We start from the raw sequence: 57,226 nt of genomic DNA, 5'->3' as shown, positions 1-57,226 counted from the left end.
CGACATAAGCGGGGGAAGCAACGATGACGGCTTTGAAGGGCGGCGTCAGCCTGACAGTGACCATATCCTGCGCGATCATTTCACCAAGCCGGATACCGGCATCGAAACCCTCGCCAACAATATCGACAAGTCTCTGATCGGTGAGCAACTCGACGGTGACGTCCGGATAACGCTCGGCCATCGCTGCGACCACTGAGGTGACGGCGAGCGGAATGGCGATATTGGGAACATTGAGCCTGAGCAGGCCCGAGGGCTGGCCCCTTATCGCGCGAATGCGATCCATCCGCTCCAAAATGTCCTGAAGGGCAGGGGCCGCCGTCTCCACCAGCGCCTTGCCCGCCTCCGTTAGCGACACGCTGCGCGTCGTGCGGGCAAACAACGGCTGCCCTACGCGCTCCTCGACGAGGCGCACCGCATGGCTGACGGCGGACGGGCTCATGCCGAGTTCGGCCGCGGCAAGCGCGAAGCCGCCGCGTCGCGCAACGGCGACGACGACAGGCAGATGAGTGAGCAGGTCCCGGTCCATTCATGAATGATATCGCATAGTCCATGCAGACAATTCAATCTTCTCGATGGCCGCGGCGAGGTTCACGTTGTCTCCGACAGGGCGGCGGTGGCCGATGCACAAAGGAGAGACGAGATGAGTGCCTTGAAACACGTTACCTTCGCCGCGGGCCTTGCACTGGCACCCGTCGATGCCGGCGGCGCCGAGCCGGCCGGCTGGCAGGCGCTTGCCGACGAGCGCGCCGTGATCCGCATCGCCGATGGCATCGACCGCGCCGTCGATGCTCAGGACTGGAAACGCGCGCGCGCTTATTTCGCCGATCGGGTCACCGCCGATTTCAGCAGCCTGTCCGGTCAGCCCGCCGCCAACATTGCCTCCGACGATCTGATCGGCGCCTGGGCCGGCAATCTCAAGGGCAGCAAGAGCAGCCTGCATCTGCGCACCAATCATCAGGTCGTTCTCGACGGGGACAAGGCGACCGTTCTGTCGAACGGCTATGCCTGGAACCGGATGGAGGGCAATGGCGACCCGCTGTGGGAAGTCTGGGGCACGTATGAGCACCACCTGACACGGTCCGGCACCGCCTGGAAGGTCGATGGCTTCACCTTCCGCATGACGCATGAGCGCGGCAATCCCTGGGTCAAGGCGACATCAGGTCAATGACATCAGCATCAACCGGACCAGGATCGGAAAAAGACGATGGCGATGAACTATTACACACTTGGCAATAGCGGCTTGCGCGTCAGCAGGCTGGCGCTGGGCACGATGACCTTCGGCACGGAATGGGGCTGGGGCGCGGACCGGGATACGGCGCGCGCGATGTTCGATGCCTATGTCGAGGCAGGGGGCAATTTCTTCGATACCGCCGATCTTTATACGGGCGGTACGGCCGAGACCTGGCTCGGTGAATTCGTGGCCGAGCGGGGTTTGCGCGACAAGGCGGTGATCGCCACCAAATTCACCATGAACTCTAACGCCGGCAATCCGAACGCCGGCGGCAATGGCCGCAAGAACATCATGCGCGCCGTCGACGCCTCGCTGAAGCGCCTGGGCACCGACTACATCGATCTCTACCTGATGCACGTCTGGGACAGGCTGACGCCGGCCGAAGAGGTGCTGCGGACGCTCGACGATCTGGTTCGGGCAGGCAAGATACGTCATATCGGCCTGTCCGACGTGCCGGCCTGGTACGCCGGGCGGGCGCAAGCCATCGCCGAACTGCGCGGCTATGAGCCGATCTCGGCGTTGCAGCTCGAATATTCCCTGGCGGAGCGCGCCATCGAGCATGAGTTCGTGCCGTTCGGGACGCGTCACGGCGCCGGCATCATGGTCTGGAGCCCGCTGGCCAGCGGATTGCTGAGCGGCAAATACCGCCCGACGCAAGCCGGCAATGCCGGCCGGCTCGACGGTTTCCGCAACACCACGCATCCGGGTTTCCAGAAATTCACGGAGCACAACTGGGCTGTCGTGGCGGAGCTGGAAAAAGTCGCCGCCGAACTTGGCCGCGGCATGGCTCAAGTGGCGCTCAACTGGGTGGCGACACAGCCGGGAATCGCCACCGTCATCCTTGGCGCGACGCGACTTTCGCAACTGCAGGACAATCTTGCGGCACTCGATTTTTCGATACCGCCGGCGCTTCGCCAGCGGCTGGACGAGGTGAGCGCCAGGCCAGCGCCGTTCCCGCATTCCTATTTCGGGCCGGAGATCCAGGTCCGTGTCGCCGGCGGTGTCGTGACCGGCGACAAGCCATCGGGCTACGCATTGCCGGTCGTGGTCGAAGGCGAGGCCGTCGCCATCAGCAGCAACTGATCAAAAAAGCCTGGGATTTTGCACAAGGGCGCGGCGTGACATCGCCGCGCCCTTCGTGTATCCGGTCAACCCGTCATGACAGCACCGCCGGGCGAAGCAGGGGGCGTTTTCGCCTTCAGAGCTTGCCGCGCCGGGATTTTCGAGGAACCAGATGACGGTGAAGCCCCTCTACCGACGTGTTTTGCTGAAAGCTTCGGGCGAAGCGTTGATGGGCGAGCAGCATTTCGGCATCGATGTCTCGGTGGTCGATCGCATCGCGGCCGACATCGCCGAAGCCCGCGCGCTGGGCATCGAGGTGGGTGTCGTCATCGGCGGCGGCAATATCTTTCGCGGCGTGGCCGTCGCCTCCAAGGGCGGCGACCGCGTCACCGGCGACCATATGGGCATGCTTGCCACGGTCATCAATTCGCTGGCGTTGCGCACGTCGCTGAACAAGATCGGTGTCGAGGCCGTCGTGCTGTCGGCGATTGCCATGCCGGAACTTTGCGAGAGCTTTTCGCAGCGCCAGGCGACCGCCTACATGAACCAGGGCAAGGTGGTGATCTTCGCCGGCGGCACCGGCAATCCGTTCTTCACCACTGATTCGGCCGCGGCACTTCGCGCGGCTGAAATCGGCGCCGATGCGCTGTTCAAGGGCACACAGGTCGACGGCGTCTATTCGGCCGACCCGAAAAAGGACCCGCACGCGACGCGTTTCGAGCGCATCAGCCACGCCGAAGTCATAAAACGCGGCCTTTCCATCATGGATACGGCTGCGATTGCACTTGCGCGCGAAAACAACATTCCGATAATCGTCTATTCGATCCACGAAAAGGGTGGTTTCGGCGATATTCTGAGGGGCGGCGGCCGTTGCACGGTCGTCGCGGACGAGTGATCGGGGCCTGATCCCCAAAAGGGAACCGGCTTTCGAAATCAGGCTCGAACACGGGGCCTTGCAGTGAACCCGCGGCAGACGGGTCGAGGAGACTAGGATGAGTGGTGAGTACGACGACCTCAAGCGGCGCATGGATGGGGCGGTCGCCGCGTTCAAGCACGACCTGGCCTCGCTGCGGACCGGTCGCGCTTCCAGCAATCTGCTCGATGCGATCCAGGTGCAGGCCTATGGCACCACCATGCCGATCAACCAGGTGGCCAACGTCACCGTGCCGGAGCCGCGCATGATCTCGGTGTCGGTCTGGGACAAGTCGATGGTGGGCGCCGTCGACCGCGCCATCCGGGAATCCAATCTGGGCTTCAACCCGATCGTTGACGGCACCAATCTGAGAATTCCGCTGCCGGAACTGAACGAACAGCGCCGCAAGGAACTGGTCAAGATTTCGCACGGCTACGCCGAGAATGCCCGTGTCGCCGCGCGCCATGTGCGCCGCGACGGCATGGATTTCCTGAAGAAGGCGGAGAAGGACGGCACGATCAGCGAGGACGACCAGCGCAAGCGTTCCGACCAGGTCCAGAAACTTACCGACGAAACCATCAGCATCATCGATCATCTGCTTTCCGACAAGGAAGCCGAAATCATGCAGGTTTAAGGGTTGGCCCCCGGCTGACCCGAAAGCGAGACCATGACAACGCCCGCGCATGTCGCGATCATCATGGATGGGAATGGACGCTGGGCCAAGGCGCGCGGCATGCCGAGGCTCGCGGGTCATCGCGCCGGCGTCGAGGCGTTGCGCAAGGCTGTGCGCGCCGCTCCCGGCCTCGGCATCTCCTTCCTGACCGTCTATGCTTTTTCCTCGGAAAACTGGTCGCGGCCGAAATCCGAGGTCAGCGACCTCATGGGGCTATTGAAGCTGTTCATCCGTCGCGATCTCGCCGAACTGCATCAGAGCGGCGTGCGGGTCAGGATCATCGGTGATCGGGCAGGGCTGCAGGCCGACATCAGAGGGCTGCTCGAGGAAGCCGAATCGCTGACGATGCACAACACCTCGCTGACGCTGGTGATCGCCTTCAATTATGGCGGGCGCGACGAGATCGTGCGCACAGCGCGCAAGCTTGCCGCGGCGGTCGCGCGCGGGGAGATCGACAGCGAAGCGATCACAGCGGAAAGCTTTGCCGGCGCTCTCGACACGCAAGGCATTCCCGATCCGGAACTTGTCATCCGAACCAGCGGCGAGCTTCGCCTGTCCAATTTCCTGCTGTGGCAGGCCGCCTACAGCGAACTCGTCTTCCTGCCGTGCTACTGGCCCGATTTCAGCCGCGAGCATCTCGCCGAGGCCTTGCGCGAATTTGCCGGCCGCGAGCGCCGCTTTGGCGGACTGGGACCGCAGGACGTCGCTTCGCGGCCGGCCGCGGGATGAGCAACCTTCAGCTGCGTGTCATCTCGGCGGTCGTGCTTGCCATTGTCGCCCTTGGTCTGACCTGGCTTGGCGGCCTGCCTTTCCGGCTGCTGTGCGCGGTCATGTCGGCATTGATCTTTTATGAGTGGACACGCATGGCGCGGCCCGCCGCGGCCGAAGGGCTCGGTTTCCTGCCGGAAGCGCTGATGGTCATTTTCATCGGCGGCTTGATCGCCGGCCTGCCTGCCTTGTGGTTGCTGCCGCTCGTCGTGGTCCTGGTTGCGGTAATTGCGATCACCGCCGGGGTTCGCAAGATCGGCCAGTGGGACGCCGGCGGCCTTGCCTATGCTAGCATGTCCGGCCTGTCGCTTGCATTGCTGCGGGACGGCGACCATGCAGGCCTCGTCGCCATCCTGTTCCTGTTCGCGGTCGTCTGGGCGACCGACATTTTTGCCTATTTCGTCGGACGCGCCGTCGGCGGTCCCAAGCTGGCGCCGTCGATTTCACCTGGCAAGACCCGCAGTGGCGCGCTCGGAGGAGCGGTCGGCGGCGTCGTCGCCGGGCTCGTGCTCGCCGTGATTGCCGGCGCCGGCAATCTGGCGTTGCTCGGCCTTGTGGCACTCGTTCTGTCCGTCGTCGCCCAGGCCGGCGACCTTTTCGAATCCTGGGTCAAACGGCGGCACGGCTGCAAGGATTCGGGTGTGCTGATCCCTGGCCATGGCGGCATCATGGATCGTGTCGACGGGCTTGTCGCGGCCGCCCTTGCCCTATACGTCATCGGCTGGATCTCGGCGGGCGCCGAGCATCCGGCGCAGGGGCTGTTTCCCATTTGAAGGATGCCGTTCCACGATCTGGCGCGTGCGCCTTGGATTCGCCTGGATTGATGTCACAGTCACAGCGCGACCGCGGAAGAATTTGAGGGCCTGAATTGAACGAGATTCTTCACGCGATTTTCAGCACGGAAGGCTTCTTTCTCGGCACGCTGGTGCCGTTTCTCTTCGTGCTGACCGTGGTCGTGTTCGTCCATGAAATGGGCCACTATCTCGTCGGCCGCTGGTGCGGCATCGGGGTCCGGGCCTTCTCGATCGGCTTCGGCCCGGAACTCGTCGGCTTCAACGACAGCCATGGCACACGCTGGAAGCTTTGCGCCATACCGCTTGGCGGCTATGTCAAATTCGTCGGCGACATGAACGCCACCTCCACCCAGCCGTCGTCGGAAGAGCTTGAAACGCTCACCGACGAGGAGCGCAAGATTGCCTTCCACACCCAGGCGATCTGGAAGCGCGCGGCGACGGTGGTGGCCGGGCCGCTGTTCAATTTCCTGCTGACGATCGTCGTCTTTTCCGTTCTGTTCGGGGCCTATGGACGCTATGTCGCGGAGCCGATGGTGGCGGAGGTCACCGCGGACAGTCCGGCGGCCAGGGCCGGCATCTTGCCTGGCGACCGATTCGTCAGCGTCGACGGCAGCAAGGTCGAGACGTTCGGCGACGTGCAGCGGCTGGTTTCGGGCCGGGCCGGCGACATCATCACCTTCGTCATGCTGCGCAACGGCAAGGAAGTGACGGTGACCGCGACACCGCAGCTGATGGAGCAGGAGGACGCGCTCGGCAACAAGGTCAAGGTTGCGGTGATCGGCGTCGTCAACAACAAGGAACTCGGCCAGCCTCGCCTCATCACCTACACGCCGGTTGGGGCGGTGGCGGCGGCCGTCGAGGAAACGGGCCATGTCATCCAGCGCACGGGCCAGTTTTTGCAGCGTTTCGTGGTCGGGCGCGAGGACAAATGCCAGTTGGGCGGTCCGGTCAAGATTGCTGACATGGCCGGCAAGGCCGCCAAACTCGGTTTCGAGTGGCTGGTGCAGCTTGTCGCGCTCTTGTCGGTCGGGATAGGCATTCTAAACCTTTTGCCGATTCCCCCCCTCGACGGCGGCCATCTGTTGTTCTACGGGGTGGAGGCTGTCATCCGCCGGCCGGTGTCGGAACGGATGATGGAAATGGCCTATCGGGCCGGTCTGCTCCTGGTGCTGTGCTTCATGGGTTTCGTATTCTGGAACGATCTGTTTGGGTGCTGAAATCATGAAGGAATTTGGCTTTGGCATGGGCGATGTTGAGACGCCGTTTACCATGCACGGGGATATGAGTGACGCGAAAGCCACGCAACAGGGTTAAGTAAATACAAATTAACCAGAAGCCTTGCGTGTAGGGAAAATCCGGTTAATACGGTAGGGGAAATGACCGCACGTCCGGTTTTCTCGCCGTGGGGACTACGAGAAAAGGTTATTAAGCCCGATGAAGGCAGCATCCAAGTTTCTAAACGCCGCGTCAGCGGCGGCACTGTCCGCCGCTCTGGTCGTACCAGGTGCGCTCGCAGTGCAGTTCGTTGCCACATCGGCGGCCGAAGCCGCTGTCGTCAGCAGAGTGGAAGTGAGCGGCAACCAGCGCGTCGACGCTGAAACGATCCGCAACTACATCACCATCAAGCCCGGCAAAGCCTTCTCGAGTTCCGATATCGACAGTGCGGTCAAGGCGCTGTTCGGCACCGGCCTGTTCTCGGATGTCCAGATCAACCAGGTCGGCTCGACCCTGGTGGTCAAGGTTTCCGAATACAAGGTCGTCAACCAGGTGCTGTTCCAGGGCAACAAGAAGCTCAAGGACAACGCACTCCAGGCCGCGGTTCAGCTGAAGCCGCGCGGTACCTTCTCCCAGGCGACGCTCGATTCGGACGTCGAGGCGGTCAAGGCAGCCTACAAGCGCATCGGCCGCGACGATGCGGGCGTGACCTCGCAGGTCATGGAACTCGGCGACAACCGGGTGAATGTGGTGTTCCACATCACCGAAGGCGACCGCACGCAGATCGCGGCGATCAATTTCGTCGGCAACAGCGCCTATTCCAGCCGTCGCCTGTCGGATGTGATCAACACCAAGCGTTCGTCCTGGGTCTCGTTCATCCTGCGCGACGACGTCTATGACGAAGACAAGCTGCGCGCCGACCAGGAGCTGCTGCGGCGCTTCTACTACAATCACGGTTATGCGGATTTCCAGGTCGTATCCGCTGTCGGCGAGCTCGACAGTGCAACCAACAAATACACGGTCACCATCACCGTCCAGGAAGGCGATCGTTACAATTTCGGCGACATCAGCGTCGAGAGCACGATCCCGGAAGTCGACTCGAAGTCGCTGGAATCGGTGGTCGAAACCCGCAAGGGCGACGTCTACAATGCCAAGGACGTCGAAGACTCCATCATCGCGCTGACGGAGAAGGTGGCCGGCTCCGGCTATGCCTTCGCGCAGGTGACGCCGCGTGGCGACCGCAACTTCGAGAACCACACGATCTCGGTGGTGTACACCGTCGACCAGGGCACCAAGGCCTATGTCGAGCGCATCGAGATCCGTGGCAACGACCGCACGCGTGACTACGTGATCCGCCGCGAATTCGACGTCAGCGAAGGCGACGCGTTCAACCAGGTGCTCATCCAGCGCGCTAAGAAGCGCCTGGAAGACCTGAATTATTTTGACAAAGTCGATATCTCGACTGTGCCTGGCTCCGCGCCCGACCAGGTCGTTCTGGTTGTCGACGTGGTCGAGAAGTCGACGGGTGAGTTCTCGATCGGCGCCGGCTATTCGACCGGCGGCGATTCGGCGGGACCGACCGTCGAGGGTTCGATCACCGAGCGCAACTTCCTCGGCCGCGGCCAGTTCATCAAGGTGTCGGCCGGCGGCGGCAAGAACTCGCGCGACTACAGCCTGTCCTTCACCGAGCCCTATTTCCTCGGGCGGCGCATCGCGGCCGGCTTCGACATCTACAAGTCGACGCGCGAATACAACAACAATTACGACAGCGACACCACCGGCGCGACGATCCGCTTCGGGCTGCCGATCACCAACAACATCACGACACAGCTCGCGTACAACATCTCGCAAGAGAAGTATAAGGTTGACGATAGCTGCAACCCCACCGATGCGGTTCCGCAGGGTACCTGTAACATCTCTCAGGCCATCCTGGACGGCATTGAACAGAGCCCGTGGATCAAGTCGTCGGTCAGCTTGGGGCTGGTCTACAACACCATCGACGACATGAAGAACCCGCATGAAGGTATCTATGCCAACACGACCGTCGAGGTCGCGGGTCTCGGCGGCGATGCCAAGTTCGTCAAGATCACGGGGCGCGGCAGCATCTACCAGACGCTGTCGGAACAGCTCGACCTCGTCGGCCTCATTTCGGGTGGCGCGGGTCACGTCGAGGGTTATGGCAGCGACGGTGAACTGCGCATCTTCGATCAGTTCCAGAGCACCGACCGCATCATCCGCGGCTTTGCCTATAACGGCATCGGTCCGGTCGCATCGGGCACTAGCGGCGATCACCTGGGCGGCACGACCTATTTCAATGCTTCGGCTGAAGCCCAGTTCCCGCTGCCGGTCATTCCGGAAAGCTTCGGTCTGCGTGGCGCGGTGTTCGCGGACGCGGCGACCCTCTATGGCAGCAAGATTGCAGATCAGAGCCTGGTCGATCAGTCGTCGACCGGCATGAAGTTGCGCGCCTCGGTCGGTCTCGGCCTGATGTGGGCGTCGCCGTTTGGGCCGATCCGCATCGACTATGCGATCCCGGTCAAGAAGGAAGCGAGCGACGACGTGCAGGAATTCAACTTCGGCATATCGACCCGCTTCTGATCGGGCGGCCAACGATGCTCCCGGATTTTCTGGATCCGGGAGAAATGTTCCGACCTAGCTGGATATAGCTTCTGGAATGACCGATCCGGTGTTCTTCGCGCCATCACGCCGGTATACGGCGGCCGAAGTCGCGAATCTGACCGGCTCGGTGCTTGTCGATTCCGGCCAGTCCGACGTTTTGATCGAAGCGCTGGCGCCAGCCAATGAAGGCGGTGAAAATGCGCTCGTCTTCGTCGACGGCAGGCGTAATTCCGCGCTGATGCCTTCGCTGCGGGCGGCCGCGGTGCTGTGCCCGGCCGAGTTCGCCGGCAAGGCGCCCTCCAGTGTTGCCGTTCTCATACATCCGCGGCCGCAACAGGCGTTCGCGCTGATCGGGCGCCTGCTGTTCCCGACAGCCGCCACGCCTGGACCGATGACCGGCGAAACCGGCGTTTCACCGCACGCACATGTCGACCCGAGCGCGCATGTCGAGCCCGGCGTCATCATCGAGGCAGGCGCGGTCGTCGGGCCGGGGGTTTCCATCGGCAGGGGCACTGTTATCGCGCCCAACGCCGTCATCGGACAGTCCTGCCAGATTGGCCGTGACGGCTATATCGGCCCGGGCGCCAGCGTCCAGTACGCGCTGATCGGCAATCGGGTCATCATCCATGGCGGCGCCAGGATCGGCCAGGACGGCTTTGGCTTTGTCGGCGGCGCCAAGGGGCCGGAACGCGTGCCGCAGATCGGACGGGTCGTCATCCAGGACGATGTCGAGATCGGCTCCAATTCCACTGTCGATCGCGGCGCCATGTCCGATACGATCATCGGGCAGGGCTCCAAGATCGACAATCTCGTGCAGATCGCCCATAACGTCCGCATCGGTCGCAATTGCATAGTGGCCGGGCTTTCAGGTATTTCCGGTTCCGTGGTGGTGGGTGACAATGTCACCATGGGCGGTGGCGTCGGGCTCGCGGATCATCTGACGATCGGTACGGGTGCCAAGCTTGCCGCCAGAAGTGGATTTATGAGCAACGTTCCGGCCGGCGAGATCTGGGGTGGCTATCCGGCACAGCCGATGGCGGAAGCCATGCGAGAGATAGCCATGTTGCGCACGATGGCCAGGGCACGCAAGCAGGGCAAGGACAATGGCTGACATGGTGGCGGCGACAACGCTGGAAGCGGTCGACATATTGGGGCTGATGAAGCTCCTGCCGCACCGCTATCCCTTTCTGATGATCGACCGCATCGTCGACATCGATGGCGACGATTCCGCCGTCGGCATCAAGAACGTGACCATAAACGAGCCGCATTTTCAGGGGCATTTCCCGGAGCAGCCGGTGATGCCGGGCGTGCTGATCGTCGAGGCCATGGCACAGACGGCTGGCGCCATCTGCATCCGCAGCCTCGGAGCGTCCAAGCCGTCGCTGGTCTATTTCCTGACCATCGACAACGCCAAATTCCGCAAACCGGTCGTCCCCGGCGACCAGTTGAAGATCCATGTCAAGAAAATCAAGAAGCGCGGCAACCTGCTGAAATTCGCCTGCGAGGCCCTGGTAGAAGGCGCCAAGGCAGCCGAGGCCGAGATTTCAGCGATGATGGTCACCAGCGACTGACGATCGAGTGCCTATGAAAATCAACACGTCAATCCACCCTTCCTCCGTCGTGGAAGAAGGCGCCCAAATCGGCCAGGGTGTGCGCATCGGGCCGTTCTGCCATGTCAGCGCCGAGGCGGCGATCGGCGACGGTGTCGAACTGGTCAGCCATGTCTCGGTGATGGGCGCGACCACCATCGGCGCCTCGACCAAGGTCTATCCGATGGCGACATTGGGTGCGCCGCCGCAGAACACCAAGCACAAGGGCGGGCGCACCACGCTCGTCATCGGTGCCAACTGCACCATCCGCGAAGGCGTCACCATGCATGTCGGCACCGATACCAGCCGTGGCGAAACGACGGTCGGCGACAATGGCAATTTCCTGGCCTATGCCCACATCGCCCATGATTGCGTCGTCGGCAAGAACGCCACCTTCGCCAACGGCGCAACGCTGGGCGGACACTGCGAAATCGGCGACAACGTCTATATTGGCGGTCTCAGTGCCGTCCATCAATTCGTGCGGGTCGGCGACAATGCCTTTCTTGGCGGGTGCTCGGCTTTTGTCGGCGACGTCATTCCCTATGCCATCGCCGTCGGCAACCGCGCCAGCTTGCGTGGCCTGAACATCATCGGTCTCAAGCGGGCCGGCCTGCCGCGCTCCGAGATCTATCTGCTGCGCAAGGCTTACAGGACGATCTTCGACCGCTCCCGCACCGTCGGCGAGAACATCGAGCTCGCCAAGGCGGAGTTCGCCTCGTCAGCGACCGCGATGAAGATCATCGACTTCATCGCCAGCCGCGGCAAGCGGCACTATGCGGTGCCATCGCTCAAGGGCGGTGATGGCGACGATACCGATGACGAAGGCTGAGGAAGCCGCGACCGGTTTTGATCTCCCGCGCGATGCCAGGGTCGGCATCATCGCCGGCGGCGGCAGCCTTCCGGTCGAGGTCGCCACTGGTCTGGCCGAACAGGGCCATCCGCCCTTCATCGTGCTCATGGAGGGTGAGGCCGACCGTCTGGCCGAGCTCTGCCGATACCAGCATGAGACCCTTGCACTCGAGGCGATCGGATCGCTGGTTCCGCTGCTCAAGCGAAACCGCATTACCCATCTCGTGCTTGCCGGCGAGATAAAACGCAGGCCGAGACTGAGCCGGCTGCGTCCGAGCCTCAGCCTGCTTGCCGTGATCCCCGTCGTTTTCATGGCCTTGGCGCGTGGCGACGACGGTCTGCTCAAGGTGGTGGCGCGCGGGCTCGAGGCCCGGGGGATAAGGGTCGTGGGCGCTCACGAGATCGTGCCCAACCTTGTCGCCGCCGAGGGGGTGTTGACCAGGGCCGCGCCCCGGAAATCGGACTGGCGCGACATCGAGGCGGGTTTTACGGCGGCAAAGGCCATCGGTGCGCTCGATATCGGCCAGGCAGCGATCGCGATCGGCGGCCGAACCATCGCGCTTGAAGGCATCGAAGGCACCGCCGGATTGCTGGACCGCGCCCGGCTGCTGCGCGACCATGGCCGGATTGCCGGCAAGACGCGCGGCGTTCTAGTCAAATGCGCCAAGCCCGGCCAGGAGTTGCGCGCGGATCTCCCTTCTATGGGACCGCAGACGGTGGATGCAGCGCATGCGGCCGGGCTTGCTGGCATTGCCGTCGAAGCGGGGCGCTCGCTGATCCTCGAAGGTCCCGCGACCCTCTCGCGTGCCAATGAGCTTGGACTGTTCATCGTCGGCCTGGCCGCAGCGGAGTCCTGATATGGCGGAGAGAGCGCTGAAGATCGCGATCGTCGCGGGCGAAGAGTCCGGCGACCTGCTTGGCGCCGACATCATCAAGGCGTTGCGTCAGACGACAGGCCGGGATGTGCAACTGGTCGGCCTCGGCGGCCGCCATCTGCAGGCACTTGGGCTGGTTTCGCCATTCGACGCCGGCGAGGTCGCGCTGATGGGCTTCAGCGCGGTCCTGCGTGACCTGCCGCGCCTGATGCGGCGGATCGGACAGATGGCGGGGCTGGTTGCGGATGCCAAGCCGGACTGCCTGATCACCATCGACAGCCCGGATTTTTCGCTGCGCGTAGCCAAGAAGGTGCGTGCGGCCAACCCGTCGATCCCGATCGTCCACTATGTCTGCCCGAGCGTGTGGGCGTGGCGGCCGTGCAGGGCGGTGGCGATGAAGCCCTATGTCGACCATATTCTGTGCATCCTGCCCTTCGAGGTAAAGGAACTCGAACGGCTGGGCGGCCCGCCCGGCACCTATGTCGGCCATCGCCTGACGCATGATCCAGGTGTGCAGTCGGCTGCCAGGGCGCAGGCCCAGCCACGCGATCTTTCGCCAGACCGCGTGAAGACGCTGCTTGTCCTGCCCGGCTCACGGCGTGGTGAGGTCAGGCGGCTGATCGAACCCTTCGGCGAGACGGTGTCGATGCTGCGCGCGCGCGGACATCGTCTGCGGCTGTTGCTGCCGACGGTTCCGCATGTCGCCGATACCGTGCGGTCGGCGGTTACGCGCTGGGACGAAAAGCCCGAGCTTATCCTCGAGCCGGAGCGCAAATGGCAGGCCTTCGGCAAGGCCGATGCGGCGTTGATCGCATCCGGCACCGTCTCGCTGGAACTGGCGCTGTCGGGCGTGCCGATGATTTCGTGCTACCGGCTTGACCCGCTTGCTCGCATCGTCGCGCCCTATCTGGTTTCCGTCTGGTCGGCCCTGCTGCCCAACCTGATATCGGATCGCGCGTTGATCCCGGAATTCTACAACGAATACGTCAAACCGAACAATCTGGCGCGCCAGCTCGAAGCGCTGCTGGCCGACACCGGCATGCGCGCCTGGCAGAAAGACGGTTTTGGCGAGATTTCACGACGCATGACAACGGACAAGCCATCGGGAGACATCGCCGCGCAGGTGGTGATGGGGTGCATCAAGAGAGCGAAGTAGTGAGTAGTGAGTAGTGAGTAGTGAAGCGGACCATCACCACTGACTACTCACTTTTTCTCGTTACCGCTTGGCAATCGGCACGTAGTCGCGCTCCGGCGCGCCTGTGTAGAGCTGGCGCGGGCGGCCGATCTTCTGGCGCGGATCCTCGATCATTTCCTTCCATTGCGCGATCCAGCCGACCGTGCGGGCGACCGCGAACAGCACGGTGAACATGGTGGTGGGGAAGCCCAGCGCCTTCAGCGTGATGCCGGAATAGAAATCGACGTTGGGGTAGAGCTTCTTTTCGATGAAATAGGGATCGGTGAGCGCGATCTTTTCCAGTTCCATCGCGATGTCGAGCAGCGGATCGTCCTTGATGCCGAGTTCGCCCAGAACCTCATGCGCGGTCTTCTGCATGATTTTCGCGCGAGGATCGTAGTTCTTGTAGACGCGGTGGCCAAAGCCCATCAGGCGGAACGGATCGTTCTTGTCCTTGGCGCGGGCGATGAATTCCGGGATGTGATCGACATGGCCGATCTCGCCCAGCATGTTCAGCGCCGCTTCGTTGGCGCCGCCATGGGCCGGACCCCACAGGCAAGCGATGCCCGCGGCGATGCAGGCGAACGGGTTGGCGCCCGAAGAGCCGGCGAGACGAACGGTCGAGGTCGACGCGTTCTGCTCATGGTCGGCATGCAGGATGAAGATGCGCTCCATGGCGCGCGCCAGCACCGGGTTGATCTTGTACTCCTCGCAAGGCACGGCAAAGCACATATGCAGGAAGTTTGCCGCGAAACCGAGGTCGTTCTTCGGGTAAATGAAGGGCTGGCCGATGTGGTATTTATAGGCCATGGCCGCGATCGTCGGCATCTTGGCGATGAGCCGCATGGAAGCGACCATGCGCTGGTACGGATCGGAGATGTCGGTCGAGTCGTGATAGAAGGCCGACAGCGCGCCGACCACGCCGCACATGACCGCCATTGGGTGAGCGTCGCGGCGGAAACCGGTGAAGAAGCGCGACATCTGCTCGTGCACCATGGTGTGGCGCGTCACGCGGTAGTCGAAATCATCCTTCTGCGCCTTGGTCGGCAGTTCGCCGTAAAGCAAGAGGTAGCAGACTTCGAGAAAGTCGCCATGTTCGGCCAACTGGTCGATCGGATAGCCGCGGTGCAGGAGAATGCCGGCATCGCCGTCGATGAAGGTGATCTCCGATTCGCAGCTTGCCGTCGAGGTGAAGCCGGGGTCGTAGGTGAAGGCGCCGGTGGTGCTGTAGAGCGAGGCGATGTCGATGACGTCAGGTCCGACCGAGCCGCTTCGCACCTTGAATTCGTGGGTCTTGCCGGCGAATTCCAGCGTTGCCGTGGCCTCTTGGCTCTTGCCGCCCACATCCAGTTTTTTCGCAGCTTCGGTCATTGCAAACTCCTTCTCGTTTCCTCATGCCGGCAAAGGCAATTCGTGCAAAGCGACACGTCGAAATCACCGCAATGCGCGTATTCGCCACCGCATTTTAGGAGGTGCGTGCCAGATTGGGCCAAGGCCTAATGTTGCACTGCGAAACGCGCCTTTCAATGCCAATCTTCTTGGGCCAGTTTGCTCCTAATCGATTTGATCGGCTATGCGCGCCAGGCTTTCCTCACGTCCCAGCACCGCCAGCACGTCGAACACGCCCGGCGAGGTGCTTTTGCCGGTCAAGGCAGCCCGCAGCGGCTGGGCCACGGCGCCAAGCTTGTGGCTGCCAGCCGTCGCATAGTCGCGGATCGCCGCCTCTGCCGTGGCCGCCGTCCAGTCGCCGGACAGCGACTTCAAAGCTTCGTGAGCACCACGCAGGATCTTGCGGGCGTCATCGTTGAGAAGGAGTGCCGCCTTGTCGTCGATCGGCAGTGGCCGCGTGGCAAACAGGAAAGCGGCCCCATCGACGAGCTCGACCAGCGTCTTGGCACGCTCCTTCAGGCCAGGAAGGGCTGCCAGCAGCTGCGCCTTGTTGTTCTCGTCGAGGCGCGCCGCCATCGCCGACCCACCTTCGAGATAGGGCAACGTCGCTACGAAGATGTCGAACAGTTCGGTGTCGGCCATGCGGCGCATATGCGCGCCGTTGATCGCTTCCAGCTTGGCGAAGTCGAAGCGTGCCGCGCCCTTGTTGACGTCGCCGATGTCGAACCATGAGACCATGTCCTTGATCGACATGATCTCGTCGTCGCCATGGCTCCAGCCGAGACGCGCCAAGTAGTTCAGCAGCGCCTGAGGCAGATAGCCCATGGCGCGATAGGCCTCGACGCCGAGCGCGCCGTGCCGCTTCGACAGCTTGGCGCCGTCGGCGCCGTGGATCAGCGGGATATGCGACATCGACGGCACATCCCACCCCATGGCGTTGTAGATAACGGTTTGGCGGGCGGCGTTGGTGAGATGGTCGTCGCCACGGATGATGTGGGTGACGCCCATGTCGTGATCGTCGACGACGACGGCATGCATATAGGTCGGGTTGCCATCCGAACGCAGGATGATGAAGTCGTCGAGATCCTTGTTGGGGAAGCGCACCTCGCCCTGGACGCGGTCCTGCACCACCGTCTCGCCCTCGGTCGGGGCCTTGACGCGGATCGCGCCCTTGACGCCGGCGGGTGCCTCCGACGGATCGCGGTCGCGCCAGTGGCCGTTGTAGCGCGGCGGCAGGCCCTTGGCGCGCGCGGCCTCGCGCATCGCATCGAGTTCAGCCGGCGTCTCATAGCTGTAATAAGCCTTGCCCAGGCGCACCAGTTCCTCGGCCACCTCGCGGTGGCGTGGCGCACGCTCGAACTGGGAGACAGCATCGCCGTCCCATGAAAGGCCAAGCCAGGTCAAACCGTCGAGGATGGCCGCGGTAGCCGCATCGGTCGAGCGCTCGCGATCGGTGTCCTCGATGCGCAGCAGCATCGTGCCGCCGGTGTGCCTGGCATAGAGCCAGTTGAACAGCGCCGTGCGCGCGCCGCCAATGTGCAGGTAGCCGGTGGGCGAGGGGGCAAAACGGGTGACGACCTTGTCGGACATAAAACTCTCGGAAAACGTCTGAAGCTGGATGTGGAATGCGCGGACTTTCGCGCGTTGCGGGTTCATGTAGCATAGGGTGTCGAGGGCGCAAGGGGCAGACCCGATGACTGGAGGAGGCAGGGGCTCGGATCGGGGCGAGGACGCCGTTGTCGGCGTCAGCGAGCGGTCCCTGTTTGCCAATCCCGCGCTCGCGCCACCGGCGCCGGCAAAATTGCCCGCGCCGCACCCCGGCGAGCAGTTCTTGCCTGAGGGCGACAACGCGCCGGTCACAGTGTCGAGAACCCATGCGGTGGTTCGCCTGCGCCGCCATCTCGGCCGTCTTTCACGGCCGCGACTGCAAGCGGGCGTGGCTTCTGCGGCCGCGTTGGAGCTCGATCGCGGCATCGCGTTCCTGCTGGTGCCGGTGTTCCTGGCCTTCGGCGTCATCGTCTATTTCTCGATGGCGGCCGAACCGGGCTTTGTCCAACCGATCGCCGCCGTCGTGCTGATGGCGTTGCTTGCGCTCGTCACGCGATCCTGGCCCAGAACCCATCTATGTCTGATTGCCGGGCTGCTATGCGCCCTTGGTGTGCTTGCCGCCAAGGTTGAGACCTGGCGGGCGGGGACCCGGATGCTCGGTTCGGAGATCGCCACGCAGGTCACCGGCCGGGTGGTGTCGCTCGACTATATGGAAACCGGACGTGTCCGGTTGACCATCGACGTGACATCCACCGCGCGGCCGAAATTGCGCTATGCACCGGAACGGGTCCGCATTTCCGCCGCCAGGATACCACCTGGCATGAAGGCTGGTTCGCTGGTGAGCGGCTACGCCAGACTGTTGCCGCCGACCGGTCCGGTGCGCCCGGACAGTTATGATTTTTCTTTCGACAGCTATTTCGCCGGGATCGGCGGCAGCGGCTTCTTCATGGGAACGCCTAGGATCGTTGCCGCCGACGATGAGGCACCGCTGTGGTCGCGCCTTTCCTCGTCGGTAGAGAACACCAGGCAAGACATCGCCGACCATATCAGAGCCAGCGTCGGTGGCGCCGAAGGCGAGATCGCGGCGGCGCTGATGGTCGGGGTGCGCGCGGGCATTCCCGATGAAATCAACGAAGCCATGCGGCGGACAGGCATTTATCACATCATTTCCATTTCCGGACTGCACATGGCGCTGGTCGCGGGCACCATCATGATGCTGATGCGCGGCGCATTCGCGCTGTTTCCGGACTTTTCCTCGCGCCGCCCGGTCAAGAAATATGCTGCGGCCGCCGCATTGTTGTCGATTGCCGCCTATCTCATCATTTCAGGTGTCGTCGTTGCCGCCGAGCGCAGCTTCATCATGCTGGCCGTGATGCTGATTGCCGTCCTGTTCGATCGCGCGGCACTGACCATGCGCAATCTGGCGATCTCGGCCATTGCCGTCATCGTGGTGTCGCCGCACGAAGTCGTCGGCCCGAGTTTCCAGATGTCTTTCGCGGCGACCGCCGCGCTGGTCGGCGCCTATGCCGGCTGGGCCGACCACCGTGGTGGAAAGACGCGGCCACCACCGACCAAGCGATCCCTGGCCGGGTTCCTGACGCGGAAACTCCTTTTGGGGGCAGGCGGACTGGCCATGACGTCCATCATCGCCGGCAGTGCCACGGCGCTGTTTGCCATCTGGCACTTCCAGCGGGTGTCGCCGCTCAGCCTGTTCGCCAACCTGGCCGTCATGCCGATCGTGTCGGTCGTGATGTTCCTGGCGGTCGCCAGCGCGTTGCTGATGCCAGTCGGGCTGGATTGGCCGGCTCTCTACCTCATGGGCAAAGGTCTGACGGCGATGATCGCCATATCGGCGTGGATATCGGAGCGCTCGCCAATTGATGGGGTCGGACTGATTTCGCTGCAATCCGTGCTGCTGGTAACCGTCGCGCTGGTCATAGCGACGATGGCGACGACCTGGTTGCGGCTTGCCGCGCTGCCCTTCGCACTTGCCGGCCTGCTGAGCGTGTCGGACACGCGCCCGCCCGATGTGCTGATCTCGGAAGACGCGCGGCTGGTCGCGCTGCCGATCGGCGGTGGCGAACTCGCGGTCAGCCGGGCTCGTCCGAACGAATTCACAGTCGATAACTGGAAGCGCGCGCTGACGTCCGAAGCCATCGTCGTGCCGGAGACATTCAACGAGGCGGATGGGCAATTCGCCATCGGCGATGCGGTAGAACTGCCGGCGGGAGCGCCGTTCTACTGCACCGAAGGCGTCTGTCTCGCCAGGCACCCTTCAGGTGCGATCATCGCGCATGTGGAGGACCGCAAGGATACCTGGAAGGCCTGCGCTTTCGCCGACCTGATCGTCGTCAACGACGCAACCGCCTACGACGCCTGCCACAATCCGCTGGTTCTCGTCGTCACGAAAAGGCAGCTCGCCCGCAAGGGAAGTGCCGCCGTCTTCTTCAACCCTCAATCGGCCACCACCCCGGCCAAGATCGAATTCGCCGTCGACAGCCCATACCGGCCCTGGCACGAGCAGCGTAAATTCTCACGCGAGGCGAGGGGATTGCCGCCCTACAAAAAGCCTGACAAGCCCGATGGCAAGCCGGCTCAGTAGCGTCTGATCAACCCGACCAGCCTGCCTTGCACCTTGACCCTGTCGGGCCCGAAAATGCGTGTTTCATAGGCTGGGTTGGCGGCTTCGAGCGCGATCGATGCGCCCTTGCGGCGGAACCGCTTCAGCGTCGCTTCCTCCTCGTCGACCAGCGCCACGACGATTTCACCCGGGCTTGCCGTATCGGCATTTCGGATAATGACCGTGTCGCCGTCGAAGATACCGGCCTCGATCATCGAGTCGCCCTTGACCTCCAGCGCGTAGTGCTCGCCACCCATGATCATTTCAGGCGGCACCGAGATCGAATGCGTCTGGTGCTGAATGGCATCGATCGGCACACCGGCGGCGATACGGCCCATGACCGGGATCGACACGGCTGAAACGGCATCGTCGTCATTGCCGGCCGCGGGCAGGCGCGAAGGTGCCGCCGCCGGCTTGATCTGGCGGCCGAGATTGCCCTGGCCAAGACTGCCCTGGATGACGCTTGGCGAGAATTTCTTCGCCGCGTTGAGGCCGGGCGCGATCGAGTCCGGCAGCCGCAGCACTTCGAGCGCGCGTGCCCGATTGGGCAACCGCCTGATAAAGCCGCGTTCCTCCAGCGCCGTGATCAGGCGATGGATACCCGACTTGGAGGCAAGATCGAGTGCCTCTTTCATCTCGTCGAAGGAGGGCGGTATCCCGCTCTCCTTGAGCCGTTCGTGGATGAACATCAGCAATTCATGTTGCTTGCGTGTCAGCATGGCGGCCCCCAAGGCATCCGAACAAGGGTTCTGTTCAGAATCAGAAAAACAAACCCAGAACAAACACTATCTGTTCCAGTTGTGTTCCGCAACTGTTTAAAGTTTAATGAATATGGTGAGCCGACGGTAACCATAGTGAGGGCTACGCGGGAAGGCCGCGAACGTATATCGCCGCCATGCGAACGTTTCAGGTAGCTGATTTTATTGCATTTTTCGGCGCACAATGAGGTTCTGCGCCACAATCTATGCGGCTCGCCCGGAAGGGCGGACAATCATGTTTGGACGCGCCTCGCCGCCATCGACCTGGCCAGTTTCCGGAGAACGAAACGAAGCCAAATCGCCAACCGGCGCCGTTGCCGGTCTGTTCCAGGCCCACGCGACCGAGGACGATTGTGTTCGCTGCGCCAGGAGGGAAACGCACAGCCACGGCTCTGTGGCCGCGGCTTCAGGCTGATGGGATATTGCCCGCCAGCACCTGCGCATAGGCGGCAGCGTCGATATTGCCGCCGGAGATGACGCAGACGACGTTGCCGGTCGCCTGCCTGCCGTTGAGGGCGGCCGCCAAGGCGGCGGCGCCAGCGCCCTCCGCGACGACTTTGGCCTTGGAGAACAGAAGCCGCATCGCCTCCGTAACCTGATCCAGGCTGACGGCAATAGCGCCGTCGATAAGCTGGTTTGCCAACGGCCACAGGTCGGGCACCAGGGAGGGGCCGCCAATGCTTTTGATGAAGGAGGGGCGTGTGGCGATCTCGACAATCCGCCCCGCCGCCAGCGCGGCGCTGACCGGTGCCGCGCTCTCATCCTCGACGGCGAATATCTTGGCCTCGCCGCGCAGCGCCTTCACCGCGCTGGCGACACCCGACGTCATGCCGCCGCCGCCATAGGGCGTCAGCACGCAATCGACGTCAGGCAGATCCTCGACGATCTCGAGCCCGATCGTCCCGTTGCCGGCCAGAACCGCCTGATCGGTGACGGGATTGACGAGGAGCTCCGGACCATCGGGCCGTTCGGCACCGACGATGTAGCGCCACCAGGTGTCATGGGAAACGAAACGCACGTCGCCGCCAAGGCGGCGGACTCCGTCGATCTTGGTCTGGGGCGCGTCGGCATACATGTAGGCCGCCATTGGTACGCCCAGCGCCCTTGCCGCCCAGGCCATGCCATAGGCCATGTTGCCGGAGCTGACTGTCGCAACGCCATGGCGCAAGGCATCCGCGTCGCGGGAAAGCAAGGCATTCAGCGCCGGCCTGATCTTGAAGGCGCCGATGGGCGACAAGGTCTCGAGCTTGAGGAACATGCGCTGGTCGGGACGGCCGAGATCGAGATGCAGCAGCGGGGTTCGCGGCAACCATGCAGCAAGCCGCTCGCGAGCTGCCTTTATCTCGTCGAGCGTCGGCCGACGCACGGGCGCCGGCATCATCTGGCGACAGCTTTCAAGCTGCCGGCGCGCGCCGCATGTCTTTCGGTGCCGCTGTCTTCGCTGTGGACATAGACGTGCAGCGTGTAGCCGATATGGGCCGCCATCAGCGCCTTGGCCCGCTCGATGTCACGATCGAGCGCGGCTTCCATGATCGCCGTGTGATGTTCGATCGCCATCGCCTCGCGCAGTGCCGCCATCGCCTCTTCATAGCCATCCTTGAGGCCCGCCGCGGCCCGCAATGTCGGCGCCAGACCGAGAAAACGATGATGGCGGCGCAGCTGATCCGAGATTGTCGAGCGGAAACGCAGCAGCCAGTTGCATGTGGCCGCACTCAGCAGCGCTGCATGGAAGGCTTCATGGCTTTCGTCCCATTTGTCGACGGCCGCATCCGAGGGATCGTCGACCGCGGTCTTGCAACGGGAGAGCCGGTAATGGGCGGTGACGACTGCATCCTCCCACGCCTTGCCGCCCTTTTCCATCGATTCGAGGAACAAGGGTATCTCGACCACCATCCTGGCCCGCGCCAGATCTTCCAGTTCAGCCCGCGATACCGGAGCGACGGTAAAACCGCGATTACTGATGGCGGTGACAAGCCTTTCGGCCTCGAGCCGCGACAAGGCTTCGCGCAATGGCGTCCAGCCGACGCCATAGGTGCCGCGCAGCGCACTCAGCTTCAGCGGAGCGCCGGGCATGAGGCGCGTGGTGAGTATATCGCGCCGCAACAGCTGATAGGCTGCCTCCGTCTTCGTGGAGTTGGTCTCATCCTGCATCACAGTCCATCCGTCGTCGTCTGGCTGGCCAAAATTATATATGAAGTCTGGGCATGGCAAGAATTATATATAATGTTGACAGCAGCCGACAGACTGACCATGATCGCAGCAGTAGCCGCGGTTCCAAGCGGCGCTGATCAAATCTGGGAGGAAATGATGTTGAAGTCGAAATCCGCTTGGCTGTCGGGATTGGCCCTGGCAGGCGCGTTGATGGTCAGTGCCGGCAGTGCGGCCGCCGATCAGATACGCATCGGCATTGCCAATTTCGGCGAACACCCTCAGCTCAACGCCGCCATAGCCGGCTTCAAGAAGGCGCTTACGGACAACGGCTTCGCTGAAGGCAAGGATGTCGTCTATACCGAGAGCCACACCAATTTCGATGCGTCGCTGGTGCCGCAGATGATCGCCAAGCTGCAGGCTGAGCAGCCTAAGCTGATCTACACCATCACGACGCCGGTCTCGCAGATCGCCAAGAAGGCGCTCGCCGGCTCCGGCATCCCGATCGTCTTTGCCGCGGTCACCGATCCGGTGGCGGCCAAGCTCGTGCCGTCATGGGACGCCGGTGACGACGGCATGACCGGCGCCACCGATCTGCAGGACGTCGCCGCTGTCATGCAGTTCACCAAGAAGCTGCTGCCGAACGCCAAGCGCTTCGGCGTGCCCTACAATCCCGGCGAGGCCAATGACGTTGCCCTGATCGAGAAGATCAAGGCGGCGGCACCCGCCGCCGGCTTCGAGGTCGTGGAAGTCGGTATCGACAACGTCAATGACATCCAGCAGCGCATCGCCTCGCTCGCCGGGAAGGCCGACGTGATCTACGGACCGACCTCGAACCTGATCCAGCCGGCGATCGCCGCTGTTTCCGCGGCCGCCCGCCAGGCCGGCATCCCGGTCGTCAACGCCGATGACAGCGCGGTTCGCAACGGCACAGTGCCTGCAAGCTTCGCGGTCAACTACACGCAGGTCGGCATCAATGCCGGCAATATCGCGGCCGAAATCCTCAAGGGCAAGGATCCCAAGACGATCGCGCCGTCGCGCCCGGCCTACAAGGATCACATGGCGCTGATCTCGCGTAAGGCGATGGCCGCCTTCGGCATCGAGATCCCGGCTTCGATGGCCGATTGCGGCTGCATCGTCGACTGACATCGGGCTGAAGAGGTGACGGCGTGGATGCCGTCACCTCCGAAGCCAGGGAGGAACGATGCTCGAGATCCGCTCCGCGCGCAAAGTGTTCTACAAGGGCCAGCCGGACGAGAAGGTCGCGCTGGACGGTCTCAGCCTGTCTTTGGCGACAGGCGAATTCGGCATCGTCATCGGTTCCAACGGAGCCGGCAAGAGCAGCATGCTCAACGCCATTTCCGGTGCGCTGATCCTCGATTCCGGCCAGATCCTCATCAATGGCGCCGACGTGACAGGCATGCCGGTGCACAAGCGCGCCGCCAAGCTGGCGCGCGTCTTCCAGGATCCGATGCGCGGCACCGCCGCTAGCATGACGGTTGCGGAAAACATGCTGCTGGCCGACCTGCGCAGCAGCAAGCGCACCTTGCGCCAGGGACTGAATGCCACCCGGCTTGCGTCCTACAGGGAACGCCTGGCGATACTGGGGCTCGGCCTGGAAAACCGTCTCGACACGCGCGTCGACCTGCTCTCAGGCGGGCAGAGGCAATCGCTGTCGCTGATCATGGCGGTCGGCGGATCGCCTGATCTGCTGCTGCTCGACGAACATACCGCGGCGCTCGATCCGCGCACGGCCGAGATCGTCATGCAGGCGACGGTGCGCGCCGTCGACGCGCTGAAGCTGACCACTTTGATGGTGACCCACAACATGCAGCACGCCGTCGACTATGGCAGCCGGGTGATCATGCTCGACGCGGGCCGGGTGCGGCTGGAAGTGGCAGGCGAGGAGAAAGCAAGGGTCACCGTCGTCGATCTGATCGGCCATTTCTCCGTCAAAACCGACCGCATGCTGCTGGCGAGCTGATCATCATGGGCTTTATCGAGGGCGTTCTCACCAGCTTTGTCGCGATCATCCCGGTCACGCTGGCACAAAGCCTGATCCTGGCTTTCGTCGTGCTCGGGATCATGATCCCGTTTCGGATGCTCAACTTTCCCGATCTCACCAGCGAGGGCGCCTTTCCACTGGGCGGCTGCGTCTGCGGCGTTCTTCTTGCCGCCGGCGCATCGCCCGTGATCGGCATAGTCGCGGCCCTTGTCGCCGGCTTCGCGGCGGGCTGCTGCACCGCCTTCATTCATCTGCGGTTCCGCATCCACACGCTGCTTGCCGGCATCCTGATGATGACGATGCTCTACAGCATCAACCTTCGCATCATGGGCAAGTCCAACCTCTCCGTCTTCGGCTCGCCGACGGTGTTCGACTGGGTGCCGTTCGCGCGGCCGGGTTTTCCCGCCAGCAAGATCGTCGTCGCCGGCCTTCTCGCACTTGTCGCCTTCGTCCTGCTCTACATGTTCTTCAGGACAGAGAAGGGGACGGCGGTGCGCGCCGTGGGCGCCAATCCCGACATGGCCGAGGCGCAAGGCATCAATGTCTGGGCAGCCACCATAGGCGGTGTCGGGCTGGCCAGTGCCTTTTCGGCATCGAGCGGTGCTCTCATGGTGCAGTCGCAGGGATTTGCCGACGTCAATATGGGACTGGGAATTCTCATCAACGGCCTTGCCGCGCTGATGATCGGCGAGGCTGTCGTCGGCAAGCAGACGGTCTGGCGTCAGCTGCTTGCCCCTTTCGCCGGCGCTGTTATCTACTACCAGCTGGTGTCGTTCTGCCTTGCCGCCGGCATGCCGCCTCCCGACCTCAAGCTTGCCACCGGCCTGTTCGTGCTGGCCATGCTTGCCTTGCCCAGCCTCAAGCGCAGCCGAGGCCCGGCGCCGGCTCGCGAAGCTATTCGTGAATAATCAGGGAATGTCACAAATCATGCGTGCACCGCTCGATCTCGCAGCCGTCGAAGCCATGGATGCGGCAGACCCGTTGCGGGCCATGCGCGAGCGGTTCATCCTGCCGGAAGGCGTCATCTATCTCGACGGCAATTCGCTTGGCGCAGCCGCTCCCGCCGTCTTCAACGAGCTGCAGAAGGCGGCGACGCAGGAGTGGGCTCAGGATTTGATCCGCGCCTGGAACACCGCCGGCTGGTTCGACATGCCGGTCGCGCTTGGCGACCAGCTCGGGCGGCTGATCGGTGCCGCGGCCGGACAGACCGTGGTCTGCGATACGACCTCGATCAACATCTACAAGGTGCTGCATGCGGCTTTGGCCATGCGGCCGGACCGCTCGGTCATTGTCGCCGAGGGCGACAGCTTTCCGACCGATCTCTATATGGCCGAAGGCGTGGCCTCGACGCGACCCGGCACCGTGTTGCGGCTCGAGGGCGTCGACGCGCCCGACATAGAGGATCTGATCGACGAGCGTGTCGCGGTCATCCTGGTCAACCACGTCAACTACAAGTCCGGACAGCTGCGCGACATGGCGGCATTGACATGCAAGGCCCATCAGGTCGGCGCGCTGATTATCTGGGATCTCTGCCATACGGCCGGCGCGTTGCCGGTGGAGCTCGACAGCGCCAATGCCGATTTCGCCATCGGCTGCACCTACAAATACCTCAATGGCGGCCCGGGCGCGCCGGCTTTCATCTACGCCGCCAAGCGTCATCACGACAAAGTCCAGCAGCCGCTCAGCGGCTGGTGGGGCCATGCGCGGCCCTTCGCCTTCGAACAGGGCTATGTGGCCGGCAGCGGCATCCGCCGCTTTCTCTGCGGCACGCAGCCCGTGCTCTCGATGCGGGCGCTGAAAGGGGCGCTGGATGTCTGGGACGATGTCGACATGGCGGCGGTGCGCAAGAAGAGCATCGCGCTGACCGACCTGTTCATCCAGCTCGTCGAAGGCCGATGCGGTGCCTACGGGCTTGAACTGGAAGGCCCGCGCGACGGCAAGCAACGCGGCAGCCAGGTGTCGTTCCTCCACGCGCACGGCTACCAGGTCATGCGCGCGCTGATCGAGCGCGGGGTGATCGGCGATTTCCGCGCCCCATCGACGATCCGCTTCGGCTTCACGCCGCTCTATGTCGGTTACAAGGACGTCTGGCAGGCGGTCGAAGTGCTGGAGGATATTCTGCGCACCGGCGCCTGGCAGGACGCGCGCTTCGCGGTCAAGACCGCGGTGACTTGAAACCGGCGCAATTTTTCCATCCGGAATCGCATCGGGCGGAGAACTTCAGAGCCGCGTACGGACGTTCCAGAGCTCCGGAAACAGGACGACCTCGAGCATCTTCTTGAGGTAGGAGGCCCCCGATGTGCCGCCGGTGCCGCGTTTCAGGCCGATGATGCGCTCTACCGTGGTGACGTGGTTGAAGCGCCAGCGGCGGAAATAGTCCTCGAAGTCGACCAGCTTCTCGGCCAGTTCGTAGAGCATCCAGTAGCGCTGCGGGTCGCGGTAGACGGTCTGCCAGGCAACCAGTACCTCTTCATTCTCGGTGCGGGTTTCGCGCCAGTCGGTACGCTTGGCATCGGCGCCGATGTCGAAGCCGTTGCGCGCCAGAAGCAGCAGCGCTTCGTCATAGAGTGACGGCTCGGCCAGGATCGCCTCGAGCTTGCCGCTGAGGTCGGGCCGGTGCTTGTGGGGGCCGAGCATGGCCAGGTTGCGGTTGCCGGCCATGAACTCGATGGCGCGATACTGCCAGGACTGGAAGCCCGATGACTGGCCGAGCGCGTCGCGGAATTCGGTGTATTCGCTCGGCGTCATTGTGCGCAGCACGTCCCAGGCATTGTTCAACTGCTCGAAAATGCGGGCGACGCGAGACAGCATTTTGAAGCTCGGCTCGAGCCGGTCGGCGCGGATGGAGCGGATCGCGGCGCCGATCTCATGCAAAGCGAGCTTCATCCACAGTTCCGATGTCTGGTGCTGGATGATGAACAGCATCTCGTCATGCGCCGAAGACAGCGGCGCCTGCGCGTCGAGAACCTTCTCCAGATGCAAATAGTCGCTGTAAGACATGCGCTCCTTGAACGACATCTGCGCGCCTTCGGACGCCGGATCGTAGGGCTCGCTCAATTGAGTTTCTCCGTGCGCAGGCGGAAGCGCTGGATCTTGCCAGTCTGGGTCTTGGGCAAGGCGGCGATGAATTTCACCGAGCGCGGATATTTGTAGGGCGCGATGGTCGCCTTGACGTGGTCCTGCAGGCGCTTGACGGTCGTTGCGTCCGGCGCGACACCTTGCACCAGCACGACATGCGCCTCGACGATCTGGCCGCGATCGCCATCCTCGGCGCCGATGACGGCGCATTCGGCGACGTCGGGATGCGCCAACAGCGCCGCCTCGACCTCGGGCCCGGCGATGTTGTAGCCGGCGCTGACGATCATGTCGTCGGAACGCGCGGCGAAGTGGAAGAAGCCGTCCTCGTCCTGCCAAAAAGTGTCGCCGGTGAGATTCCAGCCGCCGCGCACATAGTCCTTCTGCCTGTCGTCGGCCATGTAGCGGCAGCCGGTCGGCCCGCGCACCGCCAGCCGTCCGGGCTCGCCGCGGGGCACCTCGTGCATTTCGCCGTCGACGATGCGCGCCTCGTAGCCGCCAACCGGCTTGCCGGTCGAAGCCGGTTTCCTGTCATCGAAGCGGTTGGAGATGAAGATGTGCAGCATTTCGGTGGCGCCGATGCCGTCGAGTATCGGTTTGCCGGTCTTTTTCGTCCACTCTTCAAAGACAGGACCCGGCAAGGTTTCGCCGGCCGAGACGGCAACGCGCAGCGACGACAGGTCGGCGCCTTCGTCCATGGCCTTCAGCATGGCGCGATAGGCGGTCGGCGCGGTGAAGGAAATGGTCGCCTTATAGGTTTCGATGATGTGGATCATGTTGGGCGGCGTTGCCTGTTCCAGCAGCGTCGCCGCAGCACCAAAGCGCAAGGGGAAGATGGCGAGGCCGCCGAGGCCGAAGGTGAAGGCGAGCGGTGGCGAGCCGACGAAGACATCGTCCGGCGTCACCCGCAGCACCTCGCGCGCATAGGCGTCGGCGATGATCAGCAGGTCGCGGTGGAAATGCATCGTCGCCTTCGGCACGCCTGTCGTGCCCGAGGTGAAGCCGAGCAGGGCGACGTCGTCGCGGCCGGTGTTGACGGCGGTAAAGGTGACCGGCTTGTCCAGCGCGGCGCGGTCGAGTTCGGCGTCATGGTTGGCGGTGCCGTCGAAGCCGATGACCTGTTTGAGGAATGCGCTGTCCTTGGCGCAGGCGGTCATCTCGTCCATCAGCCTGGTGTCGCAGAGCGCGATGGTTATCTCCGCCTTGTCGACGATCTTGGTGAGCTCGCCGGCGCGCAGCATCGGCATGGTGTTGACGACGACGGCGCCGACCTTGGTGGCGGCGAGCCAGCAGGCGACCATGGCGGGGTTGTTGGCGGAGCGGATCAGCACCCGGTTGCCCGGCTTGACGCCATAATTCTCGACCAGCGCGTGGGCCAGCCGGTTCGTCCAGTCGGACAGTTCCTTGTAGGTGCGGCGGCGGCCATTGCCGATCAGGGCGGTGTGATCACCCAGGCCCTTCTCGACCAGCCTGTCGGTCAATTCGACACCGGCGTTGAGGCGCTCGGGATAGTCGAAACCGTCGAGCAGGAAGTCAGGCCATTGATCGGGCGGCGGCAGGTTATCGCGCGTGAACGTGTCGGTATGCGCAGAAGGCCCAAGCATGTCGCCGCTATCCCATATGATGCCCGGCCAGCGTGCAGGGGCACCTGACCGGAGGCGGTGAATCTGAAATTCCTGTCTTTTCGGGAAGCTTCGTGCGGTCGGCTACACCTGCTCGACCATGGCGCCGGGAAGGCGACAATCGGCAGATTCGGACAGCACGGCGACCTCCCATTGTCGACTGTTCCGCCAGGCAGGATCGCACCAGTCGAAATTTGTTTCAAGCCTAAAATGTTTTTGGTGGAGCATTGACGCAGCTCTTGCCGGCGGCCATTCCTGTCGACTGAAATCCAGCCATCTGGGAGGGTGCAGATGCTCGAACATCGCGTTGCCGATTGGGACAATGCCTACGCCAACGGCGACAACATCGCCGGCAGCGACCGCTGGCCGGCCGCCTGGGATGGACCGGCACAGGCTTTCCGCGACGCCCGGACGTCCGCCGGCCGGGCCAAGCTCGACATCGCCTACGGAGACAGCCCGCGCAACCGGCTCGACCTGTTCCTTCCCGACGCCATGCCCAGGGGACTCGTCGTCTTCATCCACGGCGGCTACTGGAAGGCATTCGACAAGAACGCCTGGTCGCATCTGGCCAACGGCGCGGTCGCCAGCGGCTTTGCCGTGGCGATGCCGACCTACACGCTTTGTCCCGACATCAGAATTTCAGGCATTGTCCGGGAAGTCGCTGCCGCGATCGGCGAGGCGGCGACCATGGTCGGCGGACCGGTGATGCTGACCGGACATTCCGCCGGCGGCCATCTCGCCTCGAGAATGGTGACTACGACGACGCCTCTGGCAGCCGATGTCGCCGGCCGCGTCCGCAATGTCGTCTCGATCTCCGGCGTGCATGACCTCAGGCCGATCATGCGCACCGGAATGAACGCGACGCTGGCCATCGACGAAGCCGAGGCGCTGGCGGAAAGCCCGGCGCTGCTGCGTCCGATGGAGGGCGCACGCATCACCTGCTGGGCCGGCGGTGGCGAGCGCGCGGAGTTCCTGCGCCAGAATGAACTGCTCGCCAATATCTGGACCGGCCTTGGCGCCATGACCAGCACGGTGATCGAACCGGACCGGCATCATTTCGATATTATCGACGGGCTTGCCGATCCGGCGCATCCGCTGACGCGAACGCTGCTGGCGGAATAGACGAAGCCGATTTTTCTAACAAGATTGGTGGCTTGGACGCCTGATCTTTATCGCAACATAAGGACGTTGCAGATATCTCCGGCAGCGGAAGCCGGAGCGAAGGGCTCGCGCACGACCAGTCCATTGGCGTCGGCAAGCATCCTCAGCATCGAAGAATCCTGGATGCCGAAGGGCGTCGCGACCAGGGCGCCGGCATCCCCCTTGACCACGGCGCGCACATAATCCTGACGCAGATCATTGGCCTGCATCGCCGCGCCGAGCCGTGCCTGCCTGATGTCCTGCTTAAAGGCGCGGCCGCCGAGCCTTGCCAGAAGCGGCTTCAGGAACAGTTGCGAGCAGACCAGGCTCGCCACCGGATTGCCGGGCAGGCCGATGCACCTGATGCCGCCGAGGCGCCCGAACATCAGCGGCTTGCCGGGACGCATGGCGATCTTCCAGAAGCCGAGCGTCATGCCTTCACCGGTCAGCACGTCGTGGATGAGGTCATGATCGCCGACCGAGGCGCCGCCCAGCGTGACGATGACATCCGCGCCTGCCGCGACCGCCTTCCTGATCAGGCCGGCAATGGCCTCCTTGCGGTCGGCGGCAATACCGAGGTCGAGCGCGCGGGCGCCGACGGATTGCGCGGCGGCGGCAACGCCGTAGGCGTTGGACGAGATGATCTGGTCCGGCCCGAGATCGCTGCCGGGTGGCAATAACTCATCGCCGGTGGCGATGATGGCGACCAGCGGGCGTTTCACCACGCTCAGCCGGGGGTGGTTGGCCGATGCCGCCAGCGACAATGCCGCGGGGTCGAGCACACGTCCCTTTTCCAACAGCACGTCGCCTTTGGAAAAATCGAGGCCGATGCGGCGGATGTTGCGCCACTCGGGGGTGGGCTCGATCACTTCGATAGTGCCACTGCCGAGATCCCGGACATTTTCCTGGATGACGATGGTGTCGGCGCCGTCAGGCAGCGGGGCGCCGGTGAAGATGCGCACGGCCTGGGCCTTGCCGACCGTACCCTCGAAGCCGCTCCCGGCCGGCGCCATGCCGATCACCGAGAGTTTCGACGGTATCGAGGCCACATCGGCGGTGCGGACGGCATAGCCATCCATGGCCGAAGCGTTGAAAGGCGGCTGGGTGCGAAGCGCCACGACCGGTTCGGCCAGCACACGATCGACCGCCTCGATGAGAGGGACGCTTTCACCGGCCAGCGGCACAGCGCCGTCGAGCAGACGTTCGAGCGCCTCGGCGACCGGAACCAGCGCCATCAGGCACCAGCCTTGTAATCGCCGGACTTGCCGCCGGTCTTTTCCACCAGCCGGATGCCGGAGATGACCATGGCCCGGTCCACGGCCTTGGCCATGTCGTAGATGGTCAGGCAGGCCACGGACGCCGCCGTCAATGCCTCCATTTCGACACCGGTCTTGCCGGCGACGCGCGCCAGTGCGGTGACCTTCAGGCCCGGCAGCGTATGATCAGGCTCGATATCAACGGAAACCTTGGTCAGCAGCAGGGGGTGGCAGAGCGGAATCAGTTCATGCGTCTTCTTCGCCGCCATGATGCCTGCGATGCGCGCGGTGCCAAGCACATCGCCTTTCTTGGCGTTGCCGGAGAGGATGGTCTTCAGCGTCTCGGGCTGCATCGAGACGAAGCCTTCGGCGATCGCGGTGCGCGTCGTCTCTTCCTTGTCGCCGACGTCGACCATGTTGGCCTCGCCCTGTGCGCCAAGGTGCGTGAGGGTGGCCGCCACGATCAGATCGCCTCGGCTACTGCCTTGCCCGTCAGGAGCAAGCGCGTCGCGGCGGCGACGTCCTGTTGCCGCATCAGGCTTTCGCCGACGAGGAAGGTGCCTATGCCGCTCTTCTGCATCCTGAGGCAGTCGGCGTGAGTGAAGATACCGCTCTCGCTGACCAGCAGGCGGTCGGCGGGTACCATCGCCGCCAGCCGCTCGGACGTTTCAAGGCTGGTTTCGAACGTTCTCAGATTTCGGTTGTTGATACCGATCAGCCGCGACGACAATTTCAACGCCCGTTCCGTCTCGGCCTCGTCATGCACCTCGATCAGCGCATCCATGCCGAGTTCGAATGCGGTCGCTTCCAACTCGTGCGCCATGGCGTCGTCGACGCCGGCCATGATGATCAGGATGGCGTCCGCGCCCCAGGCGCGGGCCTCGTGAACCTGGTAGGGATCGAACAGGAAGTCCTTGCGCAGCGCGGGCAGGGCAACGGCTGCTGTTGCCCTGGTGAGGAACTCGGGCGCGCCCTGGAAGGACGGCGCATCCGTCAGCACAGAAAGGCAGGCAGCGCCGCCCGTCTCATAGGCCTTCGCCAGTGCCGGCGGATCGAAATCGGCACGGATCAACCCTTTGGACGGGCTTGCCTTCTTGATCTCGGCGATCAGGGCGAAATCGCCTGATCTGCGCTTCGCCTCAAGCGCGGCCATGAAGCCGCGCGGTGCGTCGGCATCCTTTGCCCGCGCCTTGATCTCGGCCAGCGGTATCAGCGCCTTGGCGGCGGCGATCTCGTCGCGCTTGTAGGCTTCGATCTTGCGCAGAATGTCAGACACCGTTCATCCGTTCGAAATTTCGACCAGCCGGTCGAGCACCTGCAGCGCCCGGCCGCTGTCGATGGCCTGCGCGGCGATGGCAATGCCGTCACCCAGTGTCGTCGCCTTGCCGGCAATCACCAGACCGGCGCCGGCATTCATCAGCACCGTGTCGCGATAGGCGCCGGGAGCGCCCGCCAGCATATCGCGCAAGGCCTTGGCGTTGTAGGCGGCGTCGCCGCCGCGCAGCTCGTCCTTGGTATGGCGCATCAGCCCAACCTCTTCCGGAGTCAGCGTGAAGCCGCGGATCTCGCCGCCGACCAGTTCGGCGACATGCGTCTCACCAGTGGTGGTGATCTCGTCATAGCCATCGCCATGGGCGACCCAGGCGTGCTCGGTGCCCAGCGCCTTCAATGTCTCGGCCACCGGCATGATCCATTCCGGCAGGAAGACGCCGACCATCTGCCGCTTCACTCCGGCCGGATTGGAGAGGGGGCCGAGCAGGTTGAAGATGGTGCGGGTGCCGAGCTCGACGCGGGTCGGGCCGACATGCTTCATGGCTGGATGGTGCGCGGGCGCGAACATGAAGCCGACGCCTGCTTCGTGAATGCATCGGCCGATGAACTCGGGCGAGAGGTCGATCTTGACGCCGAGCGCGATCAGCACATCGGCCGCGCCGGTCAGCGACGACAGGCCGCGATTGCCGTGCTTGGCGACCGGAACGCCGCTGGCGGCAATGACGAAAGCCGATCCCGTCGAGATATTGACCGAGTGGGAATTGTCGCCACCGGTGCCAACGATATCGATCGCGCCGTCAGGCGCGTCGACGCGAAGCATCTTGGCGCGCATCGTGGCAACGGCGCCGGAAATCTCGCCCACCGTCTCGCCGCGCACGCGCAGCGCCATCAGGAAGCCGCCGATCTGCCCCGGGGTCGCGTCGCCCGACATGATGATGTCGAAGGCCTCGCGCGCTTCCTCGAAGGACAGCGCGCTGCCGGTCGCGACCTTGGCGATATGGGTTTTCAGCGCGCTCATCTTGTCGAGGCTTGGGCTACGGCGGCCTGGTCGACGCGGACGTCGTACTGCGTCTGCAACTGCGCCACCAACTGGTCGAGCAGATCGTCGGACATGCCGGAGGTGAACGATTTCTGCGCGTCCTCGGGCACCGAGCTGGCATCGGCGCCGGCCGGTTCGAACACTTCGGCGACCTTGAACAGGATCTGGCCGTCGCCAGTGGGCGAGGGGATCAGGCCGGTGCCGCCTTCGCCGACGCCAAACATCACGGCGGCGCCCTCCTTGCCGAAATCGGCATCATCGGCTTCGCGCTTCAAGCCGCGCTTGGTCTGCTTTTCCAGCTTGAGCTCACCGGCGATGACATCGAGCGTGGCGCCGGCCCTGAGCCTCTTCTCCAACTCGTCCGCCTTGGCCGCGAGCCGCTTGGTGGTCTCGGCCGCCATCCAGTCGGCGACGACTTTCTGGCGCACTTCGTCAAGAGTGCGGTCGCGGGCCGGCGTGATCGAGCCGACCTCGTAGAAGACGAAGCCGTTGTCGGCGGTGGTCAGCGCCTCATTTTCGGTGTTGGGTTCGGCATCGAAGACGGCCTTGATCAGCGCCGGCGATTCCGGCAGGTCCTTGACGATGGAGCCATCGGGCCGCAGCCCGCTGCGATCGATGGCGTCGATGGTGATGTCCTTCAACTTCAACTTGGCGGCCGTGTCGGCCAGCGAACTGCCCGATGCGCGGGTGTCCTCATAATTGTCGTGCACATCCAGTAGGATGCGGCTTGCCTCGCCGAGCGCCAGGTCCTTGCGGATCTGGTCGGACACTTCCGTCAGCGGCTTCACCACCTCCGGCTTGATCTCGGTCACGCGCAGCAACACCGGACCGAAGGCACCCTGAACGACCTGGCTGACTTCATTGGCGTTGAGCGCGAAGGCGGCGTCGGCAACCGCCTTGTCGGCGATCTTGTCCCTGGCGAGCGTGCCAAGCAGCGTGTCCGCCGGAGTCTTGCCTTCGGCGGTGACGAGCTTGTCGAAAGTCGCGCCGGCCTTGAGCGAATCGAGCGCGGCCTTGGCCGCGTCCGGCGTCTTGAACACGAGTTGCTCGATGGTGCGCATTTCGGGCGTAGTGTAGCGCGCCTTGTTCTTGTTGTAGTCGTCGCTGACCTGCTGGTCGGTGACGGCGGTCGTGTCCATGATGTCCACCGGTTCGAGGCGGACATAGGAGAATTTGCGGTACTCGGGCGCGGCGTAGGTTTTCTTGTTGGCCTCGAAATAGGCCTGAAGCACACTGTCGCTCGGCGCCTCGATCGGCTCGACCAGGGTCTTTGGCAATGTCACATAGTCGACGGTACGGTCTTCGCCGCGATAGAGCGCGACCGCCTTGAAGAAGGTGTCGGGGGCCTTGAGCCCGTCCGAAACCGCTTCGACGATCTGCTGGCGCACCGCGACCTGGGCCTTGTTCTTCAAATAATCTTCCGGCCGCATGCCAAGATCGCGAAGCCGCCCTTCGAAGACCCTGCGGTCGAACTGGCCGTCCGGACCCCGGAAGGCGGGCTCCTCGCGCGTCAATTCGGCGAGCTTGTCCTTGGAGAACCCAAGCCCGAGCTTGCGTGCCTGTTCGTCGAGAACGGCTCCCGAGACGAGCTGCGCCAGGACCGTGTTGTCGATGCCGAGCGCTTTGGCCTGTTCATGGGTAAGGCGCTGGCCGAACTGCTGCGACATCACCGCGAGCTGACGGTCGTAGGCGAGGCGGTATTCGTTGATCGATACCTTGGTGCCGCCGGCCGTTATCACCGAGTCGTGGCCGGCAAAGCCGCCCATCAGGCGTCCGGAGATACCCCAGGCGGCGAAACTGACCACCAGCAGCGAAAGCAATGTCTTCGCGACCCAGGTGCCCGCCGCGTTTCTCAATATACCAAGCATGGACAATTCCGATTTATGCGCATTTTCGCATGCGCCGAGTCTGAAACAAGCGCAATAGCGCCCTTCCGGTCCACTGTCGATTGCTTTGTGGCCTGATTTTGGTAGTGAGGGCGCTGCTTAATGTCGCCCGGAGAGACCGCCCCATGACCCCTGGAATTCGTCCGCTCGTCGCAGGCAACTGGAAAATGAACGGCACCAGTGCTTCGCTCAACGAACTCAGGATGATCGGCAACGGCTTCATGAGCGGGCTCGACGCGGAGACCGAGGCGCTGGTCTGCGTTCCAGCGACGCTGCTTTCCCATGCCGCGGAGATTCTGTCGCGCACGCCCGTCCATGCCGGCGGCGAGGACTGCCACACCAAGGAAAGCGGCGCCTATACCGGCTGCATTTCAGCGGAGATGTTGAAGGACGCGGGCGCGAGCCATGTCATTGTCGGTCACTCCGAATGCCGCGAACAACGCGGCGAGGACGATGCGATGGTCCAGGCCAAGGCCACCGCGGCCTGGCGCGCCGGGCTGATTGCCATCGTCTGCATCGGCGAGACCCAACAGCAACGTGAGGCCGGCGCGACGCTGGAGGTGCTGTCGCGTCAGGTCGCGGGCTCGGTGCCGCCAAGTGCCACGCCGTCCAACACCATCATTGCCTATGAGCCGGTGTGGGCGATCGGCACCGGCTTGACGCCGACCGTGGCCGATGTGGCCGAGGCGCATGCGCATATCCGTGAAAAGCTGTCGGAAAAGCTCGGCGCCGCCGCCGCTAAAATGCGCATCCTCTATGGCGGCTCGGTCAAGCCGTCCAACGCCGTGGAACTGCTGGGCGTCAGGAATGTCGATGGCGCGCTGGTCGGCGGCGCCAGCCTGAAAGCGGCCGACTTCCTCGGTATCGCCGAAGCCTATCGCAGCATTTCGGGATGAGATTTACGGGGATGGGCAGGGCTCTTACCATCCAAATTCGTTGCAAAGAGCGCGTTGCTTCCCATATTCCGGCCACGGGCTTGGAAATGCCGTGAAAGCATTGTATTGAGCCGCCTCCAATTCACCGGTCGTGTCCGCGGCCGGGCAAGGCCTTGCCAGGATAAACTATGCAAACCGTATTGATCGTCATCCATCTCATGGTCGTACTCGCCCTTGTCGGCGTGGTGCTGCTGCAGCGCTCCGAAGGCGGCGGCCTTGGTATCGGTGGCGGCTCGGGCTTCATGACGGCGCGCGGCGCCGCCAACGCATTGACCCGGGCGACGGCGATCCTGGCCGCGGCGTTCTTTGCGACCTCACTGACCCTGTCGATCATTGCCCGCTACGGCGAAAAGCCGATCGACATTCTCGACCGTGTTCCGGCGACTTCGGACAATGCCGGCAAGGGCGTGCTCAACCAATTGCCGGGCACGACCACCCCGGCACCGGCCGGCAACGCCACGCCGACGCCGCCGTCCGGCAACGATGCCGGCGCGACGCCCCCGGCAAACGCTCCCGCCACGGCACCTGCCGCCGGCTCGACGGCGCCCGCCGCCAACGGCACCACCAATACCGCGCCGGCGACCACAGCGCCAGCGGCGCCGCAGGTCCCGAACCAGTAACCTCCACGTCTCCAAGTCGCGATCTGTGATCGTTTGAACACAGTCGCGGCAAATGCGGCGCGATCACGAAGATTCGACGGGGGCTGTTGCGGCCCCGCGCTTGAGGCATCCGCGCTTATTCGACTATAGATTGCACGCGGCATTTTCGGTGTCCTTGGGGGACGCCGGGCGACGCCGTGGGCAACAAGCATTGAACGATCGGATCTTCGCCATGCAGCTTCGCAGCTTCATTTTCCTGGGACTTTGCGCCGCAATCGGCCTGAGTTCCCCGGCCTTCGCCGCCATGCCGGCAAACATGGCCGCACAACAGTCGGTGTCGCTTGAAAAGACCGATGCCATCCCCGTCGCAGCCAAAAGCGATGCGGCGCAGCTGAAGCTTCTCAAGAAGAAGAAAAGCCCGACGCCGGACGATCTCGCCCAGATCAAGAAGATCGAGGCCAAGATCGCCGCCGACAAGGAGGACGCAAAGGCCAAGGCGCTCGAAGCCAGGAAGATGGCGATGCGCGAGGCGGCCAAGGCCAGGGCCGATGCGGACCGGCAGGCCTTCCTGGCCAAGAAGGGCAAAAGCGCCCCGGCTGCCGAAGTGGCCGAGGCCAAGCCAGCCAAGAAGACCACCAAGGTCATCGAACCCGTGGCACCGATCGAGCCCATCCAGTCGGCCGAGCCGATACCGGCCGAGGCGATGAACGTCGCCTTGACCGGCAACAATGGCGAGCTGCGCAGCGAGGTCGTCGGTGGCCAGACGCAGCCCAGCGGCGGCATTTTTGCCGGCCTGTTCGGCGGCACCTCGTCAGGATCGTCGATAAGCTACCTGCCGGAGACCCGCGCGCTGGACGCGGCACTCGCCAAGAAGGATGCCAAGAAGCCCTTCAAGGTGAAGCCGGAATTCGTGCCGCAGGACGTGGAATTCACCGGCTACGACGCGGGCACGATCGTCATCGACACCAGCGCTCGCCGGCTCTATCTCGTCGAATCGTCCACGACCGCGCGCCGCTACGCCATCGCTGTCGGCCGCGAAGGCCTGCAGTTCAAGGGCACGGTTGCCGTCGGCGACAAGCAGGAGTGGCCGCGCTGGATTCCGACGCTCGACATGCAGAAGCGCGAGCCCAATCACTATGGCCGGTTCAAGGACGGCATGGCCGGCGGCGGTCAGAACCCGCTCGGCGCCCGCGCCATCTACCTTTATGACGGCAAGAAGGACACGCATCTGCGTATCCACGGCACCATCGCGCCGCAGTCGATCGGCACCAGCGCGTCCAACGGCTGCTTCCGCATGATCAACGAGCACGTCATGGACCTCTACAGCCGCGTCAGGGTCGGCACCAAAGTCGTCATCATCTGACGACTTCGTCATCATGCCGAAAGGGCCGGCTCAGCCGGCCCTTTTGTTTTGTCCAAGCTCCCGATCGAACCTTTCTGGTCGTGATGCCTTCCAAAGCCGGATTCCATTTGGGATCACGGTCCCAAGCGCCTTCTTGGGAAAAAACCTTCGCGGCGGTTTTTTCTCTGGCGGAATCAATCAGGCCGCGTTAAGCGATGACTCCCATGGCGCGATATGTATTCATCACTGGCGGCGTGGTTTCCTCACTCGGAAAAGGCATTGCCGCAGCGGCCCTTGGGGCTCTCCTGCAGGCGCGAGGCTATCGCGCACGCATCAAAAAACTCGATCCCTACCTCAATGTCGACCCCGGCACGATGTCGCCTTACCAGCATGGCGAGGTGTTCGTGACCGATGACGGTGCCGAGACCGATCTCGATCTTGGCCATTACGAACGCTTCACCGGCCGTTCCGCCAACCAGCAGGACAACATCACCACCGGGCGCATCTACAAGAACATCATCGAGCGCGAGCGGCGCGGCGACTATCTCGGCGCCACGGTTCAGGTCATCCCGCACGTCACCGACGAGATCAAGAATTTCGTTCTCGACGGCAATGACGACTATGATTTCGTGCTGTGCGAGATCGGCGGCACGGTCGGCGACATCGAGGCGATGCCGTTCCTTGAGGCGATTCGCCAGCTCGGCAACGATCTGCCGCGCAACAACGCGGTCTATGTGCATCTGACCCTGATGCCCTACATCCCGACGGCGGGTGAGCTGAAGACCAAACCGACCCAGCACTCGGTCAAGGAACTGCGCGGCATCGGCATCGCGCCCGACATCCTTCTGGTGCGCGCCGACCGTGCCATTCCCAAGGAAGAGCGCAGAAAACTGTCGCTGTTCTGCAATGTCAGGGAAAGCGCCGTCATCCAGGCGCTCGACGTGCCGCACATCTACGACGTGCCGATGGCCTATCACAAGGAAGGTCTCGATTCGGAAGTGCTAGCCGCCTTCGGCATCGATCCGGCGCCGAAGCCGCGCATGGAGCCGTGGCAGGCTGTCTCCAATCGCATCCACAATCCCGAAGGCGAGGTGACCATCGCCATCGTCGGCAAATATACCGGCCTCAAGGACGCCTACAAATCGCTGATCGAAGCGCTCTCGCATGGCGGGCTGGCCAACCACGTAAAGGTCAAGTTCGACTGGATCGAATCGGAAATCTTCGAAAAAGAGGATCCGGCGCCGTGGCTGGAAAAGGTGCACGGCATCCTGGTGCCTGGCGGCTTCGGCGAGCGCGGTTCGGAAGGCAAGATACTGGCGGCGAAGTTCGCCCGCGAGCGCAAGGTGCCGTATTTCGGCATCTGCTTCGGCATGCAGATGGCCTGCATCGAGGCGGCGCGCTCGCTGGCCGGTGTCGATCATGCGTCGTCGACCGAGTTCGGCCCGACTAAGGAGCCGGTCGTCGGCCTGATGACCGAATGGCTGAAGGGCAATATGCTGGAGAAGCGCAGGGCATCAGGCGATCTCGGCGGCACCATGCGGCTCGGCGCCTATCAGGCGGAGCTCGCCAAGGGCTCCAAGATCGCCGAGATCTATGGCGACACGCAGATTTCCGAGCGCCACCGCCATCGCTACGAGGTCAATATCGACTACAAGCAGCGGCTGGAGGATTGCGGGCTGGTGTTTGCCGGCATGTCGCCTGACGGCGTGCTGCCGGAGACGGTCGAATATCCCGACCATCCCTGGTTCATCGGTGTGCAATATCACCCCGAGCTGAAGAGCCGGCCGCTCGATCCGCATCCGCTGTTCGCCAGCTTCATCGAGGCGGCGGTGGAGCAGAGCCGCCTGGTTTGAGCGCTTCCGGCCGGGCCATGCGAACCTACGTCGCGCTGCTCTACAGCATCGGCCTGGGCGAAGGCCGCAGGCTGGTCATGTCCGATCTCAAGGCTATGGCCGAGAATCTCGGACTGACAAATGTCCGCACGCTGGTGGCGACGGGCAATCTGGTCTTCGAGTGCGAGAAGGTCTCGATTGCCGCGCTTGAACGGCGGCTGGAGAGGGCGTTCGAAAAGACCTTCGGCCGCCACGTCGATATTCTTGTGCGCAGCGCGGCTGACTGGCGCAAACTGGCTGGCCAAAATCCATTCCCGGCCGAATCGACGCAAGCCGGCGACCAGGTCGCGGTGCGGGTGATGCGCGAGCCGGTGGCCGAAGATGCGTTGTCGACGCTGCAAGCCCGTGCCGCCGCCGACGAGAGGGTGCTTCTGGTCGGCGGCGACATATGGCTGGTCTTCTCGCGCGAAAGGCCAAGTTCGCGGCTGCTCGCGGCGGCCAACCACAAGCGCCTGGGCATCGGAACGTCGCGCAACTGGAACACGGTGCGCAGGCTGGCGGAGATGGTGGCAATAGGCAGTAGGCAGTAGGCAGTAGGCAGTAGGATAGTCTCTATGCCTACTGCCCAAAGCCCTACTGCCTAAGCCCTGCGTTTCAAGCCTTCGCCGTCTTGGCGCCGGCGCTCACGGCTGCAGTGCGCAGCACGTAGTAGATCGCCCCGGCAATCGCCACGCCGAAGAACCAGCCGTAGACGCCCCACCAGGACGGCAGCCAGTTGGTGAAATTCGGCAGGATCGAGGAGAAGATGGCGCCGATGCCGGCTGATATGAAGGCATTGACGTGCCAGCCGCCCTGGAAACGGAATTCGCCGTCTTCGCGGTAGAGCGCCTCGACGTCGACCTCGCCTTTGCGGATCAGATAGTAGTCGACCATCATCACCCCGAAGATCGGCCCCATCGTCGCGCCGATGATGTTGACGAAGGAAGCAGCGCTGCCTTCCCACGGCGCGAAGGGATAGAGCACCAGAGCAATAAGCGCCGCGATGTAGCCGCCCTTCTTGAAGTCGATCTGGCGCGGGAAGACGTTGGAGAAGTCGAAGGCCGGCGAGACGAAATTGGCCACGACATTGATGCCGAGCGTCGCCACCGCGAAGGTGAGCGCCGCGAGCGCGGCGAGGAACCAGCTGTCGAATTTGGCCGAGATCTGGTCGGGGTGCAAAAGCACCTCGTGGTAGACGTCGTAGGCGGCGATGGTGGTGACGCCGGCAACCAGCGAGAACAGGATGAGGTTGACCGGCAGGCCCCAGATATTGCCCTTGCGCAACGCAGCCTGGTCCGGTGCATAGCGGGCGAAATCGCAGAAATTGAGGTAGAGCGCCGAGAAGTAGGTGACCCAGATCGCGGCCACCGCGAACAGCGAGGTCCACGAGCCCGGCGTTCCCGGCACGCCGGCGTCCTTGGTCTTTTCCAGAAGCACGTCCATCGGGATGTCGCTGGTGAAGGCGAAGGTTCCCGACTTGACGCAGAGATAGACGGCGAGCAGCAGCATCATCACCCAGACAGCCGGTCCAGCCCAGTCCTGGAAGCGGCGCACTGTCTCCATGCCTTTCTGGATGATCAGCAGTTGCAGCGCCCAGATGACGACGAAGCAGATCACCTCAAGCCCGGAATGGCCGAGGAAATGGGTGTTGGCATTGAAATCGGCGAACCATTGCGACCGGATCAGCAATGCCACGATGGCGCCGGAGGCGGCGGCTGTCTGCGCGCCGTACCAGAAGCAGGCGACGATGGCGCGCACCAGGGCCGGGATGTTGGCGCCCCAGATGCCGAACGAGGCGCGGGCGAGCACGGGGTAGGGTACGCCGGTCTTCACGCCGGCATAGCCGACCATGTTCATCAGCGCGTAGATGATCAGCGAGCCGATACCGATGGCGATGATGAAGTTGACGAAACCGCCACAGAACAGAAACAGGCTGGCGGCGAGATAGTAACCCCACAGGCTGTGGACGTCCGACGTCCACACATTGAAGATCGAGAACGGTCCCCAGTTTCGAACCTTGGCGGGTGCGAGGTCTTCATTATAAAGGTCAGGCGATGCGCCTTGTATCGTCATTGCAATATCCCCTTCTTGCAGCACGCGCCCTCACGCGTTGACCGCGAAGGTTACGCCTGACGCTGGGGAACCGACAAGCAACCGATTTGCCGGCTTTGGCCTTAAAGATATTCAATGCGAACCGCGATTATCGGCGGCCCGTGATGGTGGGTCGACGTTGAAAAAATGGCTTGGATGATTCGAGTTGCGGCCGATCAGGCGATGGCCATCGTCCGCTTGTGGTCCTCGACTTCGGACAGCAGCCAATCCTGGAACAGGCCGGTACCCGGCTTGTTGCCGATGCTGCGACGCTGATGCAGGTAGATGCCGGCCGGATAAGTATGGCGGGCGCTGAACGGGGCGACAAGCTTGCCTTGCTGCAGCAGGTCCTGGGCCATCATGGTGTCGGCAAGCGCTATTCCGGCGCCATTGATCGCCTCGCGCATGATCAGCGTGCAATCGTCCAGCGTCGTCGAGGATTTCGGTGTCGTGTCCAGGACGCCTTCCTGCTCCAGCCAGCGTTTCCACCGCATGGACTCGCATTCGTGGATGAGGTGGTGGTGGACAAGGTCGGCTGGCGATCGCAGCGGCATCGGCCCTTCGAGCAGCGAGGGCGCACACACCGGCGTCAGAACCAGCGGGATCAGCAGCGTCAGGGCCGGGCCGGCCTTGTAGACGAACTCGTCGACAATGGCCAAATCGAAATTGGCGCGCTTGCCCGATGTCGAGATCTCAAGGTCGACGGTGGGATGCAGTCGCCGAAAATTCGGCAGCCGATCCGCCAGCCAGAGGTTCAAGACAGCGGGCACGCACAGGACACGGACACGCTGGGTCCTGCCATGGCTCGGGCTTTCGATGAGACTGACATCGTCGGTGGCGCGCCAGATGGCTTCGAACGCCTCGGACAGGCTGCGCGCGTAATACGACCCCCGGATGGTCGGCGTTATCTGGCGAAAGCCGCGTTCGAACAGATCCTGACCGAGATTTCGCTCGAGCGCCCGGATGTGGCGGCTTATGGCTGAGGGCGTCAAATGCAGCTCTTCGGCTGCATCCTTGATGCTGCCGAGACGTGCGGCGGCCTCGAAAGCGCGCATGCCATTGAGTGAGGGTAGGGCCATCGACCGATCATGAATTGTCAGTTGAGTTTTTGTCAATCGACATGGACAAAATTGGCGTTTGATCGCCCGGCCCGTTCAGGGATACCCAAGAGGCAAGAGCAACTAAGTCGTCTTAAGAAAACGACTATTCGGGAACTTCGGCACCATTCCACCAACGGCGGCGACCGGTTTGACCGGCTTCCACCGGTGGCGGGCGGAGCATTGCACAAGCGGCAAGCAACGCCTCGTCCAAAGCCCGTCACGAGGAGGACGCCCGCTTATGCCTCAATCGCCAGTGCCGGTCTTTGAAACGGCGGACGAGATTTCCGCGGAAACCTCCGTCGTCGTGATCTTGCAGACTGCCCAGGCAGGCTTTGGCCCGCGGGCAGCGGCACTGGATACCGAAACGGGAGGTGCACTCTCGCGTGCCTGTTCGGACGCGACCGTCCTTGCTGAATCAGGCGCCTGCATCGATCTCATCACACCGCGGGCCGTGCCGGCCCGGCGCGTGATCGTGTTGGCGCTGGGCAAGGCCGATGCCGTCACCGCACTTTCCCTGGCATGCGCCGGCGGTGCGCTGGCGGCGCATCTGGAGGCCAAAGGTGAATGCGCGGCGACCCTGGTCCTCGATCCTGTCTCGGGCGTCGAACTGCCCGGGGCGGAAATCCTGGCCCGGGTCGCGCTCGGCATGCGGCTGCGGCGCTATCGGTTCGACATGCGCAACCGGCGCGCCGGAGCGGGCGCCGATCGGACCCTGCGGGTGCAACTGGTCGGGGCCGGCGGCCAGGAGCTGAATGCGGCGCTGGCGCGGATCAATGCCATCGCCGACGGCGTCGAATATGCGCGCACCCTGGTCAACCTGCCGCCCAATCATCTGCATCCCGACAATTTCCACGATCATCTGGAGCCGTTGCGTGAAGCCGGCATCGATGTCGAGATCCTCGATACGGCAAGGCTCAGGGAATTAGGCATGAACGCGATCCTGGCGGTAGGATCGGGTTCGGTGCGGCCGCCGCGTGTTGCGGTGCTGCGCTATCGCGGCAAGGGCGCTCCCGCACAGCCCATGGCTTTCGTCGGCAAGGGCGTGTGCTTTGATTCCGGCGGCCTGTGCATAAAGCGCGGCGAGCAGATGTTCGACATGAAGGCGGACATGGGCGGTGCGGCCGCGGTGGTCGGCCTGCTCATCGCGCTGGCCCGGCAAGGCAGCCCGGTGCATGTCGTCGGCGTGCTCGGCATTGCCGAGAACATGCCATCGGGCACCGCGCTCAAGCCGCGCGACATCATCACGACAGCGTCCGGGCAGACGGTGGAGGTGTTCGACACGGATGCCGAAGGACGGCTGATCCTGGCCGACTGCCTCTACTATGCCGCCTCGCGCTTCAACCCGTCGGTTGTCGTCGACCTCGCCACCTTGACCTATTCTGTGATGCGGGGGCTCGGATCGGTATTTGCCGGCCTTTTCAGCACCGACGATGCCATCGCCTCACGGATGATCGCGGCCGGAGAGAAGGTCGGCGAGCGGTTCTGGCAATTGCCGCTCGACCGGGCCTATGACGAAGGGCTGCAATCGCCGTTCGCCGACATCAGGCATCACGCCAAGGACATGGAAGACGGCGACGCGCCCTACGCCGCGGCGTTCCTGCGCCATTTCACGGAAGACCGCCCCTGGGTGCATCTCGACATCGCCGGCAAGGAACTGACCGACAAGGATCAGCCCCTTGGCCGGGAAGGCGCCACCGCATTCGGCGTGCAAATGCTGGAAGAGTGGGTTCGAACCAGCCGGGTTGCAAACTAGGTGACCAGCGGCATGTCTTCAAACGGTCAGGAGATCGGAATGTCATCGGAAATAGCCACCAGGGAAGGACGTGCCGGCTTCGGCGACTACGAAACCTGGTATCGCGTCAGCGGCGAGCTCGATGCAGCCAAGTCTCCCGTCGTTATCCTGCACGGCGGGCCCGGCGCTGCCCACAACTACGTCGATGCCTACAAGCTCCTTGCCCGGACAGGCCGCGCCGTCATCCACTACGACCAGTTGGGTTGCGGCAACTCCACCTTGCTGCCGGGCAAGGGCGCCGATTTCTGGACACCAAGGCTGTTCATCGACGAGCTTGAAAATCTCGTCGACCATCTCGGCATCCGCGGCGGCTTCCATGTGCTGGGGCAAAGCTGGGGCGGTATGTTGGGCGCCGAGTACGGGGTGACGCGGCCGAAGGGCCTGAAGTCGCTCACCATCGCCAATTCACCGGCTTCCATGAAACTTTGGGTGGAAGAGGCCAACCGCTTGCGCGCCGACCTGCCCATTGATGTGCAGGAGACGCTGACCCGGCACGAACAGGCCGGCACGACGGACGATGCCGCCTATCAGGCCGCGACCATGGTGTTTTACGAACGGCATGTCTGCCGGGTCGTTCCGTTCCCGCCCGAGGTGACGGAGACCTTCGCCCAGGTCGTACGCAATCCGACCGTCTACAACGTCATGAACGGGCCCAACGAATTTCACGTCATCGGCACGCTGAAAAGCTGGAGCATCATCGACCGCTTGCCCGCCATCGATGTTCCAACGCTGATCATCTCGGGCCGTTACGACGAGGCCACGCCCGCGACCGTGCAGCCCTTCAAGGACGGCATCAAGGGATCGCGCTGGCAGATATTCGAGCATTCCAGCCATATGCCGCATGTCGAAGAGCAGGATCTGTGCATGCGGGTGGCGGGAGACTTCCTGGACGACAACGACAACTGAGAAAAGGGGAATAACGACATGAAGAAACTGCTTTTGGCGGCGTCGGCCGCGGCATTGCTGGCCGGCATGTGGCTGACCCCGGCGCAGGCCGAATATCTCAAGGAACATCGCGGCGGCACCATCCGGCTGCTCGCCCGTTCGGCGGCGGGAACGCTCGATCCGCACATCAACTACACCGACCAGGGCTGGCAGATGTACCAGCCGATCTATGACGGGCTGGTCGCCTTCCGCAAGGCAGAGGGCATGGACGGCTTCACCATCGTCCCGGACCTTGCCGAGACGCTGCCTGCCGTCACCAATGATGGCAAGACTTTCACCTTCAAGCTGCGCAAGGGCATCAAATTCTCCGACGGCAAGGATCTCGGCGTGAAGGACGTCGTTGCCTCCTTCCAGCGCATCTTCAAGGTCTCCGGTCCGACCTCGGGCACCTTCTATGCCGGCATCGTCGGCGCCGACAAATGCCTTGCCGACACCAAGAGCTGCACGCTGGAAGGCGGCATCGTCGGCGACGAAGCGGCCGGCACCATCACGTTGAACCTGACCAAGCCGGATGCCGAGATTCTCTACAAGCTTGCCTTGCCGCATGCCGTGGTCCTGCCGGCCGACACGCCCGCCGAAGACATGGGCTCCAAGCCCATCCCCAGCACCGGCGCCTACATGATCTCCGCCTTCGACCCCAACAAGGGCATGACGGTGACCCGCAATCCGAACTTCAAACAGTGGAGCGAGGAAGCCCAGCCGGACGGTTATCCCGATGTCGTCCAGTACGATTTCGGCCTGTCCGAGGAGGCCGCCGTCACCGCGATCCAGAACGGCGAAGCCGACTGGATGTTCGACGCGCTGCCCAGCGACCGCCTTGGCGAGCTCGGCACCAAGTCCATGGACCAGCTCCACATCTCGCCGCTCTCGGCATGGTGGTATGCGCCGCTCAACAACCGCCTTGCTCCGTTCGACAATGAAAAGGCGCGCCAGGCCGTTGCCTACGCGGTCGACCGCAACACGCTGGTCAAGCTGTTCGGCGGCAAGGTGCTTGCCTCGCCGGTCTGCCAGGTCCTGCCTCCGGACTTCCCCGGGCACGAGGACTACTGTCCCTTCACCAAGAACCCCGGCGCCAAATGGTCGGCGCCTGACCTCGACAAGGCCAAGCAGCTGGTCGAGGAATCCGGCACCAAGGGCCAGAAGGTGACCATCATCGTCGAGGATACCGCCATTTCGCGGTCGATCGGCGTCTATCTGCAGAGCGTGCTGACCAGCATCGGCTACGCCGCCGACGTCAAGCCGATCTCGTCCAACATCCAGTTCACCTACATCCAGAACACCAGCAACAAGGTGCAGATGTCCGTCACCCAGTGGTACAAGGACTATCCCGCGGCCTCGGACTTCCTGAACATCCTGTTCAGCTGCGCCTCGTTCCGCGAGGGCTCGGACGCTTCGATCAACATCGCCGGCTTCTGCGACAAGGATATCGACGCCAAGATGCAGAAGGCGCTGGACCTCGGCGTGACCGACCAGAAAGCCGCCGACAAGATGTGGGCTGAGATCGACAAGCAGGTCACCGACAAGGCGCCGGCCGTCGGCCTCTTCACCCCCAAGCGGCTTGACTTCGTCAGCAAGCGTGTGGGCAATTTCAAGTTCAACCGGCAGTTCAACTGGATGATCACCCAGTCTTGGGTGCAGTAATGGCCTGGGTACAGTAATGGCCTGGGTGCAGTAACGAACCGCGGAGGGGCACGTCCCGTGTCGAACCAAGTCGCTGCCATGCCGCGCAGGACGCGGGGGCCCTGGGCCGTCGCGTTTGCGAAGCTGGCAAGAAACAGGGCCGCCATGGCGTCCCTGGCCGTGTTCCTCCTCATTGTCCTTGCCTGTTTCAGCGCGCCTCTCTACGCGAAATGGGCTGGTACAGACCCCTTCGCCTCGACGCTCGACGCCGTCATCCAGATCGACGGCGTCGACGTTCCGGTGATGGAACAATCGACCGAAGGGCTCGGGCTTGGCTACACGCCCATCGGCCCGACCTGGCGGCTCGGCAACTATTTCCTCGGCGCCGACAGCCAAGGGCGCGATGTCATGGCGCGGATGCTCTATGGCGGGCTGAGTTCGCTGCTGATCTCGGGAGCCGCCACCATCTTCACCCTGGTCCTCGGCACGGCGGCGGGACTGGTCGCCGGCTATTTCGGCGGCATCACCGACACGGTGCTGTCGCGCTTCCTGGACGTGCTGTGGGCGTTCCCGATCTATCTCCTGGCGATTTCCCTCTCCATCGTCACCATCGCGCAAGGCATTTCGATCGGACCGATCGAGATCGAGTCCGGCAGCCTGTGGCTGCCGGTCATCATCATCGGCATCGTCTACGTGCCTTACGTGGCGCGTCCGATACGCGGGCAGGTCCTGTCACTGCGCCACAGCGAATTCGTCATGGCCTCGATCAATTTGGGCGTTCCGGGATCACGGATCCTGTGGCGCGACATCCTGCCCAACATCACCACCACGCTCATTGTCTTCATCCCGTTGATGATGGCGCTGAACATGCTGACGGAATCAGCACTTTCCTTCCTGTCGATCGGCGTCCAGCCACCCGCGGCGAGCTGGGGAACCATCATTCAGGACGGGCAGGCGCTGCTTTACACCAGGCCGCTTGTGGCGCTGGCGCCGGGTCTGGCGATCGCTGTCTCCGTCATGGCGCTCAACGTCTTCGGCGACGGGCTGCGTGACGCGCTCGACCCGCGCTCCAAGGTTCGGCTGGGGCGCGACTGATGATCTACGCCATCCTGCGCCGCTTCGGTCAGATGCTGTTCGTGATGTTCGGCATTTCGGTCATCGTGTTCCTGATTTTCTTCGCGACGCCGGGCGCCGACCCCGCCGCCCGCATCGCGGGCCGCAACGCGTCGCCCGAAGTGCTGGAAGCGGTGCGTCACAGCTTCGGCTTCGACCGGCCGCTCTATGTGCAATATGTGACGATGATGGAGAAAATCTTCGTCACGGGAGACCTGACCTCCTTCGTCAATCGCGGCTGGAAGGTGGTGCCGGCGGTGATGGATTCAATTCCGGTCACCCTCTCGCTGGTGTTCGGGGCCGCGATCCTGTGGGTGGTCGTTTCAATCGTCATCGGCATCGTTGCCGCCGCAACGCGCGACAGTTGGCTGGACCGGCTGCTGATGGCGTTGGGATTGCTCGGTATTTCCATGCCGGTCTACTGGCTGGGGGAGGTGATGAACCTGATCACCCAGAGCCGCTACCACGATAGCTGGGCATTCTCCTGGGTGCCGCCGCTTGGCTACAAGAATTTCTCCGACGATCCGAAAGGTTGGTTCCTGACGCTGGTCATTCCCTGGATCACGCTGGCCATCCTCTATATCGGCATCTACGGGCGCGTCTTGCGCGCGGCGATCATTGAATCGATGCAGGAAGATTATATCCGCACCGCCCGGGCCAAGGGCCTGTCGGAGACCCGCATCCTGCTGCGCCATGCCTTGCGCACGTCGCTCATCGCCTTCGTCACGCTGTTCGGCCTCGACTTCGGCGCGCTGGTGGGCGGCTCGGCGCTTTTGACCGAAGTGGTGTTCGGACTGCACGGCATCGGCAAGCTCACCTATGACGCGCTGCAGAACCTCGACCTGCCGATGATCATGGCGACGGTGATGTACGCGTCCATGTTCGTGGTGGTCGCCAACGCCGTCGTCGATTTCGTCTACATCCTTCTCGATCCGCGCCTGAGGACATCATGATATTGTCGGTGCGCGATCTCAAAGTATCGTTTCGGACCGATGACGGGCCCGTGAGGGCCATCGACGGCGTTTCCTTCGACCTCGCGGAAAGCGAAATCCTCGGCGTCGTGGGCGAGTCCGGCTCCGGCAAGACGGTGTCGCTGCTGGCGGTGATGGGGCTCATCACCGATCCCAACGCCATCATCGAAGGCTCGATCCGCTACAAGGGCCGCGAACTGGTCGGACTGCCCGCGCGGGAGCTTCGTCGTCTACGCGGCAACGAGATCGCGATGATCTTCCAGGATCCGATGACGGCGCTGACACCGGTCTACACCATCGGCTGGCAGATCGCCGAACAGATCCGCGCCCATCGCAACATCAGCAAGTCCAAGGCCATGGAGCGGGTGGAGGAACTGCTGGCGGAGGTGAATTTTCCCAATCCGCACGAAGCGATGTCGCGCTATCCGCACCAGCTCTCCGGCGGCATGCGCCAACGCGCGGTGATCGCGATGGCGCTGTCCTGCAACCCGGCGCTGCTGGTGGCCGACGAGCCGACCACCGCGCTCGACGTCACCGTGCAGGCCGGCATTCTCGATCTCGTGCGCAAGCTGCGCGCAACGCACAAATCGGCCGTCGTCTTCATCACGCATGACATGGGCGTGGTCTCCGAACTCGCTGACCGGGTGATGGTCATGTATGCCGGCCGCATCGTCGAACGCGGCAGCCGCACAGAGTTGTTTTCCGACCCGCAGCACCCCTATACGCGTGCCTTGCTCGGCTCTATCCCGCCGCTGACCGGTGCGAAGCCTCGTCGCCTGCCGGCCATCCCAGGGTCACCGCCATCGCTGCTGCGATTGCCGCAAGGCTGCGCCTTCGGGCCGCGCTGCCCGGTCCGGTACGAGCCCTGTCTGACCGGCAAGCCTGACCTTGGCGCCGCCACCCACGCGGCGGCGTGTTTCCGAGTGGCGCAGGCATGAGCGGAGAGATGACCGACACTGACCGTCCAATCCTCGAAACACGCTCGCTCGGCAAGCGCTTCTCGATCGGCACCCGCTTTTCGGCCGAGGGCAGGCGAACCGTCCATGCCGTCGACAATGTGTCGCTGACGGTGCGGCGCGGCGAGACCGTTGGACTGGTCGGCGAGTCCGGATGCGGCAAGTCCACACTGGCGCGTTGCCTGGTGAGGCTCTACGACATATCGGACGGTCAACTCCTGTTCGAAGGCGACGACATCACCTCGAAGTCGCTGTCGGAACTCAGGCCGCTGCGGCGCCGCCTGCAAATGGTCTTCCAGGACCCGTCGGCCTCGCTCAATCCGCGCCGGCGTGTCGGCGATCTGGTGGCGGAGCCGCTGCGCATCCATGGCAAGCTTTCGTCCCGCGAGATTTCCGCGCGCGTTGCGGAGCTGTTCGACCTTGTCGGGCTGCAGCCGGACCATGTCATGCGCTATCCCCATGAATTCTCCGGCGGGCAACGCCAGCGCGTCGGCATTGCGCGGGCGATTGCGCTCAATCCCGATCTCGTCGTGCTGGACGAACCGGTCTCGGCGCTCGACGTGTCGGTGCAGGCGCAGATCGTCAACCTGCTTGCCGACCTCCAGGAGAAGCTGAACCTCACCTATGTCTTCATCGCCCACGATCTTTCCGTGGTGCGGCAGGTCTCGACCCGTATCGCCGTCATGTATCTCGGCTCGATCGTCGAAGAGGGACCAGCAGAAGAGGTGTTCGCATCGCCCGCCCATCCCTACAGCCAGGCGCTGATCTCGGCCGTTCCTGTCGTCGAGACGACACCCGGCGGGACGCGCAAGCGCATTATCCTCACCGGCGACGTGCCGAGCCCGCTCAATCCGCCTTCCGGATGCCGGTTCCATCCCCGCTGTCCGATAGCGGCGGAGCGGTGCCGTACGGAGCGGCCCGAGGTCGTTGAGTATCGACCTGGCCGCAAAGTCGCGTGTCATTTCCCGACGATCAGCCCCGCGATTCTGCCCGCGCACGGATGATCTCGCCCGACAGGCGAAAAAAATTCGACTTGCCATGGAACCGCCTGCGTCGCGGCGCGTTTTGTGTGGTTCGGCCGCGTATCGCGACCGATCGGGAGGAAGTCATGGACTATCTGCATTTCTTTTCACCCGTGCGGATTTCGCGCGGGCAGGGGCACCCTGTAGAAGAAGTCGATAGCGTTGCCGAGGCCATGGTTTTTTTGCGTAAATGGCCAGCAGGACGGCGCGGTCCTGTCTATCAATGCGCGCTGAATTGCTGCGCGGCTGCCTTGTCCGGCCAAATGTCGGCGGAAGAAGCAAGGAAAGCCTTCACCGGCTTTGCCCGAATTACGCGACTCCTGGACGACGACATGGCTTTGCCGATCGCCGGCAACAGCATGGCGAGCATACACGCGCTGCGTCGATAAGCGGCGTGCCGTTCTGCCGATGATGGTTCGTGCCCGTTGCGGGCGCGGGAGGGTGGTTTTCGCGCCTCGAGCCAGGCGGTCCCGGCATCCGCATCACCAGTCGACGCGGTAGCGGTCGATCACCCAAAGCCATGATCCGTCTGCTTGCCGGCGCGCGACCTCACTCGTCACGTCGCCATCCGGAAGGCGGGTCGAGGTCAGCGCCAGATCACCGCAAATCAAGGCCGCACGCTGCTCACCGACGGCGAACTTACGGCCCGAGGCGGTGATGTCGGCATAGTAGCGGCGAATGGCTTCATGGCCGCGCACGAATTGTCCATCGCCACAGTCGATCACCGCATCCGGTTCGAACAATGCCGTCATGCCGTCGACATCACCCGCATGTTGGCGCGCAATCAGCGATGGCTCCAGTTCCTGCGGATCGTAGATCGGGTTTGCCGGGCTTGTGTCGTTCATGGCGGTAATTCCATTGTTGGGAAGGAGCCTATCGCAACCGGCTCGAATAGGCTCCTGGCAGGTCGAGGCATTGCTTGGCTCAACAAGCCAACAGGCCCGAACGCGCACGGGTTTGGCCGGGGATGGCGGACAGTTTGAAAGCAGCGGCAAATACGCTACATGTCGCGGCAAGACCCGATCCGAGTAGATCGGACTACCTGGAAAACCAACCCGAACAATATGTTGAACGCCAAGATCGCCATAGCCCCGATGATGGACTGGACGGACCGGCATTGCCGCTTCTTCCATCGCCGGCTGACGACGCATGCGCTGCTCTACACCGAGATGGTGGTGGCCGACGCGGTCATTCATGGCGCGCGCCAGCGCTTGCTTGGCTTCGACGAGGCGGAGCATCCGGTCGCCCTGCAGCTTGGCGGTTCGGATCCGGCAAAGCTCGTCGAAGCGGCGCGCATCGGCGAAGCCTTCGGCTATGACGAGATCAATCTCAATGTCGGCTGCCCGTCCGACCGCGTCCAGTCGGGCACGTTCGGCGCCTGCCTGATGAAAGTGCCCGATCTCGTCGCCGATTGCGTCGCGGCGATGAAGGCGGCAGTGAAAGTTCCAGTCACGGTCAAATGCAGGATCGGCGTCGACGAACAGGACCCCGAGCCGGCGCTCGACGCGCTGGCGAATGGCGTTTTCGATGCCGGCGCCGACGCCTTGTGGGTGCATGCGCGCAAGGCGTGGCTGGAAGGGCTGAGCCCGAAGGAAAACCGCGACATCCCGCCGCTCGATTACGGCAGGGTCTATCGTCTGAAGAGCGGAAAACCGAGCAAATTCATCGGCATCAATGGCGGCATTCAGTCGCTTGAAGAGGCGCGGACGCATCTCGATCATGTCGATGGCGCCATGCTTGGCCGCGCTGCCTACCACACGCCCGGCATTCTGACCGGTGTCGACGCCGCCTTCTACGGCGCACGGCCGGAGACATTCGATTTCGCGGCGCTGATCGATGCGATGGCGCACTACGCGGCACGGCATATCGAACAGGGCGGCAGGCTTGGCCATGTCACCCGCCATATGGTCGGCCTGTTTCACGGCCTGCCCGGCGCGCGCCGCTACCGCCAGATCCTGTCGACCGACGCAACGCGGCCTGGCGCCGGGCCGGACGTGCTGAAGACCGCGTTCGCGGCCATCGAATTCGGCGGGGCCGCAGCCGAGGCTGCCTGATCTCAGTCCCTCAGGATCATACGGTCGCCGCGCACGTCGAAACCCGACAGCGAGCCGATGAAGTTCATGCCGAGCAGGCTTTGGCTCAGCATGCCGGGAGCCGCCACCATCACCGACATGTCCTTGCGCACGATGCCGCCGATCGCCAGTTCGTCGGTCTTGACCGCCGCGGCGCGTGCCATGCCGTTGGCCGTTGAAACCGGTATGGTGTAGTTGAGCGTTGCGGGGTTGAAGCCTGCGGCCTGCGCGTCCTGCGAGGTCAGTACGGTGCTGGTCGCGCCGGTGTCGACGACGGCGCGGACCGGGTTGCCGTTGACCAGGATACGCGCTTCGAAATGACCGTTGTCGGCCTTGTCGAGGGTCACGGTGGCGTGGCCATCCTCGACGCCGAGCGCCAGCGGGCTGCCAGGAACGAGGCCGGCGGTCACCCGGCTGGCGACGTCCTGCAGTTCGTAACGATATTGATAGCCGGCGATCAGCACCAGCACGATGGCCGCCCAGGCGCCGAGGTTGCGGGCCACCACGCCGAGCGGCGCCGACCGCAGCAAGCCGGCGCCGATGAGGGCGCCGAAGGCGCCAAACCAGATCAGCCGGCCAAAATCGTAATTCTCGACGCCGAGCGTGCTGCCGGCCGGATCATTCAGCATCAGCAAGACCACTCCCACGCCGATCACAGCCATCACGGTCCAGAACAGCCGGCTGCTCATTCTTGCCTCGCTAGAGTGCGTCGCGCTCGCGCGCCATGCGGGTGCGGCGCGTTTCCCGACGCGGCCGGCGTTCGACGGTTTCCAGCCGGGCCGGCAGTTCGGCCATCACGCTGCGGCGCGTCTCGGGCGTCATCCCCATCCAGGCACCGATCTCGTCGCGCGTGCGGCCGCAACCGAAGCAGAAGCCGGTTTTCATATCGATCGAACAGACCAGGATGCAGGGAGATTCGATGGTCGTCATGACTTTCTCTGAGGGAATTCCATCCGCAGATCCGCTCTTCCTCCTCCACATGGTGCAACGGCAATGCCAATGCAAGCCCTCGCGATCGCGCCTTCCGCGGCTGCCTTTGCGGCAAACCGGCAAGGACCATCGAGGAGGTTGTGCCGATGACGCAAGGCGGCTATGCCGCTCGCCAACTCCAGAAGTGATTTGCCTCCGATATGACCAGCGCGCTGCCTTTCGACGATTTTCGCAACCTGCTCGACAATTTGCCGGCCGGGGACCTCAATGCCGAGGCGCGCGTGCGTACGCTGTTTGCCAGGGCTGACAAGCCGGCCAACTCGCTTGGCCGCGTCGAGGACATGGCCGCATGGCTTGCCGCATGGAGCGGCCGGGCCCCGCCCGCCGTGACCAGGCCGCTAATGGCCGTCTTTGCCGGCAACCATGGCGTTGTCAGGCACCACATTTCGCCAAGGCCGGTGGCGGCGACGGCCAACGCGGTCGAGCTTTGCGCGGCGGGCGGTGCGGCGATCAACCAGATCTGTATCGCCAACGATCTCGGGCTGAAAGTGTTCGATCTTGCCTTGCACATACCGACCGGCGACATCACGGAGGATGCCGCGCTCGACGAGCGTGGTTGCGCGGCGACCATGGCCTTCGGCATGGAGGCGATCGCCGGCGGCACCGACCTGCTTTGCCTCGGCGATCTCGGCGTCGGCAACTCCACCGTGGCTGCCACCTTGTTCACCGCGCTGTTCGGAGGCAGGGGTGCCGACTGGGTTGGTCCGGGATCTGGCGCCGATGCCGCCATGCAGATCCGCAAGGCCGAAGTGGTCGACGCCGCGCTGGCTCTTCACGGCGCTCAACTGGAAGATCCGCTCGAAGCGCTGCGCAGGGTCGGAGGCCGCGAGTTCGCGGCGATAGCCGGCGCCATCCTCGCCGCGCGCATGCAGCAGATACCGGTCCTGCTCGACGGCTTTGCGGCAACAGCCGCGGCGGCCGTGCTGTATGTGGCCAATCCCGCCGCCCTCGATCACTGCCTGCTCGCCAGCCTGTCGCCGGAACCGGCGCATGGCAGGGCAGCCGAACTCCTCGGATTGCGTCCGCTGCTCGATCTGGGCATCGGCCATGGCGAGGGGGCAGGAGCGGCCCTGGCGGCCGGGCTCGTCAAGGCATCGGCGCTGACCAGTTCGGGCATGGCGGCGGCGGTTCGGGGGTAACGACGCCGTACTCAGTGTTGGCCAGTCCCTACCGCCGCCGCGCGGCGACAGCGGCGGTCGGCAGCGCCGGCAGTTCTTCCATCACCCGGCTCAGCGGAAAGATGGCTATCGCTTCCGTGCCTTCGCGCAGCTTGGAATGAAGCTCGAACTCGCCGCCATGCATGGCAAGCAGCCCTTGCACGATCGGCAGGCCAAGCCCAGTGCCCTGTTCGGCGCTTTTGATGGCGATCGACCCCTGGCCGAAGGCTGACAGCACGACGGGAATCTCGTCCTCGGGAATGCCAGGGCCATTGTCCTTGATCGAGATGTATTGGCCACCGCCCGCCGTCCAGCCCACGCGGACGCGGATTTCGCCGCCGGTGGCGGTGAATTTTATGGCGTTGGACAGAAGGTTGAGCGTGATCTGGCGCACGGCGCGCTCGTCGGCGAACAGGCGCGGCAATGTCTGTTCGAAATCCTGGATGACGCGGATATCCTTGTTGCGCGCCTTCAACTCCATCATGTGGCAACAATCCTCTACGATGTTGAGCAGCATCACCGGCTCTTCGTTGAGCTGATAGCGGCCGGCCTCGATGCGCGACAGGTCGAGTATCTCGTTGATCAGGTCGAGCAAATGCTGGCCGGAATCATGCACGTCACGGGCATAATCGCGATAGGTGGGATTGCTCATCGGTCCCAGCACCTCGTTCGCCATCACCTCGGAAAAACCTAGAATGGCGTTGAGCGGGGTGCGCAATTCATGGCTCATCGAGGCGAGGAAACGTGATTTCGCCAGATTGGCGTCCTCGGCCCGCCGTCGCGCTTCGTCCGACATCGATTTCGCCGTCTCCAGTTCGACGATCAGCGCATCCTTCTCGGACCGGAAAGACAAGAGCATCAGCGAGGAGCGGTTGAGGTGGCGGGCGACATAGGCGAAGAAGGGCAGTGACAGCACCAGCAGTCCGGCCATGATCACATCGACCGGCATCCACGCTTTGGTGCCGACATAGGCGTAAAGCGCCACCGGGACGGCAAAGGTTGCCAGCAGGGCGCCGCTTAGGGACGAGGCCATGACGGCCGTTCCGGCCATGGCCAACAGCAACACCACCGCCTTGACCACCTGGAACTGGTCGACCGCGCAGACACCGCAGCCCAGCAATACGAACCAA

At 63.6% G+C, this 57,226-nt stretch carries 53 protein-coding genes (2 of these 53 cut by a window edge); 34 read left to right on the top strand and 19 right to left on the bottom strand.

The window, feature by feature from the left end; all coding sequences use genetic code 11:
• Positions 1–526, bottom strand: the 5' portion of a protein-coding gene (locus tag FJ967_RS03630; RefSeq protein ID WP_140730314.1) for a LysR family transcriptional regulator. 401 nt of this gene lie to the left of the window's left edge; only the first 526 of its 927 coding nucleotides appear in the window; its start codon is at positions 524–526; its stop codon lies beyond the left edge, outside the window.
• A 114-nt stretch (positions 527–640) separates the two neighbouring features.
• On the opposite strand from FJ967_RS03630, the gene FJ967_RS03625 reads away from it, so the two are divergent.
• The 13 genes from FJ967_RS03625 (at position 641) to lpxB (ending at position 13,744) form a co-directional block, all read left to right on the top strand.
• The gene (locus FJ967_RS03625) at positions 641–1,168 is read left to right on the top strand and encodes a nuclear transport factor 2 family protein (RefSeq protein WP_140730313.1); all 528 of its coding nucleotides are present in this window, start codon (positions 641–643) and stop codon (positions 1,166–1,168) included.
• Between the two features lie 36 nt (positions 1,169–1,204).
• A complete protein-coding gene (locus FJ967_RS03620; RefSeq protein ID WP_140730312.1) occupies positions 1,205–2,314 on the top strand; it encodes an aldo/keto reductase in 1,110 nt (369 codons plus the stop codon).
• Positions 2,315–2,465: 151 nt separating this feature from the next.
• Positions 2,466–3,188 (top strand): UMP kinase, encoded by a 723-nt coding sequence (pyrH, locus tag FJ967_RS03615; protein ID WP_140730311.1) that lies wholly within the window; start codon positions 2,466–2,468, stop codon positions 3,186–3,188.
• Positions 3,189–3,285: 97 nt separating this feature from the next.
• The gene (gene frr, locus FJ967_RS03610) at positions 3,286–3,840 is read left to right on the top strand and encodes a ribosome recycling factor (RefSeq protein WP_140730310.1); all 555 of its coding nucleotides are present in this window, start codon (positions 3,286–3,288) and stop codon (positions 3,838–3,840) included.
• Positions 3,841–3,873: 33 nt separating this feature from the next.
• The gene (locus tag FJ967_RS03605; protein WP_140730309.1) at positions 3,874–4,608 is read left to right on the top strand and encodes an isoprenyl transferase; all 735 of its coding nucleotides are present in this window, start codon (positions 3,874–3,876) and stop codon (positions 4,606–4,608) included.
• Complete coding sequence (locus tag FJ967_RS03600) at positions 4,605–5,420, top strand: phosphatidate cytidylyltransferase (protein WP_140730308.1); 816 nt, start codon at positions 4,605–4,607, stop codon at positions 5,418–5,420. Before FJ967_RS03605 ends, FJ967_RS03600 begins: the two co-directional genes overlap by 4 nt.
• A 95-nt stretch (positions 5,421–5,515) precedes the next feature.
• Positions 5,516–6,658, top strand: a complete 1,143-nt coding sequence (gene rseP, locus FJ967_RS03595; protein WP_140730307.1) for an RIP metalloprotease RseP — start codon at positions 5,516–5,518, stop codon at positions 6,656–6,658.
• A gap of 217 nt (positions 6,659–6,875) precedes the next feature.
• The gene (gene bamA, locus FJ967_RS03590; protein WP_140730306.1) at positions 6,876–9,254 is read left to right on the top strand and encodes an outer membrane protein assembly factor BamA; all 2,379 of its coding nucleotides are present in this window, start codon (positions 6,876–6,878) and stop codon (positions 9,252–9,254) included.
• A gap of 76 nt (positions 9,255–9,330) precedes the next feature.
• Positions 9,331–10,386 carry a UDP-3-O-(3-hydroxymyristoyl)glucosamine N-acyltransferase gene (gene lpxD, locus FJ967_RS03585; protein WP_140730305.1) on the top strand — a complete coding sequence of 352 codons (1,056 nt, stop codon included), beginning with the start codon at positions 9,331–9,333 and terminating at the stop codon, positions 10,384–10,386.
• Positions 10,379–10,846: a 3-hydroxyacyl-ACP dehydratase FabZ gene (fabZ, locus tag FJ967_RS03580; protein ID WP_140730304.1), complete on the top strand. Its 468-nt coding sequence runs from the start codon at positions 10,379–10,381 to the stop codon at positions 10,844–10,846. Before lpxD ends, fabZ begins: the two co-directional genes overlap by 8 nt.
• A 13-nt stretch (positions 10,847–10,859) precedes the next feature.
• Entirely contained in the window at positions 10,860–11,693 is an 834-nt protein-coding gene (gene lpxA, locus FJ967_RS03575; RefSeq protein ID WP_140730303.1) for an acyl-ACP--UDP-N-acetylglucosamine O-acyltransferase, read from the top strand.
• Positions 11,680–12,570, top strand: coding sequence for an LpxI family protein (locus FJ967_RS03570; RefSeq protein ID WP_246675153.1), 891 nt, complete (start codon positions 11,680–11,682; stop codon positions 12,568–12,570). Before lpxA ends, FJ967_RS03570 begins: the two co-directional genes overlap by 14 nt.
• A 1-nt stretch (position 12,571) precedes the next feature.
• Positions 12,572–13,744, top strand: a complete 1,173-nt coding sequence (gene lpxB, locus FJ967_RS03565) for a lipid-A-disaccharide synthase (RefSeq protein ID WP_140730301.1) — start codon at positions 12,572–12,574, stop codon at positions 13,742–13,744.
• A gap of 60 nt (positions 13,745–13,804) precedes the next feature.
• Here lpxB and gltA read toward each other — a convergent pair whose 3' ends face one another.
• Both gltA and gltX read right to left on the bottom strand, forming a co-directional pair.
• Positions 13,805–15,133: a citrate synthase gene (gene gltA / locus FJ967_RS03560; RefSeq protein ID WP_140730300.1), complete on the bottom strand. Its 1,329-nt coding sequence runs from the start codon at positions 15,131–15,133 to the stop codon at positions 13,805–13,807.
• A gap of 183 nt (positions 15,134–15,316) precedes the next feature.
• A complete protein-coding gene (gene gltX / locus FJ967_RS03555; protein WP_140730299.1) occupies positions 15,317–16,741 on the bottom strand; it encodes a glutamate--tRNA ligase in 1,425 nt (474 codons plus the stop codon).
• A gap of 103 nt (positions 16,742–16,844) precedes the next feature.
• Here gltX and FJ967_RS03550 point away from each other — a divergent pair, with 103 nt between their 5' ends.
• Complete coding sequence (locus FJ967_RS03550; protein ID WP_140730298.1) at positions 16,845–19,301, top strand: ComEC/Rec2 family competence protein; 2,457 nt, start codon at positions 16,845–16,847, stop codon at positions 19,299–19,301.
• Here the strand turns inward: FJ967_RS03550 and lexA are convergent.
• From lexA to FJ967_RS03535, 3 genes are all read right to left on the bottom strand, one after another.
• The gene (gene lexA / locus FJ967_RS03545) at positions 19,295–20,038 is read right to left on the bottom strand and encodes a transcriptional repressor LexA (RefSeq protein WP_140730297.1); all 744 of its coding nucleotides are present in this window, start codon (positions 20,036–20,038) and stop codon (positions 19,295–19,297) included. The genes FJ967_RS03550 and lexA overlap by 7 nt on opposite strands.
• A 445-nt stretch (positions 20,039–20,483) precedes the next feature.
• Complete coding sequence (locus FJ967_RS03540; RefSeq protein WP_140730296.1) at positions 20,484–21,458, bottom strand: pyridoxal-phosphate dependent enzyme; 975 nt, start codon at positions 21,456–21,458, stop codon at positions 20,484–20,486.
• The gene (locus FJ967_RS03535; RefSeq protein ID WP_140730295.1) at positions 21,455–22,228 is read right to left on the bottom strand and encodes a GntR family transcriptional regulator; all 774 of its coding nucleotides are present in this window, start codon (positions 22,226–22,228) and stop codon (positions 21,455–21,457) included. The genes FJ967_RS03540 and FJ967_RS03535 overlap by 4 nt, the downstream gene beginning before the upstream one ends.
• A 156-nt stretch (positions 22,229–22,384) precedes the next feature.
• Here FJ967_RS03535 and FJ967_RS03530 point away from each other — a divergent pair, with 156 nt between their 5' ends.
• From FJ967_RS03530 to kynU, 4 genes are read left to right on the top strand one after another with little or no spacing between them, the layout of a single operon-like run.
• Positions 22,385–23,371, top strand: coding sequence for an ABC transporter substrate-binding protein (locus FJ967_RS03530; RefSeq protein ID WP_140730294.1), 987 nt, complete (start codon positions 22,385–22,387; stop codon positions 23,369–23,371).
• Positions 23,372–23,429: 58 nt separating this feature from the next.
• The gene (locus FJ967_RS03525; protein ID WP_140730293.1) at positions 23,430–24,209 is read left to right on the top strand and encodes an ABC transporter ATP-binding protein; all 780 of its coding nucleotides are present in this window, start codon (positions 23,430–23,432) and stop codon (positions 24,207–24,209) included.
• Between the two features lie 5 nt (positions 24,210–24,214).
• The gene (locus FJ967_RS03520) at positions 24,215–25,138 is read left to right on the top strand and encodes an ABC transporter permease (protein WP_140730292.1); all 924 of its coding nucleotides are present in this window, start codon (positions 24,215–24,217) and stop codon (positions 25,136–25,138) included.
• Positions 25,139–25,157: 19 nt separating this feature from the next.
• The gene (gene kynU / locus FJ967_RS03515; RefSeq protein ID WP_140730291.1) at positions 25,158–26,405 is read left to right on the top strand and encodes a kynureninase; all 1,248 of its coding nucleotides are present in this window, start codon (positions 25,158–25,160) and stop codon (positions 26,403–26,405) included.
• Between the two features lie 45 nt (positions 26,406–26,450).
• Here the strand turns inward: kynU and kynA are convergent, their stop codons facing one another.
• Both kynA and FJ967_RS03505 read right to left on the bottom strand, forming a co-directional pair.
• Positions 26,451–27,287: a tryptophan 2,3-dioxygenase gene (kynA, locus tag FJ967_RS03510; protein WP_140730290.1), complete on the bottom strand. Its 837-nt coding sequence runs from the start codon at positions 27,285–27,287 to the stop codon at positions 26,451–26,453.
• Positions 27,284–28,909 carry an AMP-binding protein gene (locus tag FJ967_RS03505; protein WP_140730289.1) on the bottom strand — a complete coding sequence of 542 codons (1,626 nt, stop codon included), beginning with the start codon at positions 28,907–28,909 and terminating at the stop codon, positions 27,284–27,286. Before FJ967_RS03505 ends, kynA begins: the two co-directional genes overlap by 4 nt.
• Before the next feature lie 309 nt (positions 28,910–29,218).
• Between FJ967_RS03505 and FJ967_RS03500 the strand changes: the two genes are divergently transcribed.
• Positions 29,219–30,049: an alpha/beta hydrolase gene (locus tag FJ967_RS03500; protein WP_140730288.1), complete on the top strand. Its 831-nt coding sequence runs from the start codon at positions 29,219–29,221 to the stop codon at positions 30,047–30,049.
• Between the two features lie 47 nt (positions 30,050–30,096).
• On the opposite strand, the gene glp is transcribed toward FJ967_RS03500, so the two are convergent.
• The 5 genes from glp to FJ967_RS03475 are packed head-to-tail and all read right to left on the bottom strand — an operon-like array spanning position 30,097 to position 35,502.
• Complete coding sequence (glp, locus tag FJ967_RS03495) at positions 30,097–31,302, bottom strand: gephyrin-like molybdotransferase Glp (RefSeq protein ID WP_140730287.1); 1,206 nt, start codon at positions 31,300–31,302, stop codon at positions 30,097–30,099.
• Positions 31,302–31,784 carry a cyclic pyranopterin monophosphate synthase MoaC gene (moaC, locus tag FJ967_RS03490; protein ID WP_140730286.1) on the bottom strand — a complete coding sequence of 161 codons (483 nt, stop codon included), beginning with the start codon at positions 31,782–31,784 and terminating at the stop codon, positions 31,302–31,304. Before moaC ends, glp begins: the two co-directional genes overlap by 1 nt.
• Positions 31,785–31,786: 2 nt before the next feature.
• Complete coding sequence (gene trpC, locus FJ967_RS03485) at positions 31,787–32,599, bottom strand: indole-3-glycerol phosphate synthase TrpC (protein ID WP_140730285.1); 813 nt, start codon at positions 32,597–32,599, stop codon at positions 31,787–31,789.
• Between the two features lie 3 nt (positions 32,600–32,602).
• On the bottom strand, positions 32,603–33,613 hold the full coding sequence (gene trpD, locus FJ967_RS03480) for an anthranilate phosphoribosyltransferase (protein WP_140730284.1): 1,011 nt from the start codon (positions 33,611–33,613) through the stop codon (positions 32,603–32,605).
• Entirely contained in the window at positions 33,610–35,502 is a 1,893-nt protein-coding gene (locus tag FJ967_RS03475; RefSeq protein WP_140730283.1) for a SurA N-terminal domain-containing protein, read from the bottom strand. Before FJ967_RS03475 ends, trpD begins: the two co-directional genes overlap by 4 nt.
• Positions 35,503–35,645: 143 nt before the next feature.
• Here FJ967_RS03475 and tpiA point away from each other — a divergent pair, with 143 nt between their 5' ends.
• The 5 genes from tpiA to FJ967_RS03450 all read left to right on the top strand — a co-directional run bounded on the left by tpiA (position 35,646) and on the right by FJ967_RS03450 (position 40,818).
• Positions 35,646–36,416, top strand: coding sequence for a triose-phosphate isomerase (gene tpiA, locus FJ967_RS03470; RefSeq protein WP_140730282.1), 771 nt, complete (start codon positions 35,646–35,648; stop codon positions 36,414–36,416).
• 167 nt (positions 36,417–36,583) lie between these two features.
• Complete coding sequence (gene secG / locus FJ967_RS03465) at positions 36,584–37,075, top strand: preprotein translocase subunit SecG (RefSeq protein ID WP_140730281.1); 492 nt, start codon at positions 36,584–36,586, stop codon at positions 37,073–37,075.
• 211 nt (positions 37,076–37,286) lie between these two features.
• The gene (locus FJ967_RS03460) at positions 37,287–38,417 is read left to right on the top strand and encodes a L,D-transpeptidase (protein WP_140730280.1); all 1,131 of its coding nucleotides are present in this window, start codon (positions 37,287–37,289) and stop codon (positions 38,415–38,417) included.
• 194 nt (positions 38,418–38,611) lie between these two features.
• Positions 38,612–40,249 carry a CTP synthase gene (locus FJ967_RS03455; protein ID WP_140730279.1) on the top strand — a complete coding sequence of 546 codons (1,638 nt, stop codon included), beginning with the start codon at positions 38,612–38,614 and terminating at the stop codon, positions 40,247–40,249.
• A gap of 17 nt (positions 40,250–40,266) precedes the next feature.
• A complete protein-coding gene (locus FJ967_RS03450; protein WP_140730278.1) occupies positions 40,267–40,818 on the top strand; it encodes a DUF1697 domain-containing protein in 552 nt (183 codons plus the stop codon).
• Positions 40,819–40,882: 64 nt separating this feature from the next.
• Here FJ967_RS03450 and FJ967_RS03445 read toward each other — a convergent pair whose 3' ends face one another.
• Complete coding sequence (locus tag FJ967_RS03445) at positions 40,883–42,340, bottom strand: NCS1 family nucleobase:cation symporter-1 (protein WP_140730277.1); 1,458 nt, start codon at positions 42,338–42,340, stop codon at positions 40,883–40,885.
• 194 nt (positions 42,341–42,534) lie between these two features.
• Positions 42,535–43,437, bottom strand: coding sequence for a LysR substrate-binding domain-containing protein (locus tag FJ967_RS03440; RefSeq protein ID WP_140730276.1), 903 nt, complete (start codon positions 43,435–43,437; stop codon positions 42,535–42,537).
• A gap of 259 nt (positions 43,438–43,696) precedes the next feature.
• Between FJ967_RS03440 and FJ967_RS03435 the strand changes: the two genes are divergently transcribed.
• The 8 genes from FJ967_RS03435 (at position 43,697) to FJ967_RS03400 (ending at position 52,266) form a co-directional block, all read left to right on the top strand.
• Positions 43,697–45,211, top strand: coding sequence for a leucyl aminopeptidase (locus tag FJ967_RS03435; RefSeq protein WP_140730275.1), 1,515 nt, complete (start codon positions 43,697–43,699; stop codon positions 45,209–45,211).
• 39 nt (positions 45,212–45,250) lie between these two features.
• Positions 45,251–46,156 carry a proline iminopeptidase-family hydrolase gene (locus tag FJ967_RS03430; RefSeq protein WP_140730274.1) on the top strand — a complete coding sequence of 302 codons (906 nt, stop codon included), beginning with the start codon at positions 45,251–45,253 and terminating at the stop codon, positions 46,154–46,156.
• A gap of 18 nt (positions 46,157–46,174) precedes the next feature.
• Complete coding sequence (locus FJ967_RS03425; protein ID WP_140730273.1) at positions 46,175–47,836, top strand: ABC transporter substrate-binding protein; 1,662 nt, start codon at positions 46,175–46,177, stop codon at positions 47,834–47,836.
• Positions 47,837–47,893: 57 nt separating this feature from the next.
• On the top strand, positions 47,894–48,910 hold the full coding sequence (locus FJ967_RS03420) for an ABC transporter permease (protein ID WP_140730272.1): 1,017 nt from the start codon (positions 47,894–47,896) through the stop codon (positions 48,908–48,910).
• Positions 48,910–49,881, top strand: a complete 972-nt coding sequence (locus FJ967_RS03415; protein WP_140730271.1) for an ABC transporter permease — start codon at positions 48,910–48,912, stop codon at positions 49,879–49,881. The genes FJ967_RS03420 and FJ967_RS03415 overlap by 1 nt, the downstream gene beginning before the upstream one ends.
• Positions 49,878–50,837 (top strand): ABC transporter ATP-binding protein, encoded by a 960-nt coding sequence (locus FJ967_RS03410; RefSeq protein ID WP_140730270.1) that lies wholly within the window; start codon positions 49,878–49,880, stop codon positions 50,835–50,837. Before FJ967_RS03415 ends, FJ967_RS03410 begins: the two co-directional genes overlap by 4 nt.
• An 8-nt stretch (positions 50,838–50,845) precedes the next feature.
• Positions 50,846–51,859: a dipeptide ABC transporter ATP-binding protein gene (locus tag FJ967_RS03405; protein ID WP_140730269.1), complete on the top strand. Its 1,014-nt coding sequence runs from the start codon at positions 50,846–50,848 to the stop codon at positions 51,857–51,859.
• Positions 51,860–51,963: 104 nt separating this feature from the next.
• A complete protein-coding gene (locus tag FJ967_RS03400; RefSeq protein ID WP_140730268.1) occupies positions 51,964–52,266 on the top strand; it encodes a DUF982 domain-containing protein in 303 nt (100 codons plus the stop codon).
• 93 nt (positions 52,267–52,359) lie between these two features.
• On the opposite strand, the gene FJ967_RS03395 is transcribed toward FJ967_RS03400, so the two are convergent.
• On the bottom strand, positions 52,360–52,722 hold the full coding sequence (locus FJ967_RS03395) for a nuclear transport factor 2 family protein (RefSeq protein WP_140730267.1): 363 nt from the start codon (positions 52,720–52,722) through the stop codon (positions 52,360–52,362).
• A 219-nt stretch (positions 52,723–52,941) separates the two neighbouring features.
• Between FJ967_RS03395 and dusA the strand changes: the two genes are divergently transcribed.
• Positions 52,942–53,931, top strand: coding sequence for a tRNA dihydrouridine(20/20a) synthase DusA (gene dusA / locus FJ967_RS03390; protein WP_140730266.1), 990 nt, complete (start codon positions 52,942–52,944; stop codon positions 53,929–53,931).
• Between the two features lie 2 nt (positions 53,932–53,933).
• On the opposite strand, the gene FJ967_RS03385 is transcribed toward dusA, so the two are convergent.
• Both FJ967_RS03385 and FJ967_RS03380 read right to left on the bottom strand, forming a co-directional pair.
• A complete protein-coding gene (locus tag FJ967_RS03385; protein WP_140730265.1) occupies positions 53,934–54,638 on the bottom strand; it encodes a TIGR02281 family clan AA aspartic protease in 705 nt (234 codons plus the stop codon).
• Between the two features lie 10 nt (positions 54,639–54,648).
• Complete coding sequence (locus FJ967_RS03380; protein WP_140730264.1) at positions 54,649–54,879, bottom strand: DUF1289 domain-containing protein; 231 nt, start codon at positions 54,877–54,879, stop codon at positions 54,649–54,651.
• A 200-nt stretch (positions 54,880–55,079) separates the two neighbouring features.
• On the opposite strand from FJ967_RS03380, the gene FJ967_RS03375 reads away from it, so the two are divergent.
• Positions 55,080–56,078: a nicotinate-nucleotide--dimethylbenzimidazole phosphoribosyltransferase gene (locus FJ967_RS03375; protein ID WP_140730263.1), complete on the top strand. Its 999-nt coding sequence runs from the start codon at positions 55,080–55,082 to the stop codon at positions 56,076–56,078.
• Between the two features lie 28 nt (positions 56,079–56,106).
• On the opposite strand, the gene FJ967_RS03370 is transcribed toward FJ967_RS03375, so the two are convergent.
• Positions 56,107–57,226, bottom strand: partial view of a HAMP domain-containing sensor histidine kinase gene (locus FJ967_RS03370; RefSeq protein ID WP_140730262.1) — the 3' portion only. The gene runs 401 nt beyond the window's last position; the window shows 1,120 of its 1,521 coding nt (coding positions 402–1,521); its start codon lies beyond the right edge, outside the window — the gene reads right to left on this strand; it ends in the stop codon at positions 56,107–56,109.

The organism is Mesorhizobium sp. B2-3-4 (assembly GCF_006442315.1).
In the GTDB taxonomy this organism is placed as follows: domain Bacteria; phylum Pseudomonadota; class Alphaproteobacteria; order Rhizobiales; family Rhizobiaceae; genus Mesorhizobium.
This window is presented reverse-complemented; position numbering and strand designations above follow the sequence as displayed.

Coding starts and splice junctions, on each gene's coding strand:
- FJ967_RS03625 (WP_140730313.1), top strand. CDS start 641: ATGAGTGCCTTGAAACACGTTACCTTCGCCGCGGGCCTTGCACTGGCA.
- FJ967_RS03620 (WP_140730312.1), top strand. CDS start 1,205: ATGGCGATGAACTATTACACACTTGGCAATAGCGGCTTGCGCGTCAGC.
- pyrH (WP_140730311.1), top strand. CDS start 2,466: ATGACGGTGAAGCCCCTCTACCGACGTGTTTTGCTGAAAGCTTCGGGC.
- frr (WP_140730310.1), top strand. CDS start 3,286: ATGAGTGGTGAGTACGACGACCTCAAGCGGCGCATGGATGGGGCGGTC.
- FJ967_RS03605 (WP_140730309.1), top strand. CDS start 3,874: ATGACAACGCCCGCGCATGTCGCGATCATCATGGATGGGAATGGACGC.
- FJ967_RS03600 (WP_140730308.1), top strand. CDS start 4,605: ATGAGCAACCTTCAGCTGCGTGTCATCTCGGCGGTCGTGCTTGCCATT.
- bamA (WP_140730306.1), top strand. CDS start 6,876: ATGAAGGCAGCATCCAAGTTTCTAAACGCCGCGTCAGCGGCGGCACTG.
- lpxD (WP_140730305.1), top strand. CDS start 9,331: ATGACCGATCCGGTGTTCTTCGCGCCATCACGCCGGTATACGGCGGCC.
- fabZ (WP_140730304.1), top strand. CDS start 10,379: ATGGCTGACATGGTGGCGGCGACAACGCTGGAAGCGGTCGACATATTG.
- lpxA (WP_140730303.1), top strand. CDS start 10,860: ATGAAAATCAACACGTCAATCCACCCTTCCTCCGTCGTGGAAGAAGGC.
- FJ967_RS03570 (WP_246675153.1), top strand. CDS start 11,680: ATGACGAAGGCTGAGGAAGCCGCGACCGGTTTTGATCTCCCGCGCGAT.
- lpxB (WP_140730301.1), top strand. CDS start 12,572: ATGGCGGAGAGAGCGCTGAAGATCGCGATCGTCGCGGGCGAAGAGTCC.
- gltA (WP_140730300.1), bottom strand. CDS start 15,133: ATGACCGAAGCTGCGAAAAAACTGGATGTGGGCGGCAAGAGCCAAGAG.
- gltX (WP_140730299.1), bottom strand. CDS start 16,741: ATGTCCGACAAGGTCGTCACCCGTTTTGCCCCCTCGCCCACCGGCTAC.
- FJ967_RS03550 (WP_140730298.1), top strand. CDS start 16,845: ATGACTGGAGGAGGCAGGGGCTCGGATCGGGGCGAGGACGCCGTTGTC.
- lexA (WP_140730297.1), bottom strand. CDS start 20,038: ATGCTGACACGCAAGCAACATGAATTGCTGATGTTCATCCACGAACGG.
- FJ967_RS03540 (WP_140730296.1), bottom strand. CDS start 21,458: ATGATGCCGGCGCCCGTGCGTCGGCCGACGCTCGACGAGATAAAGGCA.
- FJ967_RS03535 (WP_140730295.1), bottom strand. CDS start 22,228: ATGCAGGATGAGACCAACTCCACGAAGACGGAGGCAGCCTATCAGCTG.
- FJ967_RS03530 (WP_140730294.1), top strand. CDS start 22,385: ATGTTGAAGTCGAAATCCGCTTGGCTGTCGGGATTGGCCCTGGCAGGC.
- FJ967_RS03525 (WP_140730293.1), top strand. CDS start 23,430: ATGCTCGAGATCCGCTCCGCGCGCAAAGTGTTCTACAAGGGCCAGCCG.
- FJ967_RS03520 (WP_140730292.1), top strand. CDS start 24,215: ATGGGCTTTATCGAGGGCGTTCTCACCAGCTTTGTCGCGATCATCCCG.
- kynU (WP_140730291.1), top strand. CDS start 25,158: ATGCGTGCACCGCTCGATCTCGCAGCCGTCGAAGCCATGGATGCGGCA.
- FJ967_RS03505 (WP_140730289.1), bottom strand. CDS start 28,909: ATGCTTGGGCCTTCTGCGCATACCGACACGTTCACGCGCGATAACCTG.
- FJ967_RS03500 (WP_140730288.1), top strand. CDS start 29,219: ATGCTCGAACATCGCGTTGCCGATTGGGACAATGCCTACGCCAACGGC.
- glp (WP_140730287.1), bottom strand. CDS start 31,302: ATGGCGCTGGTTCCGGTCGCCGAGGCGCTCGAACGTCTGCTCGACGGC.
- trpD (WP_140730284.1), bottom strand. CDS start 33,613: ATGAGCGCGCTGAAAACCCATATCGCCAAGGTCGCGACCGGCAGCGCG.
- FJ967_RS03475 (WP_140730283.1), bottom strand. CDS start 35,502: ATGCTTGGTATATTGAGAAACGCGGCGGGCACCTGGGTCGCGAAGACA.
- tpiA (WP_140730282.1), top strand. CDS start 35,646: ATGACCCCTGGAATTCGTCCGCTCGTCGCAGGCAACTGGAAAATGAAC.
- secG (WP_140730281.1), top strand. CDS start 36,584: ATGCAAACCGTATTGATCGTCATCCATCTCATGGTCGTACTCGCCCTT.
- FJ967_RS03460 (WP_140730280.1), top strand. CDS start 37,287: ATGCAGCTTCGCAGCTTCATTTTCCTGGGACTTTGCGCCGCAATCGGC.
- FJ967_RS03455 (WP_140730279.1), top strand. CDS start 38,612: ATGACTCCCATGGCGCGATATGTATTCATCACTGGCGGCGTGGTTTCC.
- FJ967_RS03450 (WP_140730278.1), top strand. CDS start 40,267: ATGCGAACCTACGTCGCGCTGCTCTACAGCATCGGCCTGGGCGAAGGC.
- FJ967_RS03445 (WP_140730277.1), bottom strand. CDS start 42,340: ATGACGATACAAGGCGCATCGCCTGACCTTTATAATGAAGACCTCGCA.
- FJ967_RS03440 (WP_140730276.1), bottom strand. CDS start 43,437: ATGGCCCTACCCTCACTCAATGGCATGCGCGCTTTCGAGGCCGCCGCA.
- FJ967_RS03435 (WP_140730275.1), top strand. CDS start 43,697: ATGCCTCAATCGCCAGTGCCGGTCTTTGAAACGGCGGACGAGATTTCC.
- FJ967_RS03430 (WP_140730274.1), top strand. CDS start 45,251: ATGTCATCGGAAATAGCCACCAGGGAAGGACGTGCCGGCTTCGGCGAC.
- FJ967_RS03425 (WP_140730273.1), top strand. CDS start 46,175: ATGAAGAAACTGCTTTTGGCGGCGTCGGCCGCGGCATTGCTGGCCGGC.
- FJ967_RS03415 (WP_140730271.1), top strand. CDS start 48,910: ATGATCTACGCCATCCTGCGCCGCTTCGGTCAGATGCTGTTCGTGATG.
- FJ967_RS03410 (WP_140730270.1), top strand. CDS start 49,878: ATGATATTGTCGGTGCGCGATCTCAAAGTATCGTTTCGGACCGATGAC.
- FJ967_RS03405 (WP_140730269.1), top strand. CDS start 50,846: ATGACCGACACTGACCGTCCAATCCTCGAAACACGCTCGCTCGGCAAG.
- FJ967_RS03400 (WP_140730268.1), top strand. CDS start 51,964: ATGGACTATCTGCATTTCTTTTCACCCGTGCGGATTTCGCGCGGGCAG.
- FJ967_RS03395 (WP_140730267.1), bottom strand. CDS start 52,722: ATGAACGACACAAGCCCGGCAAACCCGATCTACGATCCGCAGGAACTG.
- dusA (WP_140730266.1), top strand. CDS start 52,942: ATGTTGAACGCCAAGATCGCCATAGCCCCGATGATGGACTGGACGGAC.
- FJ967_RS03385 (WP_140730265.1), bottom strand. CDS start 54,638: ATGAGCAGCCGGCTGTTCTGGACCGTGATGGCTGTGATCGGCGTGGGA.
- FJ967_RS03380 (WP_140730264.1), bottom strand. CDS start 54,879: ATGACGACCATCGAATCTCCCTGCATCCTGGTCTGTTCGATCGATATG.
- FJ967_RS03375 (WP_140730263.1), top strand. CDS start 55,080: ATGACCAGCGCGCTGCCTTTCGACGATTTTCGCAACCTGCTCGACAAT.